The organism is Streptomyces sp. T028, from assembly GCF_048159505.1.
Lineage (GTDB): Bacteria > Actinomycetota > Actinomycetes > Streptomycetales > Streptomycetaceae > Streptomyces.
In genome coordinates this window covers 1-57,671 of the sequence record NZ_JBLRVZ010000010.1, presented here as the reverse complement: position 1 = coordinate 57,671, position 57,671 = coordinate 1, and the positions used below count along the sequence as shown (strand labels likewise).

At 70.7% G+C, this 57,671-nt stretch carries 44 protein-coding genes, 1 tRNA gene and 5 pseudogenes (1 of these 50 running past the window's edge); 19 read left to right on the top strand and 31 right to left on the bottom strand.

What is annotated here, in order from left to right; all coding sequences use genetic code 11:
- The 5 genes from miaB to rutA form a co-directional block, all read right to left on the bottom strand.
- Positions 1 to 231, bottom strand: partial view of a tRNA (N6-isopentenyl adenosine(37)-C2)-methylthiotransferase MiaB gene (miaB, locus tag ACLZN2_RS10695; RefSeq protein WP_416978134.1) — the 5' portion only. It extends 1,299 nt beyond the left edge of the window; 231 of the gene's 1,530 nt are visible here — the first part of the coding sequence; it begins with the start codon at positions 229 to 231; its stop codon lies off the left edge, out of view.
- A gap of 124 nt (positions 232 to 355) precedes the next feature.
- Positions 356 to 616: a hypothetical protein gene (locus tag ACLZN2_RS10690; protein ID WP_416978133.1), complete on the bottom strand. Its 261-nt coding sequence runs from the start codon at positions 614 to 616 to the stop codon at positions 356 to 358.
- A complete protein-coding gene (locus tag ACLZN2_RS10685) occupies positions 613 to 993 on the bottom strand; it encodes a VOC family protein (RefSeq protein WP_416978132.1) in 381 nt (126 codons plus the stop codon). The genes ACLZN2_RS10690 and ACLZN2_RS10685 overlap by 4 nt, the downstream gene beginning before the upstream one ends.
- Positions 994 to 1,079: 86 nt before the next feature.
- Positions 1,080 to 1,871, bottom strand: a complete 792-nt coding sequence (locus ACLZN2_RS10680; RefSeq protein WP_416978131.1) for a PP2C family protein-serine/threonine phosphatase — start codon at positions 1,869 to 1,871, stop codon at positions 1,080 to 1,082.
- A 122-nt stretch (positions 1,872 to 1,993) separates the two neighbouring features.
- A complete protein-coding gene (gene rutA, locus ACLZN2_RS10675) occupies positions 1,994 to 3,076 on the bottom strand; it encodes a pyrimidine utilization protein A (RefSeq protein ID WP_416978130.1) in 1,083 nt (360 codons plus the stop codon).
- A 122-nt stretch (positions 3,077 to 3,198) separates the two neighbouring features.
- On the opposite strand from rutA, the gene ACLZN2_RS10670 reads away from it, so the two are divergent.
- Positions 3,199 to 6,102, top strand: coding sequence for a SpoIIE family protein phosphatase (locus ACLZN2_RS10670; protein WP_416978129.1), 2,904 nt, complete (start codon positions 3,199 to 3,201; stop codon positions 6,100 to 6,102).
- A 16-nt stretch (positions 6,103 to 6,118) separates the two neighbouring features.
- On the opposite strand, the pseudogene ACLZN2_RS10665 reads toward ACLZN2_RS10670, so the two are convergent.
- From ACLZN2_RS10665 to ACLZN2_RS10655, 3 genes and pseudogenes are all read right to left on the bottom strand, one after another.
- Positions 6,119 to 6,214 (bottom strand): annotated as a pseudogene (locus ACLZN2_RS10665) (DNA-binding response regulator); the annotation flags it as partial.
- Positions 6,215 to 6,256: 42 nt separating this feature from the next.
- Positions 6,257 to 7,558 (bottom strand): RNA-guided endonuclease InsQ/TnpB family protein, encoded by a 1,302-nt coding sequence (locus ACLZN2_RS10660; RefSeq protein WP_416978128.1) that lies wholly within the window; start codon positions 7,556 to 7,558, stop codon positions 6,257 to 6,259.
- A gap of 602 nt (positions 7,559 to 8,160) precedes the next feature.
- Complete coding sequence (locus ACLZN2_RS10655) at positions 8,161 to 8,613, bottom strand: MazG nucleotide pyrophosphohydrolase domain-containing protein (RefSeq protein ID WP_416978127.1); 453 nt, start codon at positions 8,611 to 8,613, stop codon at positions 8,161 to 8,163.
- Positions 8,614 to 8,697: 84 nt separating this feature from the next.
- Here ACLZN2_RS10655 and ACLZN2_RS10650 point away from each other — a divergent pair, with 84 nt between their 5' ends.
- Positions 8,698 to 9,696 (top strand): TAXI family TRAP transporter solute-binding subunit, encoded by a 999-nt coding sequence (locus ACLZN2_RS10650; protein ID WP_416978126.1) that lies wholly within the window; start codon positions 8,698 to 8,700, stop codon positions 9,694 to 9,696.
- Here ACLZN2_RS10650 and ACLZN2_RS10645 read toward each other — a convergent pair.
- Both ACLZN2_RS10645 and ACLZN2_RS10640 read right to left on the bottom strand, forming a co-directional pair.
- The gene (locus tag ACLZN2_RS10645; RefSeq protein ID WP_416978125.1) at positions 9,686 to 11,098 is read right to left on the bottom strand and encodes an ATP-binding protein; all 1,413 of its coding nucleotides are present in this window, start codon (positions 11,096 to 11,098) and stop codon (positions 9,686 to 9,688) included. The genes ACLZN2_RS10650 and ACLZN2_RS10645 overlap by 11 nt on opposite strands.
- A 9-nt stretch (positions 11,099 to 11,107) precedes the next feature.
- Positions 11,108 to 11,794, bottom strand: coding sequence for a response regulator transcription factor (locus ACLZN2_RS10640; RefSeq protein WP_416978124.1), 687 nt, complete (start codon positions 11,792 to 11,794; stop codon positions 11,108 to 11,110).
- A gap of 287 nt (positions 11,795 to 12,081) precedes the next feature.
- On the opposite strand from ACLZN2_RS10640, the gene ACLZN2_RS10635 reads away from it, so the two are divergent.
- The 11 genes and pseudogenes from ACLZN2_RS10635 to ACLZN2_RS10585 all read left to right on the top strand — a co-directional run bounded on the left by ACLZN2_RS10635 (position 12,082) and on the right by ACLZN2_RS10585 (position 20,655).
- The gene (locus ACLZN2_RS10635) at positions 12,082 to 12,861 is read left to right on the top strand and encodes an amino acid ABC transporter ATP-binding protein (protein WP_416978123.1); all 780 of its coding nucleotides are present in this window, start codon (positions 12,082 to 12,084) and stop codon (positions 12,859 to 12,861) included.
- A gap of 77 nt (positions 12,862 to 12,938) precedes the next feature.
- Positions 12,939 to 13,793, top strand: coding sequence for a glutamate ABC transporter substrate-binding protein (locus ACLZN2_RS10630; protein ID WP_416978122.1), 855 nt, complete (start codon positions 12,939 to 12,941; stop codon positions 13,791 to 13,793).
- A 107-nt stretch (positions 13,794 to 13,900) separates the two neighbouring features.
- Positions 13,901 to 14,566, top strand: coding sequence for an amino acid ABC transporter permease (locus ACLZN2_RS10625; protein WP_416978121.1), 666 nt, complete (start codon positions 13,901 to 13,903; stop codon positions 14,564 to 14,566).
- Positions 14,563 to 15,474 carry an amino acid ABC transporter permease gene (locus tag ACLZN2_RS10620; RefSeq protein ID WP_416978120.1) on the top strand — a complete coding sequence of 304 codons (912 nt, stop codon included), beginning with the start codon at positions 14,563 to 14,565 and terminating at the stop codon, positions 15,472 to 15,474. Before ACLZN2_RS10625 ends, ACLZN2_RS10620 begins: the two co-directional genes overlap by 4 nt.
- Positions 15,475 to 15,744: 270 nt before the next feature.
- Positions 15,745 to 16,222, top strand: a pseudogene (locus ACLZN2_RS10615) (transposase).
- A gap of 322 nt (positions 16,223 to 16,544) precedes the next feature.
- Positions 16,545 to 16,973: a hypothetical protein gene (locus tag ACLZN2_RS10610; protein WP_416978119.1), complete on the top strand. Its 429-nt coding sequence runs from the start codon at positions 16,545 to 16,547 to the stop codon at positions 16,971 to 16,973.
- Positions 16,974 to 17,178: 205 nt separating this feature from the next.
- A pseudogene (locus ACLZN2_RS10605) lies at positions 17,179 to 17,322 on the top strand (IS630 family transposase); the annotation flags it as partial.
- 452 nt (positions 17,323 to 17,774) lie between these two features.
- Positions 17,775 to 19,376 carry an FAD-dependent monooxygenase gene (locus tag ACLZN2_RS10600; RefSeq protein WP_416978255.1) on the top strand — a complete coding sequence of 534 codons (1,602 nt, stop codon included), beginning with the start codon at positions 17,775 to 17,777 and terminating at the stop codon, positions 19,374 to 19,376.
- Between the two features lie 201 nt (positions 19,377 to 19,577).
- The gene (locus tag ACLZN2_RS10595) at positions 19,578 to 19,625 is read left to right on the top strand and encodes a hypothetical protein (RefSeq protein ID WP_416978254.1); all 48 of its coding nucleotides are present in this window, start codon (positions 19,578 to 19,580) and stop codon (positions 19,623 to 19,625) included.
- Between the two features lie 98 nt (positions 19,626 to 19,723).
- Complete coding sequence (locus ACLZN2_RS10590; protein ID WP_416978118.1) at positions 19,724 to 20,263, top strand: cysteine dioxygenase; 540 nt, start codon at positions 19,724 to 19,726, stop codon at positions 20,261 to 20,263.
- Positions 20,254 to 20,655 (top strand): rhodanese-like domain-containing protein, encoded by a 402-nt coding sequence (locus ACLZN2_RS10585; RefSeq protein ID WP_416978253.1) that lies wholly within the window; start codon positions 20,254 to 20,256, stop codon positions 20,653 to 20,655. The genes ACLZN2_RS10590 and ACLZN2_RS10585 overlap by 10 nt, the downstream gene beginning before the upstream one ends.
- 72 nt (positions 20,656 to 20,727) lie before the next feature.
- Here ACLZN2_RS10585 and ACLZN2_RS10580 read toward each other — a convergent pair whose 3' ends face one another.
- The 5 genes and pseudogenes from ACLZN2_RS10580 to ACLZN2_RS10560 all read right to left on the bottom strand — a co-directional run.
- Positions 20,728 to 23,271 carry an FtsX-like permease family protein gene (locus ACLZN2_RS10580; protein WP_416978117.1) on the bottom strand — a complete coding sequence of 848 codons (2,544 nt, stop codon included), beginning with the start codon at positions 23,269 to 23,271 and terminating at the stop codon, positions 20,728 to 20,730.
- 187 nt (positions 23,272 to 23,458) lie between these two features.
- Complete coding sequence (locus tag ACLZN2_RS10575; protein WP_416978116.1) at positions 23,459 to 24,202, bottom strand: dienelactone hydrolase family protein; 744 nt, start codon at positions 24,200 to 24,202, stop codon at positions 23,459 to 23,461.
- Positions 24,203 to 24,374: 172 nt separating this feature from the next.
- On the bottom strand, positions 24,375 to 25,172 hold the full coding sequence (gene recX, locus ACLZN2_RS10570) for a recombination regulator RecX (protein ID WP_416978115.1): 798 nt from the start codon (positions 25,170 to 25,172) through the stop codon (positions 24,375 to 24,377).
- Between the two features lie 3 nt (positions 25,173 to 25,175).
- Entirely contained in the window at positions 25,176 to 26,303 is a 1,128-nt protein-coding gene (gene recA, locus ACLZN2_RS10565; protein ID WP_416978114.1) for a recombinase RecA, read from the bottom strand.
- A gap of 215 nt (positions 26,304 to 26,518) precedes the next feature.
- A pseudogene (locus ACLZN2_RS10560) lies at positions 26,519 to 26,728 on the bottom strand (hypothetical protein); the annotation flags it as partial.
- 69 nt (positions 26,729 to 26,797) lie between these two features.
- Between ACLZN2_RS10560 and ACLZN2_RS10555 the strand changes: the two are divergent.
- Positions 26,798 to 27,316, top strand: a pseudogene (locus ACLZN2_RS10555) (hypothetical protein); the annotation flags it as partial.
- Between the two features lie 174 nt (positions 27,317 to 27,490).
- Here the strand turns inward: ACLZN2_RS10555 and ACLZN2_RS10550 are convergent.
- Both ACLZN2_RS10550 and ACLZN2_RS10545 read right to left on the bottom strand, forming a co-directional pair.
- Positions 27,491 to 28,744 (bottom strand): AI-2E family transporter, encoded by a 1,254-nt coding sequence (locus tag ACLZN2_RS10550; protein ID WP_416978113.1) that lies wholly within the window; start codon positions 28,742 to 28,744, stop codon positions 27,491 to 27,493.
- A gap of 60 nt (positions 28,745 to 28,804) precedes the next feature.
- Entirely contained in the window at positions 28,805 to 28,999 is a 195-nt protein-coding gene (locus tag ACLZN2_RS10545; RefSeq protein WP_416978112.1) for a DUF3046 domain-containing protein, read from the bottom strand.
- 78 nt (positions 29,000 to 29,077) lie between these two features.
- Between ACLZN2_RS10545 and ACLZN2_RS10540 the strand changes: the two genes are divergently transcribed.
- Positions 29,078 to 30,022 (top strand): hypothetical protein, encoded by a 945-nt coding sequence (locus tag ACLZN2_RS10540; RefSeq protein ID WP_416978111.1) that lies wholly within the window; start codon positions 29,078 to 29,080, stop codon positions 30,020 to 30,022.
- A 57-nt stretch (positions 30,023 to 30,079) separates the two neighbouring features.
- On the opposite strand, the gene ACLZN2_RS10535 is transcribed toward ACLZN2_RS10540, so the two are convergent.
- From ACLZN2_RS10535 to ACLZN2_RS10525, 3 genes are read right to left on the bottom strand one after another with little or no spacing between them, the layout of a single operon-like run.
- A complete protein-coding gene (locus ACLZN2_RS10535) occupies positions 30,080 to 30,388 on the bottom strand; it encodes an AzlD domain-containing protein (RefSeq protein ID WP_416978110.1) in 309 nt (102 codons plus the stop codon).
- Positions 30,388 to 31,119, bottom strand: a complete 732-nt coding sequence (locus ACLZN2_RS10530) for an AzlC family ABC transporter permease (protein ID WP_416978109.1) — start codon at positions 31,117 to 31,119, stop codon at positions 30,388 to 30,390. The genes ACLZN2_RS10535 and ACLZN2_RS10530 overlap by 1 nt, the downstream gene beginning before the upstream one ends.
- Entirely contained in the window at positions 31,014 to 31,982 is a 969-nt protein-coding gene (locus tag ACLZN2_RS10525) for an AraC family transcriptional regulator (protein ID WP_416978108.1), read from the bottom strand. Before ACLZN2_RS10525 ends, ACLZN2_RS10530 begins: the two co-directional genes overlap by 106 nt.
- A gap of 130 nt (positions 31,983 to 32,112) precedes the next feature.
- Between ACLZN2_RS10525 and ACLZN2_RS10520 the strand changes: the two genes are divergently transcribed.
- Genes ACLZN2_RS10520 through ACLZN2_RS10510 form a run of 3 tightly spaced genes read left to right on the top strand, consistent with a single transcriptional unit; the run spans position 32,113 to position 38,713 of the window.
- Positions 32,113 to 37,002, top strand: a complete 4,890-nt coding sequence (locus ACLZN2_RS10520) for an ATP-dependent helicase (protein WP_416978107.1) — start codon at positions 32,113 to 32,115, stop codon at positions 37,000 to 37,002.
- Positions 37,003 to 37,058: 56 nt separating this feature from the next.
- Positions 37,059 to 37,904: an Fpg/Nei family DNA glycosylase gene (locus tag ACLZN2_RS10515; RefSeq protein ID WP_416978106.1), complete on the top strand. Its 846-nt coding sequence runs from the start codon at positions 37,059 to 37,061 to the stop codon at positions 37,902 to 37,904.
- 44 nt (positions 37,905 to 37,948) lie between these two features.
- Complete coding sequence (locus ACLZN2_RS10510) at positions 37,949 to 38,713, top strand: SDR family NAD(P)-dependent oxidoreductase (RefSeq protein ID WP_416978105.1); 765 nt, start codon at positions 37,949 to 37,951, stop codon at positions 38,711 to 38,713.
- Between the two features lie 402 nt (positions 38,714 to 39,115).
- Here ACLZN2_RS10510 and ACLZN2_RS10505 read toward each other — a convergent pair whose 3' ends face one another.
- The 9 genes from ACLZN2_RS10505 to ACLZN2_RS10465 all read right to left on the bottom strand — a co-directional run bounded on the left by ACLZN2_RS10505 (position 39,116) and on the right by ACLZN2_RS10465 (position 53,610).
- Positions 39,116 to 39,586 (bottom strand): Dps family protein, encoded by a 471-nt coding sequence (locus ACLZN2_RS10505; protein ID WP_416978252.1) that lies wholly within the window; start codon positions 39,584 to 39,586, stop codon positions 39,116 to 39,118.
- 179 nt (positions 39,587 to 39,765) lie between these two features.
- A complete protein-coding gene (locus tag ACLZN2_RS10500) occupies positions 39,766 to 40,146 on the bottom strand; it encodes a helix-turn-helix domain-containing protein (RefSeq protein WP_015657463.1) in 381 nt (126 codons plus the stop codon).
- A gap of 109 nt (positions 40,147 to 40,255) precedes the next feature.
- Positions 40,256 to 40,801 carry a CinA family protein gene (locus ACLZN2_RS10495; RefSeq protein WP_416978104.1) on the bottom strand — a complete coding sequence of 182 codons (546 nt, stop codon included), beginning with the start codon at positions 40,799 to 40,801 and terminating at the stop codon, positions 40,256 to 40,258.
- Positions 40,798 to 41,616 carry a CDP-diacylglycerol--glycerol-3-phosphate 3-phosphatidyltransferase gene (pgsA, locus tag ACLZN2_RS10490; protein WP_416978103.1) on the bottom strand — a complete coding sequence of 273 codons (819 nt, stop codon included), beginning with the start codon at positions 41,614 to 41,616 and terminating at the stop codon, positions 40,798 to 40,800. The genes ACLZN2_RS10495 and pgsA overlap by 4 nt, the downstream gene beginning before the upstream one ends.
- A complete protein-coding gene (gene rimO, locus ACLZN2_RS10485) occupies positions 41,613 to 43,082 on the bottom strand; it encodes a 30S ribosomal protein S12 methylthiotransferase RimO (RefSeq protein WP_416978102.1) in 1,470 nt (489 codons plus the stop codon). Before rimO ends, pgsA begins: the two co-directional genes overlap by 4 nt.
- Positions 43,083 to 43,174: 92 nt before the next feature.
- Positions 43,175 to 44,014, bottom strand: a complete 840-nt coding sequence (locus ACLZN2_RS10480; protein ID WP_416978101.1) for a helix-turn-helix domain-containing protein — start codon at positions 44,012 to 44,014, stop codon at positions 43,175 to 43,177.
- A 256-nt stretch (positions 44,015 to 44,270) separates the two neighbouring features.
- Positions 44,271 to 46,991 carry a DNA translocase FtsK gene (locus ACLZN2_RS10475; protein WP_416978100.1) on the bottom strand — a complete coding sequence of 907 codons (2,721 nt, stop codon included), beginning with the start codon at positions 46,989 to 46,991 and terminating at the stop codon, positions 44,271 to 44,273.
- Between the two features lie 224 nt (positions 46,992 to 47,215).
- Entirely contained in the window at positions 47,216 to 47,902 is a 687-nt protein-coding gene (locus tag ACLZN2_RS10470; protein WP_416978099.1) for a response regulator, read from the bottom strand.
- A gap of 263 nt (positions 47,903 to 48,165) precedes the next feature.
- Positions 48,166 to 53,610: a HAMP domain-containing protein gene (locus ACLZN2_RS10465; RefSeq protein ID WP_416978098.1), complete on the bottom strand. Its 5,445-nt coding sequence runs from the start codon at positions 53,608 to 53,610 to the stop codon at positions 48,166 to 48,168.
- Between the two features lie 376 nt (positions 53,611 to 53,986).
- Between ACLZN2_RS10465 and ACLZN2_RS10460 the strand changes: the two genes are divergently transcribed.
- Entirely contained in the window at positions 53,987 to 56,716 is a 2,730-nt protein-coding gene (locus ACLZN2_RS10460; protein WP_416978097.1) for a SpoIIE family protein phosphatase, read from the top strand.
- 56 nt (positions 56,717 to 56,772) lie between these two features.
- On the opposite strand, the gene ACLZN2_RS10455 is transcribed toward ACLZN2_RS10460, so the two are convergent.
- Both ACLZN2_RS10455 and ACLZN2_RS10450 read right to left on the bottom strand, forming a co-directional pair.
- Positions 56,773 to 56,845 (bottom strand) — tRNA-Thr (locus ACLZN2_RS10455).
- A gap of 75 nt (positions 56,846 to 56,920) precedes the next feature.
- Positions 56,921 to 57,583 carry a DegT/DnrJ/EryC1/StrS family aminotransferase gene (locus ACLZN2_RS10450; protein WP_416978251.1) on the bottom strand — a complete coding sequence of 221 codons (663 nt, stop codon included), beginning with the start codon at positions 57,581 to 57,583 and terminating at the stop codon, positions 56,921 to 56,923.
- Positions 57,584 to 57,671: the final 88 nt, after the last annotated feature.

Sequence of the window (57,671 nt, the reverse complement as noted above, 5' to 3'; positions counted from 1 at the left end):
GTTGCCGTACAGCCGGTTGTCCGCGTTCTCCCGGACCGCGCAGGTGTTGAAGACGACGACGTCCGCGTCCCCGTCGGACCCCTCGGGGGCTCGCACGTATCCGGCCTCTTCGAGCAGCCCGGACAACCGCTCGCTGTCGTGGACGTTCATCTGGCACCCATAGGTGCGGATTTCATAGCTCTTGGGTGCGGGAACGTCCACTGCGAGGCTCCGGTCGCTGCTGCTGGTCATGCCTCAAGGGTAGGTGCTCGCACGAGAGCGCCGCCCCGGCCCTTTTCCCCGCCGCACAGGTCCCGATCCCACCGCCGCTCACGTCTCGATACCACCGCCGCTCACGTCTCGATCCCACCGCCGCTCAGGTCTCGATCACGGCGTCGCAGTCCGGGCAGACCACGGACTCGTGTTCCGGCGGGTACCAGCGTGCTCCCTCGTGCTCCGCGGGCTGCCTGCGCGCCCGCACCATGGCGAAGGTGTCCTTGCCGCACAGGGTGCGGGGCCCGGTCGTACCGGGCGTCCCGGGGGCGGCGGGTGCCGCGTGCACCCGGCGGATGTGCGGTTCCGCGCCACCGGGCGCGGCTGCCGGGTTCTCGACTTCGTAGACGACGATCTCGCTCATGTCCGCGCCGGTTCCTCGATGACGGAGAGCACATTGCCCGCCGGGTCGGTGAACCACGCGATCAGCGGGCCGCCGCCGCGGAAGATGCCCTTGTCGTCTGCCTGGAGATGGTCATAGCGCTCGAAGCTCACGCCCCGGTCGGTCAGCTCGTCCACCGCCGCCTCGATGTCGTCGACGGGGAAGTTGAGGACCGTGTAGGTCGCCGGGGTGTGGTCGGGCTTGGGATAGACCAGGATGTCCCGGTCGCCCGCGATGTGCAGGGTCAGCAGCCCGTTCTCCTCGGACACCCGCAGGCCCAGCGTCTCGGCGTAGAACTTCCTGGCCGCGTCGAGGTCGTCCACCGAGAAGCCGCTGAACGCCTTCGTCGTACCGAACATGATCGCCTCCCTGGCGTGTGTCGTTCCTGATGGTCGGACCCGGAGCCGGCCGCGGACTCGTCGGCCGCCCCGCCCGTCCCGTCGGCTCAGCCCGTCGCCTCACCTCCGTCCGCCTCGCGGGCCACGTCCGTCCCGTCCTCCGCGACGCGCACGACCGCGAGCGTGATGTTGTCGGGGCCGCCCGCGGCGATGGCGGACTTCCACAGTTCGAAGGCGGCACGGGCGTCGTCGTACTCCCGCATCATTTCGTCGAGCAGCTCGTCCGGCACGGGATCGCTGAGGCCGTCGGTGCAGATGAGGTACCGCTCGCCGGGTGTCAGGGGCACGGTCGTCACATGGGGGTGCACCGGGCGGTGGGTGAGGGAGCCGCCCAGGCACTGGGTGACGAGGGAGGTGGTACGCAGGCCCGGCGCGAGCGGAGGGCTGTCGTCCACGCTGACCCGGCGCAGCCCGTCCCGCGAGGCCGCGTAGACCCGGCTGTCGCCCACGTTGAACACCAGCGCCGAGCCGGGCCGTACGACGACTCCGGCGACCGTCGTCCCCATGCCGGCCAGCTCGTTCTCCGGGTCGCCGGCGGCCTCGTACACGGCCCGGTTGCAGGCGCCGAGGGCGTCCCGCACGGCGTCCTCGCCGGTCAGGAGGGCGCCGACGGCCGCGATCCGGCGGGCGACCAGGGCGCTGGCCACGTCGCCGCCGGGATGCCCGCCGAGCCCGTCGGCGACTGCGGCCACGAGGGGCGTGCCCAGCGGGAACACGAGGGTCTGCGGGTTCTCGGTGACGGTGGCGCACAGCGTCCACGGCCCTACGACGAGGCTGTCCTCGTTGCGTTCACGGAGCAGCCCGGGATGGCTGAGCGCGCTGACGGCGACGTAGGGCATGGAGCGTCACCGTCGGCTCCGGTCGCCACTGCCGGTCATGCCGGTCATGACTCCAGCGTAGGCGGCCTGCGGGAGGATTCCACCGCTCGCCCAGATCCTCGGGACCCGCCCCGCCGGGTCGCTCAGGGCGTCCGGACCCGTCCCGCCCGGGAGCGCATCAGTGGCTGGATGCGGGTGCCGAAGTTCTCCAGTCCCTCAAGGAAGTCGTCGAAGACGAGCATGATCCCCTTGGTGCCGGGCACCCCGGCGATCTCGTCGAGCATCCGCGCCACGGTCTCGTACGAGCCGACCAGCGTGCCCATGTTGAAGTTCACCGCGCCCTCGGGCAGCACGATGGTGCGGGCGGTGGAGGACGCGTCGGCGGTGGTGTCGGTGGCCGACTCCCCCGCCATGTACGCCAGCGCCGCGTGGTCGGCGTGGTCGTGGTAGTCCCGCCACTTCGCCTGGGCGGCCTCGTCGGTCTCGTCGGCGATGACCATGAACAGCGACAGCGCCCCGACGTCCCGGCCCGTCTCCCGCACCGCGTCGGCCAGCGCGGCGGTCGTGTCCGCGAACGCGAGCGGGGTGTTGACGCCGCTGCCCAGGACGAAGTTGTAGTCGGCGTGTTCGGCGGCGAACCGCATGCCGGTGCCGCTCTGCCCGGCGGCGACGATGTCGATGTGTCCGTTCGCCGGGCGCGGCGACAGCACGCAGTCGTCCATCTCGTAGAACGCGCCCTTGAAGTTGCTGACGCCCTCGCTCCACAGCTCCTTCATGACGGTGACGTACTCGGCGGCCCGCTCGTACCGGTTGCCGAAGTGCTCGTCGCCGGGCCAGGCGCCCATCTGCGCGTACTCGCCGGGTGCCCAGCCGGTGACGATGTTGACGCCGAACCGGCCGGGGGCGATGGAGTCGACCGTGACCGCCATGCGCGCGACGATGGCGGGCGGCAGGGCGAGGATGGGGGTGGAGGCGTACAGCCTGATCCGCTCCGTCACCGCGGCCAGGCCCGCCATCAGCGTGAACGACTCCAGGCAGTGGTCCCAGAACTCCGTCTCGCCGCCGAAGCCCTTGAGTTTGATCATGGACAGGGCGAAGTCGAGGCCGTGCTCCTCGGCCTTCCGCACGACCGCCTTGTTCAGCTCGAACGTCGGCAGGTACTGGGGGGCGCTCTTCGAGATGAGCCAGCCGTTGTTGCCGATGGGGATGAAGACACCGATGTCCATGGACCACATTTGATCAACTCGGCTCGTTTTTTGGGTCATTGAACCGTGAAACTGGCAGGAAACCGCCGGTGAGAATGTGTGAAAGGGGTTTCGTTCGAGATCGGGAACGATAGGTTCCCTGCATGAACGCACGGCTCGCTCTGCTCAGCACTGTGGCCCCCGGTGTCACGGAGAGCGAGGTGTTCCGGCTTGCCCTGCAGCACGCGATGGGCGAGCTGGGCGCGCTCGGCGCGGCGATGCATCTGCGGGGCCCCATGTCGGCCCTGCGTCTGGTTTCGGCCGCGGGTCTTCCTCCCGCCCTGACCCGGTCCTGGGAGATCGTCGACCAGGAGGGGCCGCTGGCCCCGGCCCGTGCCCTCCAGAGGAACCGGGGCGTGTGGTTACCGATGCCTGCCGCCGAGCGGGCCGCCGAGGCCGGCTGGCCCGGTACCGGACTCGCCGCCCTCCCCGTGTTCAGCGGGCGGCGCGGCATAGGCGCGCTGACCGTGCTGGCCGGTGAGCACGGTGAACCCGCGCCGGAGCACTGGGAGTTCCTGCGGGCCCTGGTCGCCTGGACCGAGGACCGCATGGTCGGGGCACCGCGCCCGGCCGGGCCCGCGCAGACGGAGTTGAGCGGGGAACGGCTGCGGCAGGCGCTGAAGGAGGTCCGGGTCGGCTCGTGGGACTGGGACATCCGCAGCGGCGATCTGATCTGGGACGAGGCGGCGCTGGAGCTGTACGGCACCCGGCCGGCCGACTTCACCGGGAAGATCGACAACTGGATGCGGATCGTCCACCCCGACGACCTGGCACCCACCCTGGCGGCGGCGCAGCGGGCGATCCTCGACCGGTCCGTCTACGAGGCCGAGTACCGGGTACGGCGTCTGGACGGCACGTACGGCTGGACGCAGGCGCGCGGCAGGGCCACGTACGACGACCGGGGCGAGGCCCTGCGGATGATCGGGGTGGGCTGGGAGAGCGACGAGTCGCGGACCGCCCGGGACACGCTCGGCCGGGCCTTGCGGCACATGAGCGACGGCTTCCTGGCGGTGGACGACGAGTGGCGGATCACCTTCGCCAACCTGGAGGCGGAGCGGTTCCTGGGCCACTCGGAGGAGGAGCTGTTCGGGCGGCTGCTCTGGGACCTCCCCGCCGTCCGCCAGATTCCCGGCCTGGAGGCCCGGTGCCGGGAGGCCGCGGCCGAGGAGAAGCCGTCCGGATTCGACATCCGTGTACCGGCGTGCGGTTGCCGATACCACCTGCGGCTGGTGCCGGGGCCCGACGGACGCACCGTGTACATCACCGACGTCACCGAGAACCGGCGGCTCGCGGAGGAGCGGCAGGCGGACGAGCGCGCCGCGGCCGAGCGCCTGGCGCGGATCGCGGAACTCACCGCGGAACTCGCGAAGGCCACCACCTCGCAGGACGTGGTGGACACGGTGGCCCGGCGGGTGCTGCCGCCGTTCGCCGCCGCCGGGGTCCTGGTCCAGGTGACCGATGCGGAGCGGCTGCACTCCGTGGGCGCCGTCGGCTACCCGGACGACTTCCTCGAACTCATCGACGGTCGCAGCCGGTTGGCCGGCGATCCGGCCTGGGACACGATCTGCTCGGGCGCGCCCCTGTTCTTCTCCTCGCCGCGGGAGCTGACCGCGCACGCGCCCTGGCTGGCCGGGCTGCCGGAGCGGGCGGGCAAGCAGGCGTGGGCGTTCCTGCCGCTGACCGCGTCCGGACACTCGTTCGGGGTCTGTGTCGTGGCCTTCGACCGCCCGCGGCTGCTCACCGCCGAGGAGCGCGCCCTGCTGACCACGATCAGCGCCCTCGTGGCACAGTCGCTGGAACGGGCGCGCCTCTACGACGCCGAGTACACCCGGTCCCGCGAACTCCAGCGCAGTCTGCTCCCCCAGGCGCTGCCCGACCTGCCCGCGTGCACGGCCGCCGCCCGCTATCTGCCGGCCGGGCCGGGCGCGGACGTGGGCGGCGACTGGTACGACATCATCCCGCTGTCCGGCGGGCAGGTCGCGCTCGTCGTCGGTGACGTGATGGGCCACGGGCTGCCGGAGGCGGCCACCATGGGCCGGCTGCGCACCGCCGTCCACACCCTGGCCGACCTCGAACTGCCGCCCGGCGAGATCATGGGCCACCTCAACGACATCGTCGGCGCCATGGGCGAGGGGTCGTACGCCACCTGTCTGTACGCGCTCTACGACTCCACCACGCGGGTCTGTTCCCTGGTCCGCGCCGGGCATCCGCCGCCGGCGCTGGTGCGTCCCGACGGGACGGTGTACTTCCCGGAGCGGGACGCCGACCCGCCGCTGGGCGCTGCGGAACCGCCGTTCGAGACGGTCGAGCTGGAGGTGCCGGAGGGGAGTCTGCTCGTGCTGTACACCGACGGTCTGGTCGAGTCGGCGAAGCGGGACATCGACGAGGGGACGGCGGAGCTGGCCCGGCTGTTGAGCGCGGCCCGTGCGCGCGGCGCCCTCGACACCGCCGTGGACCTTGAACGTCTGTGCGACACACTGACGGCCGCCCTGCTGCCCGCCGAGCAGCAGGCCGCCGACGACGCGGCCCTGTTGGTCGCCCGGCCGCATGCGCTGCCCGCCGAGCGGGTGGCCTCCTGGCCGCTGCCCGACGACCCGAGAGCGGCCGGGCAGGCCCGCCGGCACGTCCGCGAGCAGCTCGCCCTGTGGGACCTGGACCAGCTGACCGCCACCGCGGAGCTACTGGTCAGCGAGCTGGTGGGCAATGTCGTACGCCATGCGAGGGGCCCGGTCCGGCTGCGGCTGCTGTACGGCGCCGAGCTGATCTGCGAGGTCTACGACGGCAGCCCGACCCTGCCCCGCATCCGCCGTGCCAGCGAGACCGACGAGGGTGGTCGCGGGCTGCAGCTGATCACGGCGCTGTCCGGACGGTGGGGGGCGCGCTTCACGCCGGCCGGCAAGTGCATATGGACCGAACAGCCGTTACCCGGTCCGGACGGTGGGCCGGAGCCGATGTTCTTCAGCGCGGTCGGCCTGGACGAGGACGAGGACTGGAGCGCGCTGCTGTGACCGCCGTGGGGCCGGCTCAGGGGTCGACGAGGCCGGCGCGGATGGCGTAGCGGGTCAGTTCCAGGCGGTCGCGCATGCCGAGTTTGCGCAGGAGGTTGGCGCGGTGCCGTCGTTCGACCGACGGTCTTGGCGCTGATTTGACATCCTCCCCCTCTCAAAAGAGGGGGATTCCAACCCAGGCGGGTTGAGGTTCACGGGCGCTCGAGCGGCCGGTGGCCGCTGTCACCCCTCCGGCACCGGCTGTTCGCCGGGGGCGGGGGATCCCGCCCTGTCCTGCCGCGACATTGTGTGCTGCGTTCTCATCCGCGTTGCAGGTGAAGCCGCAGGCGGAGCAGCAGAACTCGGCTTGGTTCTTGCGCGAGTTCTTGTCGATCCAGCCGCAGGCACTGCACCGCAGAGATGTGTAGGGGGCGGGAACGTCCTCGACCCGGCCGGGGGCCTTGTGCTCGGTGCGCCGGCGCAGCAGTCCCCAGCCCTGGGCGAGGATCGACCGGTTCAGGCCGGACTTCTGCGCCACGTGTCTGCCGGGCTGCTCCACGGTTCCCTTCGCGGAGCGGGTCATGTTCTTGATGTTCAGCTTCTCGAACCGGATGACATCGAAGCCGCGGGCGAGCATGGTGGAGGTCTTCTCGCACCAGTCCTTGCGCCGGTTCGCCTCCCGCGCCTTGAGCCTGGCGGCCTTCGCGTACCCGGCCGTCTTCTGGGGGCTGCCCTTCTTCGCCCGGGCCGCCCGCCGCTCGTGCTTGCGGATCCGGGCGCGTTCTTTGACGGTGAGCTGCGGGCAGTTCAGCTTCCGGCCGTCCGAAAGGGCAGCGGTGATCGTGACACCCCGGTCGATGCCGATCGCCTCACCCGTGCCGGGCGCCGCGATCGGGTCAGGGATGACAGCGAACGCGATGTGCCACTGACCGTTGCGGAAGGTGACCCGGAACGTCTTCGCGTCGGGCAGCTTCGCGCCCCTGCCCCCGGCACTGAGGCGGAAACGCACCCAGCCGCATCCGGGCACCCTGACCTGAGCCCACCGCCGGTTGAGCCTCTGCACGACCACCGAGCGGCCCATGACCTGCCTGCCGGTCTTCGCGTTCAGCTTCGGCGACCCGTCCGCGCTGTACTCGGGTACGCGGTCGGAGCCGATGACCCGGAAACCCTCATGCCGGAACTTCCTGCGCCAGGTCGGCTCACCGAACCCGGACGTGAAGCGGGCGTTCCTGGCGTGGGCGAAGTCCTTCAGTGCCTGCTGCTGCACGTCCGCGTTCCCGGAGCCCAGCCACTCGTTCTCCCGCCGGGCCTCGGTCAGCTGACGGCACTGCTCCGCGAAACCGGGCGCGCTCTTACGCCACCGGCGCCAGTGCGCATGCTGCTCGACAGCCAGGTTCCAGACGTACCGCGCGTGCGCGCAATGCGTGAGCATCTGCTCCGCCTGCGCGGGCGTCGGGTACAGCCGGAAACGTGACATGCCACGAAACTAGCCACCCCCGTTCCCCTCCCGCGCACGCCTTCGGTCAATATCACCCGTGAGAGTGATCGACACGCCTTTGCCTTCCAGGGCAGCCCCCGGCCACAGGGCCCTCAACCCGCCGGCACCACGAACGGCTTCAGGCCGGCCTCACCGCCGTATCTCCCGAGACGCCGAGCGCCCCGCGAGGACTCGGCGGAACAGCGTCCCGAGTCGGTGGCCCAGCCGCGGACGACGGTGGGCGACTGAGGTCGGCGGGCACGGCGGGCCGGACACGCCCAGCACCCGGCCGCATCAACTCCCCACAGACCCCACGTTCCTCCGAAGCGCGGCCCCTCCCACGCCCCGTGGCCCGCGTCACATCGCACGAGGGCCGAGTCCTGGACCGGCGGCGAGAACGGCACGGCATGCGACGGGCGCCCGGAAGCTCCACGGGGGAGTCGGCCTCACCGGTACCCCGCGGCTCCAGCCGGCCGTCGTCGGCGCCTCGGTGTTCGCCAAGGACTTCCCCCTGGGTGCACTCCACGAGCGAGTGAAAGCCTACGGGCAGCGCCTCCTGGTCGCCGGCCACCGCGCATGGGCGGCCCCGGCTCCGGCGTCGTCTACCGCCTCTCCGAGGCCCCGTCGGCGAAGGCGGTGTCGCCGGTCGCCGCGCCGCCGGGTATCCATCCCTGGCGGCGCAGCACCGCCGACACGTCCGGGGCCTCGTAGTGCTCGCCCTTGAGGACCTTGCCGTCGGCCCGGCGGGAGATCTGGCCGTCCGGGCCCAGCTTGCTCATGTTCGAGCGGTGGATCTCGGCGATCACCGCGTCGAGGTCGATCCCGTGCACCAGCGCGGTGCCGTACGCGACGTAGACCACGTCGGCCAGTTCATGCGCCAGTCGGTCCAGCGGGCCGCTCACCGACACCTCGGCGACCTCCGCCGCCTCCTCGGCGAGCAGCTCCCCACGGTGCGCGGCCAGGCCGGGCGACACCTCCGAGGGTGTACTGCGCGCGTCGAGCCCGAAGGCACGGTGGAACTCACGGACCAGGTCCGCGGGCGAGGAGATGCTCATGCCCCCGACTGTAACGACACCCACTGACACCCGACGCGAGCCCCGCCCTGGCCAGCCCCGCGTACCGGCTGGCAGGATCGGCGCATGTCCAAGGTCTTCTCCCGTATCGGCAGACGCCGGGCCCTGCCGGGTGCGGCGGCCGGTGTCGTCGTGCTCGGGCTGCTGCTGTGGTGGCTGCTGCCGCTGGGTGAGGATCCGCCGAGCGGGACGATCACCTTCAGCACGGGCACGCCCCGCGGCGTCTACCAGGAGTACGGCACGTGGCTGCGCGACGCGCTCGCCAAGGACATGCCCGGTCTACAGGTGAACCTGAAGTCCAGCAACGGCTCGCAGGACAATGTCGAGCGCGTGGCGACGGGCGAAGCCGACTTCACCATCGCGGCGGCGGACGCGGTGCAGTCCTACGAGTCGCAGCACCCCGACGCGGCGGCCGAGCTGCGCGGGGTGGCCCGGCTCTACGACGACTACGTCCAGCTGGTGGTGCCGCGCGACTCGGACGTCCGCTCCGTCGCCGACCTGAAGGGAAAGACGGTGGCGACCGGCCTGTCCGGCTCGGGTGTGCGGCTGATAGCCAACCGGGTGCTCGAGGCGGCGGGCGTGGACCCGGACAAGGACATCACGGCCGTGGACAAGGGCATCAACAACGGTCCCCAGTCGCTGAAGCAGGGGGAGATCGACGCGTTCTTCTGGTCCGGCGGCATTCCGACGGGCGGTCTGACGGATCTGGCGAAGACGTTCGCCTTCCGGTTCGTGCCGATCGATGCCGCCCTGGTCGCCAAGATGCACGGCCAGGACAGTTCCACGAGCTACTACCGGGCCACGAACATGTCCGAGTCGGTCTACCGGACCGTCCAGAACGGGGAGACGGTCCCGACGATCGCCGTCTCCAATGTGATGATCACCCGCACGGACATGGATCCGCGGCTCACCGAGTGGATGACCCGGATCGTCATCAAGAGCCGTGACCGGATCGGCTCGCGCGTCCACTCCGCGCAGTTGGTCGACCTGCGTACGGCGATCGACACCAACCCGCTCCCCCTGCACGACGGCGCCCGGCGCTACTACCGCTCGGTCAAGCCGTAGGCCGCGACCTCGGCACCGACACCGTCACCTTCAGTCCGTTCGGCTCGTGATGGTCGTAGGAGAGCGAGCCGCCGCCCGCCGCGAGCAGGGTGCGGGTGATGGACAGGCCGAGACCCGAGCCCTTGATGTTCTGGTGGCGGCCGCTGCGCCAGAAGCGGTCGCCCACGCGCGTGAGCTCCTCGTCGGTGAGGCCGGGGCCGTGGTCGGTGACGACGACGGTGGAGGTCTCCCCGTCGGCCGCGACCGTCACCTCGACGCTCTCGCCCTCCGGCGTGAACTTCACCGCGTTGTCGATCACCGCGTCCAGCGCGCTGGACAGCGTGACGGGGTCGGCCCAGGCCGTGGTGGCCGGGCAGTCGCCCACCATCCGTACGCCCTTGGCCTCGGCCGTGGGCGCCCAGGCGGCGACGCGCTCGGTGGTCAGCGCGCCGATGTCGGTGATCCTCAGATCGGCCTCGTTGTGCTCGGCCAGGGCGAGGTCGAGCAGGTCGTCCAGGACCTGGGCCAGGCGTTTGCCCTCGCTCTGGACGGAGGCGATCTCCTCGTTGCCCTCCGGGAGTTCGTAGGCGAGCAGTTCGATGCGCAGCAGCAGCGCCGCGAGCGGGTTGCGCAACTGGTGCGAGGCGTCGGCGACGAAGGCGCGCTGCTGCTCCAGCACGTCCTCGACGTTGTCGGCCATCTCGTTGAACGACCGGGCCAGCCGTCTGAGTTCCGGCGGCCCGCTCGCGACCGCCACCCTGGACTTCAGCCGGCCGCTCGCGATCGCGTGCGTGGTGACGTCCAGGACGCGCACCGGTTTGAGGACCCACCCGGTCAGCTGCAGCGCGGCGCCGATGGCCAGCAGCATCGCGGCCACCTCGCCCGCGCCGATGACCAGCCAGCCGTGCAGGATCCGCGACCGCATCGGGCCGGTGGGCGAGTCGGTGACGACGACCGCGACCACGTCGCCGTCCCGGATGACCGGCGACGCCACGACGAGACGGCTGCGCTGCCACGGCCACACCTGCCGGGGGTCATGGCTGCGACGGCTGAGCAGGGCCTCGTCGTACGCGTCCCGCACCTCACCCGTTCGGGGGAGGCTCACGCCCTTGGGCGCACGAGCCAACGGGGTACCGGTGGTGGAGAAGACGGCGGCACGGATGTCGTAGACATCGTAGTAGCTGTCGAGTTCGCGTTCGAGCGTCAGCAGCCGCTCGTCCTTGGACGCGGACACGCCCTCGTCCGTGCCCGAGGCGACGGTGACGAACTGGGCGAGCGCGGCGAAGCGCGCGGTGTCGTCGATCCGGTCGACGACCACCCTCTGCTGCTGCGCCCCGGCCACGCTGACGGCCAGCGGCACCCCCAGGGCGAGCAGCACGGCGGCCATCAGGACGATGAGCAGGGGCAGCAGACGTGTGCGCAACGGTCCCCGCTACCCGGCCGGGGCGACGAGCCGGTACCCGACGCCGCGTACGGTCTCGATCAGGGCGGGCATGCGCAGTTTGGCGCGCAGTGAGGCCACGTGCACCTCCAGGGTGCGTCCGGTGCCCTCCCAGCTGGTGCGCCACACCTCGCTGATGATCTGTTCCCGCCGGAAGACGACCCCGGGCCGCTGGGCGAGCAGCGCGAGCAGGTCGAACTCCTTGCGGGTGAGCTGGACGACCGTACCGTCCACCATGACGCGTCGCGTGGGCAGTTCGATCTGCACGGGGCCGAGCCGCAGCGCGTCCTCGCCGCCCGCGCCCTCGTCCTCGTGGACGGTGCGCCGGCTGACGGCGTGGATCCGGGCGAGCAGCTCTCCGGTGTCGTACGGCTTCACCACGTAGTCGTCGGCGCCCAGGTTGAGGCCGTGGATGCGGGAGCGCACGTCGGAGCGGGCCGTCACCATGATCACCGGGGTGGCGGTGCGCTTGCGGATCTTGCCGCAGACCTCGTAGCCGTCCTGGTCGGGCAGGCCGAGGTCGAGCAGGACGACCCCGAAGCCGGGGCCTTCGGGAACGAGCGCCTGGAGCGCCTCCTCGCCGTTGCGGGCGTGCGTGACCTCGAAACCGTGCCGCTTGAGGACCGCGGACAGTGCGGCGGCGACATGGTTGTCGTCCTCGACGAGGAGCAGCCTCATCCCGGCCCCCTCCGATTCATCGGCCGTTTGGTCTGTTTGTGTATAAAACGAACGCACGCGCACGTACGCATCATGCAGTCACGCTGATGGACGATGACGCAGTCAAGTGGGTTCCGGTTGCGCGCGAGTTCCGTTACCCGCCCGATACGCACGCAGGTCACAAGTGCCACGACGCGTGTCCGATTGCTATCGGATCGTGATGCTCAGATTCCCCTCAGATGTAATGACGCTGGTCGCGGCCGGTTACTACTGTCCTCCGAAACCGAGGAGGACGGAGCCTGAGAGCGATGACCGAAGTATCGGTGACCAAGCAAGACGCGGTCCCGCCCGGCGGCGATCTCGTCGTCCTGAAGAACGTCAACAAGCACTTCGGCGCGTTGCACGTGCTCCAGGACATCGATCTGACGATCACCCGCGGTGAGGTCGTCGTGGTCATCGGGCCCTCCGGGTCCGGGAAGTCGACCCTGTGCCGCACCATCAACCGTCTCGAGACGATCGACGGCGGCACGATCACCATCGACGGAAAGCCGCTACCGCAGGAGGGCAAGGGGCTGGCCCGGCTGCGCGCCGACGTCGGCATGGTCTTCCAGTCGTTCAACCTGTTCGCGCACAAGACCGTGCTCGAGAACGTGATGCTCGGCCAGATCAAGGTCCGCAGGACCGACAAGAAGCAGGCCGAGGACAAGGCCCGCGCCCTGCTGGACCGCGTCGGAGTGGGTACTCAGGCCGACAAGTACCCCGCACAGCTCTCGGGCGGTCAGCAGCAGCGTGTCGCCATCGCCCGGGCGCTCGCCATGGACCCCAAGGTCATGCTCTTCGACGAGCCGACCTCGGCCCTCGACCCGGAAATGATCAACGAGGTCCTCGAGGTCATGCAGCAGCTCGCCCAGGAGGGCATGACCATGATCGTCGTCACCCATGAGATGGGCTTCGCACGATCGGCCGCCAACCGGGTGGTCTTCATGGCCGACGGCCGGATCGTCGAGGAGGCCGCGCCGGAACAGTTCTTCAGCAACCCACGCAGCGACCGTGCCAAGGACTTCCTGTCGAAGATCCTGCACCACTGATCCCGCATCACCGCATCCCGCACCAGTGCCGGAACCCGCACCGCCCTCGTTCCTTCACCACACCTAAGGAAGTCGACATGAAGCTTCGCAAGGTCACCGCCGCCTCGGCCGCCGTTCTCGCTCTCGCGCTGTCCGCCACCGCGTGCGGCGGCGACAGCGAGGACGAGGGCAGCAGCACCTCCAGCGGAGGCGGCGGCACGATCAAGATCGGTATCAAGTACGACCAGCCCGGCCTCGGCCTGAAGCAGCCCGACGGCACCTTTGCCGGCTTCGACGTGGACGTCGCCACGTACGTCGCCAAGGAGCTCGGCTACGACGCGGACAAGATCGAGTTCGTCGAGACCAAGAGCGCCGACCGCGAGAACGCCCTCGCGCGCGGTGACGTGAAGTTCATCGCCGCGACCTACTCGATCACCGACGAGCGCAAGCAGAAGGTCGACTTCGCCGGCCCGTACCTGCTGGCGCACCAGGACCTGCTGACCAAGTCCGACGCGAACATCACCAAGGGCACGGACCTCAATGGCAAGAAGCTGTGTTCCGTGACCGGCTCGACCTCGGCTCAGAACGTCCAGAAGTCGATCGCGCCGAAGGCGAACCTGAAGGAGTACAGCACCTACTCCGAGTGCATCGCGGCTCTGCAGAACGGTGCTGTGGACGCGGTGACCACCGACGACTCGATCCTCGCCGGCTTCGCCGCCCAGGACCAGTACGAGGGCAAGTTCAAGCTGGCGGGCCTGAAGCTCAGCAACGAGAACTACGGCATCGGCGTCAAGAAGGGTGACGCCTCGACCGTCGACAAGATCAACAAGGCGCTGGAGCAGATGGTCGACGACGGCTCCTGGCAGAAGGCGGTCGACGCCAACTTCGGCCCGGCGAACTACGAGAACGAGCAGGCCCCGAAGATCGGCGTGATCGTCCCGAACGCCGGCTAGTCACAGCCCGGCCCAGCGGGCCCTGCAGCGCGCCGCCGCCGTCGCGATCACGGCGGCGGCACGCCCTGCCCTCCTCATACGCCACCCACCCGGAAGCGCGGGAGATCGTGTTCGACTTTCTTGAAGGTTACGACGTCCTCGGGGCGTTCTGGATGACGGTGAAACTCACCGCCCTCTCCGCCGTGGGCTCCCTGGTCTGGGGCACCCTGCTGGCCGCGATGCGGGTCAGCCCGGTCCCGCTGATGCGCGGGTTCGGCACGGCCTATGTCAACATCGTCCGGAACATCCCCCTGACGGTCATCATCCTCTTCTGTTCCGCCGGCCTCGCCGACGTCTTCGGAGTGACCCTGGGGGCCGAGGACTTCAAGATCCAGGGCTTCCGGCTGGCCGTCCTCGGCCTGATCGGCTACACCGCCGCGTTCGTCTGCGAGGCGCTGCGTTCGGGCATCAACACAGTGCCGCTCGGCCAGGCGGAGGCGGCCCGGGCCATCGGGCTCGGCTTCAGCCAGACCTTGCGGCTGGTTATCCTGCCCCAGGCCTTCCGCGCGGTGATCGGCCCGCTGGCCAACGTCCTCATCGCCCTGACCAAGAACACCACGGTGGCGGCCGCCATCGGCGTCGCCGAGGCCGCCTACCTGATGAAGACGATGATCGAGAACGAGGCGCAGACGCTGCTCATCGGCGCGGTCTTCGCGTTCGGGTTCGTGGTTCTGACCCTGCCGACCGGCCTGATTCTGGGCTGGCTGGGCAAGCGACTGGCGGTGAAGCGATGAGCTCGGTCCTCTACGACACTCCCGGCCCCCGCGCCAAGCGGCGCAACCTCCTGTTCTCGGTGGTCTTCTCCGCCCTACTCGCGCTGCTCCTGTGGTGGGTGTGGCTGAAGATGGACGAGAAGGACCTCCTGACGTCTGCCCAGTGGAAGCCGTTCACGGAGTCCGAGGCCTGGACGACGTATCTGCTCCCCGGTCTCGTCGACACCCTGAAGGCCGCGTCGCTCGCCATGGTGATCGCCCTTCCGCTGGGCGCGGTCTTCGGCATCGCCCGCTTGTCCGACCACCGGTGGGTGCGGATCGTGGCCGGCACGGTGGTGGAGTTCTTCCGGGCCATCCCGGTGCTGCTGCTGATGCTGTTCGCCAACGAGTTCTACGCCCGCTCCACCAATGTCACCAGCGAGGACCGGCCTCTCTACGCCGTCGTTACCGGCCTGGTCCTCTACAACGCGGCGGTCCTCGCCGAGGTCGTACGGGCCGGCATCCTGGCCCTGCCCAAGGGACAGACGGAGGCGGCGTACGCCATCGGTCTGCGCAAGGGGCAGACGATGAGCAGCATCCTGCTGCCGCAGGCGGTCACCGCCATGCTACCGGCGATCGTCAGCCAGCTCGTGGTCATCGTGAAGGACACCGCGCTCGGCGGTGTGATGATCGGCTTCACCGAGTTGCTCAACTCGCGTGGCACCCTCGCCGCCAACTACGCCAATGTGATCCCGAGTTTCATCGTGGTCGCGGCCATGTTCATCGTGCTCAACTTCATACTGACCAGCTTCGCGAGCTGGCTGGAGCGACGGCTGCGGCGCAGCAAGCGCAGCACGGGCGCCGTGCTCGGCACGGAGAAGGTGGACGACCTCAACGCGGCCGAGGTAGGCGGGAGCTACGGCACCGGCGCTGGCGGAGCCAGTTTCTGACGCATACTCAAGCGGAGTGACGCATACGGGGGCAGTGGCACGCGCCACTGCCTCCGTCGATTGCTCTACACATCCGGCTTGTGGTGCAGCCTGTCCAGCCGTGCTCGGTGGCACCGAGCACGGCAACGATCCACCAGATCACCAACCAGGTCCTTGTCGGCCGAAAGGACCGTGGTGACGCTCGACGCCTGGCTCGTCTTCGAGGACGAAGCCGGATTCTCGATGACGCCACCGGGCACCCGCACCTAGTCCCGCTGCGACCACACCCCGGTGATCCGCGTGCCGGACGCTCTCGCCGCCGCTTATCGGTCGCCGCCCTGGCCTGCTACAAGGCCGGCGAACCCTCCCGGCTGATCTACCGGCCCTCTCCCGATGCCCGGTCCTACGGACGCATGAGCTTCTCCTGGAAGGACTACCGCGACCTCATCCAGACCGCCCACCAGCAGCTCGGCGGCCCGATCGTACTGGTCTGGGACAAATCTCAACACCCGCCTGACGGCCGGCATTCGCCCTACATCGCCGACCGCGACTGGCTCACCGTCTTCCAACTGCCGTCCTACGCAGCCGACCTCAACCGGTCGAAGGTATCTGGTCCGTCCCTGGACGCACCACCACAGCCAACCGTGCCTTCGCCGCCGCCGACGAGCTGATCACCGCCGTCCGGCGCGGACTACGCCAGCTCCGGTACCGCCCCGACGTCCTCGACGGCTGCCTCACCGCCACCGGCCTCCGGCGCCAACCGGCATGACGACATCACGCATTCAAGGTCAGTCGCCGAGCAGTTCCACAGACTGCCAGACATGCCGGAATCCTACCGACTCATGGTCACTCATACCGAAGTTGTTCCAGCCTGAGTTGCTGTGCCCGCCCGGCGAGTTCCGGAATTACAGGTTCAACTTTGGTGCGACCCGACGGGGAGAATATGGGCAAAAAGTAAAACTGTTTTCCCCGGGCTCAGATCTAGCTCAAATTAAGCCCCGCTCACTTGTAGTGAGCATGCCGGGCTGTCAGGATCGTGAGCGACCACAAGGCCTCAATCGAGCCTTACCTACGGGGATAGGTGATTAGTTTTGCGCGCCAAAATGAAGAGGCTTACCTTCGCGGGTATTGCCGCCCTCGGGGTTCTCGCGCTCAGCGCGCCGAACGCCTCAGCAACTTCTAAGTCGCAGGGCCCTGTCAAGATGAAGATGAACCCGAACTGCCGCGTCACGTTGTACGTGGATGACCACCAATACCCCGGGAAAATACGTGGTCAGGCCCACTTCACCTGTTCCAAGGGTGACAACATCTTCACTCCGACCATCGATTTCTTCCGCAACGGGACCCATGTTCAGGGGAAGAGCGCTGGCCCGCGCACAATCAACAAGGATAAGGGCTACAGCTTCGAGACTACCATTACGGACGCGTCCGGCACTCAGTGCTACCAGGCCACTCTACTCATCATTTACCCACTGGGAAGCATTACTCAAAACATCAAGACTCCGTGTCTCAACACCTGACAAACCGGGTGTTGTTACTCGGTACGGTGTGACGGGGTAGCGGCATACCCATCTGATCGACTCACACATCGTGACCGGCCCCCAATACTTGGGATACACGAGCGACTTGAAAAGCCCTGGCGGCCCATCAACCGCCAGGGTTTCACGCCTTTTCTGCGGTTTTTCAAACCAAGTTTATCCAATTAAGAATAGCAAGTATTGCTACGCCTTCACCGCACCCGAGCACCTGATCCAGACCATCCGCCGCGGCCTGAGATCCATCCAGTATCGCCCCGACCTGATCGACGGATGCCTCGCCGGAACCGGACCATCACTCACACCGACGACAACCCGAGTTCAACCTCAGTAACCCGCAGGTCGTGAACGATGACCGGGTTCTCGCCGCCCTGGGCGAACCGCTCGGCCGCCTCCTCCTCAACTTCTCGCGGAAGGCGCGCCGTTCGTCGGTCAGTCGGCCCCCTTGCATACCTCATGCCATGGGCATACCCCAGGGATCATGAATCGTCTTCCCCGCCGACACCACGCTTTGAAGGTCAGTAACCATCGACTGCCTCACCGGCACGGGGTTGATCATCGAACCTTGGTCATCACTCAGCCAGACTCCACGAGTTCAACCTGAGGAACCAACGCTCACCCAGGCGTGACACGGTTTGGGTGGCCGGGTCCCGGCGCCACTGCCTTTCGTCGCTTGACGCAAACAACGACAATGGGTTGCATACGTTCTGTGATCGTGCACCCTGCTCCAACCTGTTGTTCACTCACGTCCCCGAGGACACCGTCGAAGGCAGGGAGCGCCACGCCGTGGACCCGGTGATCATCGTCGGAGCGGGGCCGGTCGGCCTCACGCTCGCCCTGGCCCTGGCACGCCAGGAGGTGCCGTCGGTCGTGCTCGACGAGGGCCCGGGCAAGGACGAACCGCGGCTCGCGCGCACCGTCGTGCTGCGCGAGGACACCGCCGCCCTCATGGAGCGGCTCACCCAAGTGCCCCTGGGCGAGGCGGGCGTGCGCTGGTCGGGATGGCGGTCGATGCGCCGCCGGCAGGTGACGAACGAGGTCGTTTTCGGCGACGGCGAACCCGCCCCGCTCCACATCGCCCAGCATGTGCTGACCGGCGCCCTGCGTACGGCCCTCGCGCGCGAGCGGCTGGTGAGGATCGCCGTGGACAGCCGCCTGGACTCGGTCGAGCAGGAGCCTTCCGGTGTCACCGCCCACACCCGCGGTCCCCGGGGCACCTGGTGGCGCGGCAGCCATCTGGTCGGCTGCGACGGCCCCCGCTCCACGGTCCGCAAACTCCTCGACATCCGCTTCCCCGGCCGTACGGCGGTGGAGCGACACGCCGTGGCCGCGCTGCGCGTGGAACTTCCGTGGGACGGCGAGGCGTTGCTCCATCGGACACCGCCGTGGCGGTCGTCGGGTCCCTCCGCCGGGGAGATCACCGCCCGCCCGCTGCCGGACGGGGTCTGGCGCCTGGACTGGCTGCTCCCGCCCGGCAAGGACCTGGTCACCCCCGAGCTGCTGGTGGGCCGCGTCCGCGAGACCCTCGCGGGCTGGAGCGAGGGCCCGACGCCGGAGTACGAGCTGCTCGACACCGGCGTGCACACCGTGCACCACCGGCTGGCCCGCCGCTGGCGCGTGGGCCGGGTCCTGCTCGCCGGGGACGCCGCGCATCTGCTCGGCACGCTCGGCACCCAGGGGGTGGACGAGGGGCTGCGGGACGCCGACAACCTCGCCTGGAAACTGGCCCTCACCTGGCACCACGGCCCGCACGAGGCGCTGCTCGACAGCTACCAGACCGAACGCCGCGCGGTGGTCGCCGCCCGGCTGCGCGCGGCCGACCAGGTGCTGCCCCTGCTGCGTGGAAGCGGCGGCATAAGGTCGTACGTCCCCGGCGCAGCCCGTGGCAACGACGCGCTGCTCTCCGACGGCCATCTGGGGCGCGGCCAGCTCGGCGCGCCGGGCACGTACGCCGTGTCGCCGCTCGCGCCCCAGCAGCTGGAGGCCGAGGTGCCGGTGGACACGCCCCTCGGCTCGGCGGTCGAGGACGTGCGGGTGACCGCCGAGGACGGCTCCTTCGTACAGCTGCGGGACCGGCTCGGCCGGGGCAGGCTGCTCGTCGTGCTGATCGCGCCGGGTACGGGGGTGTGGGAGCGTCGGCACTGGGTGGGCGCCGGGCTCATGCCCCGGCTGGCGGCCGCCGTGACGGCACTGCCGTCCCCGGCCGAGCTGCTGGTCGCCGAGAGCTACCCGGGCGCCGCCGCCCACACCGTGCTGCTGGTCCGGCCCGACGGTCACCTGGTCACCGCGTTGAACGGGGTGCGCCCGGCCGATCTGTACGCCGCGGCGGAAGCAGCGGTGGGCGGGAAGGCGACGGAGGAGGCCACGGCCGGGTCGGCGGCGCAGTGAGCGGCAGGGCGGTTCCTCCGGGCTGGTGCAGGACGCTTTCCCGGGCCGACGCACGACGTTTTTCCCGGTCCGATCATCGGACGACCACACTCACTGTCGCTGTGCTGTCCGCATGGTGACGGTGAGTTGACCACCCACCACCGGCGTGGTGTACTCCGAATCGTGACCGACACCGATGTGCGCCTGTGGCGGAGGGTCCATATGGACCTCGTCCGCTATGCGGGCTGCGTGTGTCGCCTCTCCTGCTGAACTCGCCTCCCCCTCATTCCCGCCGGCGTGCGCCGCCGAGGCGCCTGTGCGCTCGCGCGCCGCCGCACGCTCCAGCGAACGTTCTCAGGACGGTACCCGTGTCTGTCTCTCCCGCCGTGTCCCCCGGCCCGGCCCCCGCGCCGACCGCGCCCTCCCAGTCCGATCTCCTCGACTTCGTCCGGCGTACGGCCGCCGACACCGCGCTGATCGCCTCCCTCCCCCTCGACCCCGAGGGCCGCACCTGGGTGCGGCTGGAGGGGCCCGGCGGCAGCGAGGCCTGGCTGATCGGCTGGCCGCCCCGCACGGGAACCGGCTGGCACGACCACGCCGACTCGGTGGGCGCCTTCGTCACCGCGCGGGGCGAGCTCAAGGAGTACTCGCTCGCCGCACGGCTGCCCACCGACGGCTGGAAGACCCTGGAACTGACCGACGGCGTGGACCGGGAGCGCACCCTGCCGGCCGGCCGGGGCCGCTCCTTCGGACGCCACCACGTCCACGAGGTCCTCAACGAGTCGGGCGAGGAGCACGCCGTCTCCGTCCACGCCTACTACCCGCCGCTGCCGCGCATCCGCCGCTTCAGCCGCACGGGACAGATCCTGCGCCTGGAGCAGGTCGAGCGCCCCGAGGACTGGCAGTGAGCGACGACGGGCCCCTCGGCATAGACGAGTTGCTCGACCGGGTGCGTGCGGGGTACGTGCGCGTGGAGGCACACGAGGCGTACGAGGCCGCCCGCGCGGGTGAGGCGCTGCTCGTCGACATCCGGTACGCGGCCCTGCGCGAGCGGGACGGTCTGATCCCCGGCGCTCTGGTCGTCGAGCGCAACGAACTGGAGTGGCGCCTCGACCCCCAGGGCAGCCACCGCCTCCCCGAGGCCACGGGTCACGATCTCCAGGTCGTCGTGATCTGCAACGAGGGGTACGCGTCGAGCCTGGCGGTCGCTTCCCTGCACCAGCTGGGGCTGCACCGGGCGACCGATCTGATCGGCGGCTTCCAGGCATGGAAGACGGCGGGGCTGCCGGTGACGCCGTAGGTCCGGCGCGTCGGTCGGGCCTGCCTCGGTCACCCCTGTCACTCCTTGGCCTCTGCCACTCCTTGGCCGTTGTCACTCCTTGGCCGTGGCCACCGTCACCGCGGGGACCCGCAGGGCCACCCGGCCGGGCAGGGAGGTGGCGACGAGGGCGAGCAGGCCGGCCACGGCGACCACGACCGCGTACACGAGAGGTGCGACCGCCGGTGCCACGCGACTGGTCATGCCGAGGCTGAACGCGGTGAGGACCGACAGGGCGATGGTGCTGCCGAGGATCGTGGCCAGCAGAAGGACCGACAGGGCCTCGGTGCGCAGCATGCGCAGCACCTGACGGCGGGTCGCCCCGGCGAGGCGCAGCAGCGCGAACTCCCGGACGCGTTCGGAGACCGACATCGCCAGCGTGTTCACCACGGCGATCGCCGTGAAGGCGAGGACGAGCCCCATCGCGAGCAGGTTGACCTCCGCGTTCGCCTGCTGCCGCTCGGCCTGGAGCGAGTCGGCGGCGGCCGGAGAAATCACCGTGAGTCCCGGGAACTTACGCAGCGTAGTCGCGAGTTGTGTCTGTGTGCGGCCCGTGCTGACGAGGAGGGAGGAGGAGAGCGGGTTGTCGACGTGGCGGGCAAGGAGGTCGTGCGCGAAGGTGAGGTCTCCGAAGCCGAGCCCCCTGGCGTAGACGGCGGCGACGGTGAGTGTGGCGGGCGTGCCGTCGCCGAGTGTGAGCCTCAGGGTGCTGCCGGGCGTCAAGTGCAGCTGGTCCGCGGCCAGTTCGCTGACGGCGACGGTGTCCTCGGTGAGCCGGCCGAGGGAGCCGGCGGTGACGTCGGGGTCCCAGGTGCGGGTGAGCCCGGCCGGGGTGACGCCCTGTGCCGCGTACTTGTCGAGGCCGACCCGGACGGTGGTCCGGACGACTTCGGTGACGACGTCGTGTCCCGTACGGAGCTGTCGTGCCGCCTCCGCCGGGACGCCGGGTCCCCGGGAGGCGACGACCCAGTCGGCGCGGACGCCCTCGCGGACCTGGGCACGGGCTGCGTCGCCGAGGGTGGGCTGCACGAACAGCACGGTGCAGGTCATACCGATGAGCAGGGTGAGCGGGGTGACGACGGAGGCCATCCGGGCGGCGTTGCCGCGGAGGTTGGCGGTGGCGAGCCGGCCGCCGTGGCCGGTCAGCCGCAGCGGGCCGGAGAGGAACAGCGCGGCCGCCTTGACCAGGAGCGGCCCGAGCAGGGCGACGGAGGTGGACAGGACGACGACGGCGAGGAAGGTGACGGGCGTCGAGGAGGGTTCGGTCCGCAGGGCGCTGAGCACGGCGACGAGGACGACGCCGCCGACGAGCAGGAGCAGTCCGGCGAGGAGACGGCCCCAGGCAGGTTGGGCGCGTTCGGTCCGGGCCTCGGCGAGCGCCTCGGCCGGACGGATCCGGGCGACCCGGCGGGAGGCGATCCGCGCGGCGGCCCAGGCCCCGAACAGGGTCGCGGCGACGGCGGCGAACGGCGGGAAGACGCTGACGGTGTGCTGGAGCGTGGCGGGCACGGCGCCCAGGGCGACGAACCTGTCGTGGAGCCGGCCGCCGAGCACAAGGCCAAGGCCTGCCCCGGCCGTGCCGGCGGCCGCTCCGACGATCAGCGCCTCGCGGCCGAGAAGCCTGCGGATCTGTCCGGAAGTGGCGGCGACGGTCCGTAGCAGGGCGAGTTCGCGGTGGCGCTGCTGGACGGAGAGCGCGAAGGTCCCGACGACCACGAGGACGGCCACCAGCAGCGAGGTGCCGCCCATCGCTCCGCCCATGCTGACGAGCCTGGTGCGGGCCGCTGCGGCGTCCAGGAACTCCACCGGGCCGCGGGCCTCACCGGTGCTCACCTGGGCTCCGGTCCCGTGCAGCGCCGCGGCCACGGCCTGCCGCAGCCTTTCCGGGTCGGTGCCCGCCTTCGGCAGCACCCCGAACGCGGTGACCTTGCCGGGGTGCGCGGCGAGGCGCCGGGCCTCGTCGGCGGAGAAGAAGAGGGAGGTCTGGTGGCGTACGGCCGTGGCGGGAGCAGCGGTTCCGGAGACGCGGTAGGTGCGCGGGGCCTGGGTCGACTGGACGGTGAGGCGGTCGCCGGGTGCGAGGTGGGCGCGCTCGGCGAGGTCGCGGTCGACGACGACTTCGGTCGCCTTCTCGGGGGCGGTGCCCGCCGTGAGCCGGTACGGCGTGAGCGCGGCGGAGTCCCAGGCGTGCCCGTAGGCGGGTCTGCCGTCGTCTGCGGTCTCTGCGGTCCCCGCGGGGGTCAAGGGCTGGGCGAGGAAGGTGAGTTCGGGGATGACGCGGGCGGTGCCGGGCAGGCGGGCGAGCGTGTTCCCGAGGCCGGCGGGGAGCCAGGCGCGCTCGGCGATGGGTTTGGCCTTGTGCTTGACCTTGGTCTTGCCCTTCTTGTGTTTGACGGTGGTCCGGTGGACGTTCTGATCGGCGGAGACCACGACCGGGGCGGACGCGTACCGCTCGGTGCGGATGCTGCCGCGCAGTCCCGTCTCCAACAGGGTTCCGCACGCGGTGATCAGGGCGGCCGCGCACATCAGGGCGAGGAAGGCGCCGAGGAAGCCTGCCTTGCGGGCGCGGACGGTCTTCAGGGCGTAGCGCAGCATCATGACGGACCGGTCTCTCTTTCGTGAGCCGGATCGTGCCGCGCTGGTAGCCGATCTCGACCGGCGAAGGGAGGCGTTGGGAGCATGCGTACACCGTCGTCCGTGCACACACATGTGTGCACTGCGGTGGCCCGGTGTCCTCGGTGGGGGGCTGTCCCCACCCCCCCACCGAGGATGCGGGCCCTGGGTATCAGCTCAGATGCCGGGTGAAGAACCGCAGCGAGCTGTCCAGTTCAAACCCCGGGACGTCTCCGTGGTTGCCGGGGTTGGCGTGCAGGGACTTCTCCGCCGAGGCGAAGGCGTCGAACAGCGCCAGGGCGTCCGCCCGGGGAACCCGCTCGTCGTCCCACTGCACCAGGAACTCCACCGGGACGGTGATGCGCGCGGCAGCCTCGGCGGAGGTCTCCGCCCCGTTCAGTCCCAGCACCGCCGCGCGGACCCGGGGCTCGGCGGCGACGAACGGAACGCCGAGCCCGCAGCCCAGCGACAGTCCCCAGTAGCCCACCGCGCCGACGCCGACCTGGTCGAGTTCCTGGACCGCGTCCACGACCGCCCGCCATTCCGGGACGCTCTGGCCGGCGATGAGGGCGTGGACTTCGGCGAGCACCGGAGCCGCGTCCCCACCGGTCTGCACACGGTGGCGCAGCTCGCCGATGAGCCGGTCGTGTTCCTCGGTTCGGGGCCGGCCGCCGTGGGCGGGCGCGTCGACGGCCGCCACCGCGAAGCCGCCCTCGGCCGCGAAGCGACGGGCACGCGCCACGATGCCGGGGGCCTGCTTGTGCTGACCGCCGCCATGTCCCATCAGGATCAACGGGCGGGTATCGGCGGTGCCGTCCGGCGTCCACAGCACGCCGGGGATCTCACCGAAGGTGAAGGGGAGGGTGAAGAGCTGTCCGGTGACGCCGTCGGACGACGTCCGGGAGGTGAAGCGCATCTGCGTTTCAAGCCTTTCAGGGTGCCTTGTGCGGGCACTCCCAGCCCGTGCAAAAGAGGGAGCCCCGACCTGTCACAGCGTTGATCGGTCTCACCTCCTCGGTCCGCGGCGGCACATGGCGACGCAGAACGTACCACGACCGCTTCCCACCGAGCCGAGCGTTTTCACGGGCTCAGCCCCCGTCCTCCACGAGGAACTCCGTGTCCTCCCCCTCCTCCTCCAGTGCCTGCCGGACCACCCGCAGGGCCATGCCCTCGGAGTAGCCCTTGCGCGCGAGCATGCCCGCGAGACGGCGGGTCCGTCGGTCGCGGTCGAGTCCGCGGGTCGAGCGGAGCTTGCGGGCGACGAGGTCGCGCGCGGTCTCCTCCTCCCGCTCGGAGTCGAGCTGGGCGACGGCTTCGTCGATCAGCGCGGCGTCGACCCCCTTGGTCCGCAGCTCCTGCGCGAGCGCGCGCCGGGCCAGTCCGCGGCCGTGGTGCCGGGACTCCACCCAGGCGTCCGCGAAGGCACTGTCGTTGATCAGCCCGACCTCCTCGAACCGCGAGAGCACCTCCTCGGCCACGTCGTCCGGGATCTCCCGCTTGCGCAGGGCGTCGGCGAGCTGTTTCCGCGTGCGCGGGGTCCCGGTGAGCAGGCGCAGGCAGATCGCCCGCGCCCGCTCGGCCGGGTCCCCCGAAGACTCTCCCCCCTCGGCCCTCGACGAGGTGAAAGCGCCTCCGTCCTCGGCGGACGGTTCCCCGAAACCGCGGCGACGACGACCGCGCCCGCCACGCGGGCCGCCCTCGCCACCGCGTCCGGCCGCGCGGCCGCCACGGCGCGGGCCGTCACCCTGCGCGCCGTCGTCGCCGTACGGCAGGTCACCCGGCCGGTCGTCGCTACCTTGGGCGGGACCGCCGTGGTCCCCGCTCCCCGGCTCCCAGGGGGTGCCGGGGTGGGCGTCGTACTCGGCCCAGTCCGTTCGTCGTGTCACGGATCAGCTCTTGGCGGTCGCGGCCTTGGTCTTGGTGGCCTTGGCGGCGGGGGCCGGCACCGTCTTGGCGTCGTCAGCGGGTGTGCCCGGGGTGGCTGCGGCGTCCGCGCCCGGCTCCGCCGCGGGCTCCTTCGGGCGCACGCCGACGCCCAGCTTCTCCTTGATCTTCTTCTCGATCTCGTTGGCGAGATCGGGGTTGTCCTTCAGGAAGTTGCGGGCGTTCTCCTTGCCCTGGCCGAGCTGGTCGCCCTCGTACGTGTACCAGGCGCCGGCCTTGCGGACGAAGCCGTGTTCCACGCCCATGTCGATCAGGCCGCCCTCGCGGCTGATGCCCTGGCCGTAGAGGATGTCGAACTCGGCCTGCTTGAAGGGCGGCGCGACCTTGTTCTTGACGACCTTGCAGCGGGTGCGGTTGCCGACCGCCTCCGTGCCGTCCTTCAGGGTCTCGATGCGGCGGATGTCGATACGCACCGAGGCGTAGAACTTCAGCGCGCGGCCACCGGTCGTGGTCTCCGGGGAGCCGAACATCACGCCGATCTTCTCGCGGAGCTGGTTGATGAAGATCGCGGTGGTCTTGGACTGGTTGAGCGCGCTGGTGATCTTTCGCAGCGCCTGGCTCATCAGACGGGCCTGCAGACCGACGTGGCTGTCGCCCATCTCGCCCTCGATCTCCGCGCGCGGGACGAGCGCGGCGACGGAGTCGATGACGATGAGGTCGAGGGCGCCGGAGCGGACCAGCATGTCCACGATCTCCAGGGCCTGCTCGCCGTTGTCGGGCTGGGAGAGGATCAGGTTGTCGATGTCGACGCCGAGCTTGCGCGCGTACTCGGGGTCGAGGGCGTGCTCCGCGTCCACGAAGGCGACCTGGCCGCCGGCCTTCTGGGCGTTGGCCACGGCGTGCAGGGTCAGCGTGGTCTTGCCGGAGGACTCCGGTCCGTAGATCTCGACGACACGGCCGCGCGGCAGACCGCCGACGCCAAGGGCCACGTCGAGCGCGGTCGACCCGGTCGGGATGACCTCGATGGGCTCCCTCGACCGCTCGCCCATGCGCATGACCGCGCCCTTGCCGAATTGCCGTTCAATCTGTGCGAGTGCGGCATCCAGGGCCTTCTCGCGGTCGGTTCCTGCCATGGGTTCCACCCGGTTTGCTTGAGTCGATCGCTTCACGTCAAAGACGCTAACGCCTGCCACTGACAATGCGCCCCGACGCCGGTCCGGCCTGTGGATAACTCAGGGACTTCCTCGCCCAAACCAGGACGTAACCACCGTCGCAGGTCTCGCCGGAGCCTCCATAAGAATAGATGTTCGATTTTCGTGTCAAGCGCACCACGCGGCACACAACCTGCGATGCGGAGATACGCCGAGACCCTGACGATCGCGAGGAGCGTCACCCGGTAGGAGAGCCCGAAGGTCACCGGCTTGCGCCAGGAGACGGGGCCGGTCCACGGGCCGCCGTCGACGGCGAACACTCCGAGGTGGGCCAGGCCGGAGAGGACCAGCAGGAGGGCGGTCACCTCGTGGAGGCGGTACGGGAGGGGCGGGTTCTCATGGGCCATGCGCCGAGCTTCCCGGCCGTGCCGGGCGCCGCCATCGTCCGGTCGGAGACACCTGGAGTACGGCCGGGGGACCGCGTCGTGGAGGTCGGCGGCATCACGCTCCAGGCGTGGCGGCGAGTGCCCTCCCACCTGGACAAAGCCCTCCCACCTGGACATGGAGACGCCCTTCGACACGGCTGTGTCCATGACGCTCGCGGTCGGCGGCGGCGTACTGGTGGTGCTGCTCTCGGTGTTCGCCGTACTGTCCTTCAGGCACCGGCCGACCGGCCCGGCCGGGATGGCACTCGCCGTCCGCTCCGGCTTCGCCGTCCTCCTCGTCGCGCTCCCTCGGGGGTGGCGATGATCGCGCGCGGTGTCGTCCTCATCCGCACCGGCCACCAGGAGGCGGCGTACCGCTCGACCGCCTCCCTCAAGCCCCTGCACGGGGTGAGCCTGCACGCCGTCCTGGTGCTGCCCGTGCCGGCCTGGCTGCTGTCCCGCACACCCTGGAGCGCGACGGTACGTCGGCGGATCGTCGCCACGGCGGCCGCCTGTTACACGGTGGCGGTCGCCGGGGCCGGCACGTGGGCGGTCCTCACGTACCGCTGACGTGACCGCTGCCGGGCGGCTGACGGCATCGGGCCACTTCTTGCGGGCGCCCTGCCGGGTGGCGCCCCGGACGGCACCGCGCGGGCCTCGATTTCGCGCGCGTGGGTGGAGTTCCCGGATCCGGTGGACGAAGAGCTGGTCTTCCGGTGCGATCAATGCAGGTCGGGGCCGCTCTTACTGTCCGGCCGATCGGCTCCCCCGCTGCTGCTGCGCCCTCGCCCACAGGCTCCGTCCGCGGCTGAGCAGCCGCGGACCCTCGCCACGATCTCGGTGACCGTGGACACGGGGGTCGTCGGTGACGTCGTAGCGCTTCACGTACGCGCCCAGGAACGCCTGGAGGGTGGCGACGGCCGGGATGGCTATCAGGGCGCCTATCGCGCCGAGGAGGGCGGTGCCGGCGATGACCGAGCCGAAGGCGACCGCGGGATGGATGTCGACGGTCTTCGAGGTCAGCTTCGGCTGGAGCATGTAGTTCTCGAACTGCTGGTAGACCACGACGAAGATCAGCACCCACAGCGCGTACAGCGGCGAGACCGTGAAGGCGATCAGCATGGGCAGGGCGCCCGCGAGATAGGTGCCGATGGTGGGGATGAACTGCGAGACCACGCCCACCCACACGGCGAGCACGGGCGCGTACGGGATGCCGAGTGCCTCCAGCAGTACATAGTGCGCGAGCCCCGAGATCAGTGCCATCAGCCCGCGGGAGTACAGATACCCGCCGGTCTTGGCCACGGCGATCTCCCACGCGCGCAGCACCTCGGCCTGCTTGGCGGGCGGCAGGACGGAGCACAGTGCGCGACGCAGACGCGGTCCGTCGGCGGCGAAGTAGAACGAGAACAGGGCGATCGTCAGCAGCCGGAAGAGGCCGCCCAGGACCTGGGTGGAGACGTCCAGGACGCCGGCCGCGCTGTTCTGGGCGTACTTCCTCAGCCAGTCCGAGTGGAGGAGGCCCTCCTGGATGTCCACGCGTCGAAGATCGGTGTGGAACGTGGTGTTGACCCAGTTGATCACGGAGTCGAGGTACTCCGGGAAGCCCTCGATCATCTTGATGATCTGCCCCGCGAGCATCGAGCCGAGCAGCGTGAAGAAACCGGCGGCCATGATCAGCAGACCGAAGAAGACCAGGAAGGTGGCGAAACCCCTGCGTATCCCGCGGGCTGCCATCCGGCTGACCGCGGGCTCCACCGCGAGGGCCAGGAAGAACGCGATGAGCAGGTTGAGCAGCAGGCCGATGATCTGGTGGAAGGCCCAGGTGCCCAACTGGAACACACCGACGAGCGCGAGCGCGAGGACCATCGCGCGCGGGAGCCAGCGCGGCATGCGCTCGCCCGCGGCCACGGCGCCGTCGGCCGGGGGCCGGTTCGGCGGCGTCGTGCCGGACGGGGATGCGTGCCGGGCGGCCTGCCCGGTCTCGTCAGTGGATGCCACGGCACAAGTCTCGCCTACGCCACCGACATTCCGGGACCCCCGCGTGATCTTCCCTGTGGATCAGCGCAGTTCCTGCGGAACGTTCATCACCGCGCAGACCACGCGCCACACGTCCTTGGCCGCCCAGCCGTCCGCCAGCGCCTCGTGCACGGTGCGCCCGCCGAGTTCCGTCATCACGTGATCGCGCGCGAACGTCTCGGCGTACCCCGTACCGAAGTGCTCGTCCATCCGCTGCCAGAAGACCGTCAACCGCATGCCTCCAGTATCCCGCCCCCGGGGGTGGCCCCCGCCGGGACCGCCTGCCGAGACCGCTTTCCGCCCTACGGTCTGACCATGGCCGAAACCGGAGCATCCCCACTCCCCCCGACGCCCTCGGCGCGCTCCCCGCTCTTCCGCGCCGAGCACTTCGTCTGGCTCACCGCGCGCGTGCTGGAGCAGCGCCTCTTCGCGTACGACTTCCTGCACGGCGGCGCCGATCCCGTCGAGGCGGCGCTCGACGCCTACCGCAACGAGGACGGCGGGTACGGCCATGCGCTGGAACCCGACCTGCGGGGCCCCGTGAGCCAGCCGCTGCACACCGCGCACGCGCTGCGCGTCCTGGACTCCATCGGGCGCCTCGGCGGACAACGCGTCGAGCGGCTGTGCCGCTACCTCACCGCGGTCTCCACCGCCGACGGCGCCCTCCCCGCGATCGACCCCGCCCAGCGCGGCTACCCCACCGCCCCCTTCGTCCCGATCGTGGACAACCCGCCCAGCGAGCTGCTGGCCACCGGCCCGGTGGTGGGCCTGCTGCACCGCAACGACGTCTGGCACGCCTGGCTGTTCCGCGCCACGGACTTCTGCTGGCAGGCCGTGGACTCCATGGAGCGGTCCCACCCGTACGAGATCGAGGCCGCCGTCGCCTTCCTCGACTCCGCCGCAGACCGCCCGCGCGCGGAGGCGGCCGCCGACCGTCTGGGCCGCCTGGTGCGTACCCAGCGCCTCGCGGTGCTGGACCCGGACCACCTGGACGCGTACCCCGTCGCGCCCGGCTACGCCCCCGGCGAGCACCACTTCCCGCACGACTTCGCGCGTACCCCGCGCTCCCTCGCGCGCGCGTGGTTCACCGACGACGAGATGGCACGCTCCCTGGACTTCCTCGCGGGCGAGCAGCAGGAGGACGGCGGCTGGCCGATCCGATGGCGCCACTGGGCCCCCGCCCCGGCCCTGGAGGCGCGCCCCATGGTCACGATCGAGGCCCTGCGCACCCTGCGGGCCCACGGCCGGTCGATCGGCTGAGCACCTGGGCCCCACGTCTGCGGCAAGATCCGCCGGACAGGCTGCGGGGTCCCACCGTCACCCTCCGAGGGCCCGCACCCCCGCCGTGACCACCACGGCCGCCGCGACGACGAGCAGGAAGGGCGCCCGCAGCACCAACGCCACGGCGGCCGCGGCAAGCCCCGCGGCCCGTGCGTCGAGAACGAGCACGTGCCCGTCGGCGAAGGTCTGCTGGGCCGTGAGAGCGGCCAGCAGGGCCACCGGCAGCAGGGCGGCGAGCCTCCGCACGAGAGGCCGTTCCAGAACCCCCGCGGGCACGAGCAGCCCGGCGAGCTTGACGGCGTAGCACCCCACAGCGGTGGCGATGATCGCGACCCAGACACCCATCACGCACGCCCCTTGTCACGCCGTCGCCCCTGGACGTACAGCACGCCGGGCGCTGCGAGCGCGGCCACCAGCACCGGCACACCGGCCGGCACCACGGGCAACAGTCCGAGCCCCAACAGAACGGCGAGTCCGGCCACGGCCCGCTCGGTACCGGTCCGCAGCATGGGCGCGAGCAGCGCCAGGAAGACGGCGGGCCCGGCCGCGTCCAGCCCCCACGCGTCCGTGTCCCCGATCGCCTCGGCCCCCAGGGCGCCCAGCAGCGTCGTGAGATTCCACAGCACGTACAGGCTCACCCCGGTGACGGCGAAGCCGATCCGCGCCGCGCGCCGCCCGGACTGGGCCAGCGAGACGGCGGACGTCTCGTCGATCACCCACTGCGCGGCGAACGGGCGCACCGCGCGCGGGAGGGCGAGCACCTGGGACAGCCGCAGGCCGTAGAACGCGTTGCGTACGCCCAGGAAGAACGCGCCCGCGGCCGCTGTGAGCGGATTGCCTCCCGCAGCCAGCGCCCCGACGAGCGCGAACTGGGAGGCACCGGTGAACACCAGGAGGCTCAGCGCACAGGTCTGCCACACGGTGAGCCCGCTGCCCGCCGAGGTCACTCCGAAGGCGAACCCGGACAGTCCTACGGCGACACCGACGCCCAGTCCGTCCCGGACGACGGCGGAGTCCGGTTTTCCGGCTCCGTCGGCGTGTATGTCCGTGTCTGAGACCGCTGTCTGTTCTGCCATGTGTCGGACGGTAGGAGCAGCCGGCCCCGCGCGTCTTGTACGTTCTTGCGCTCCCGCTGGTACGCCCCCGGCGGCACGCCCACGATCCGGGCGAAATGGCGGTTGAGATGCGGCTGATCGGTGAACCCCACGGCCAGCGCCGCCTCGGCGGGCGTCGTCCCGCCGTCCAGCAGCCGCCGGGCACGCCGCACCCGGGCATCGGTGAGCCAGGCATGGGGCGGCATCCCGAACGCGTCCCGGAAGGCACGCAACAGCGCGAAGGGGCTGGTCCCGAGCTCCCGCGCCAGCCGCTCCAGCGTCGGCGGATCGGCCATCCGTTCCTCCAGCACCCCACGCGCGCGTGCGGCGATCCGCGCCCCGGCCGTCCGCACCTCCCGCTGCGGCAGAGGCCCGCCGTTGAGCCGCAGCAACCGCGTCACGGCAACCCGCAGCAACGTGTCGGCGGCGAGCGCGTTGCCTTCGTCGGTGGCCCGGAGCACCTGGTGCACCAGCCCGGCGGAATAGGCGTCCTCGAGCACGGGACTCACGAATCCAGGCACGCCCCGCAGGCTCGTCGTCTCGCTCGCGATCTCCGCCACCAGTTCGGGCAGCGGGTAGACGGCGCCGTACCGCCATCCCTCCGGAACCCCGGCCCGCCCGGTGTGCGGAGTGTCGGGATTGACCAGCGCGAGCGCACCGGTGCCCACGTACACATCGGACCCTTGATGCCGGAAGACCTCGGCGCCCTCGGCCACGGCAGCGATCACGAAGTGCTCATGGGTGTGCCGCACGAACGTCTTCCGCACGTACGCGGCTCGCAGCAGATCGACGCCGGGCAACTCCGCGTACTGCCAGTGCCGAGCCGACTCACGTGAACGTGCCATGCCCCCATTCTCCGCCCCCCACCCCTTCGCCTCCGCCCACGGCCGGCCGCCCTGGGCCGCCCACACCCCGGCCCCCGCCCCATAGCCGCAGGTCAGACCGATTGTCAGTGCCCGGGTGCAGGATGGACGCATGGTCAGCTCCGCACACCGAGCCCTCGACGGCTTCTCCCCCGCGACCCGCGGCTGGTTCACGGGGGCGTTCTCCGCGCCCACCGCGGCCCAGGCAGGCGCGTGGCAGGCCATCGCCGCGGGCTCGGACGTCCTGGTGGTGGCCCCGACCGGTTCCGGCAAGACCCTCGCCGCCTTCCTCGCCGCTCTCGACCAGCTCACCTCGACTCCCCCGCCGGCCGACCCCAGGAAGCGCTGCCGGGTGCTCTACGTCTCCCCCCTCAAGGCCCTCGCGGTGGACGTCGAGCGCAACCTCCGCAGCCCCCTGACCGGCATCCGCCAGGAGTCCGTCCGGCTGGGCCTGCCCGAACCCGAGATCAAGGTGGGCATCCGTTCCGGCGACACGCCGCCCGCCGAGCGCCGCGCGCTGACCACCCGCCCGCCGGACATCCTGATCACCACCCCAGAGTCCCTGTTCCTGATGCTGACGTCGGCCACCCGCGACGCGCTGACGGGCATCGAAACGGTCATCCTCGACGAGGTCCACGCGGTCGCCGGCACCAAGCGCGGTGCGCACCTGGCCCTGTCCCTGGAGCGCCTGGACGAACTCCTCCCGAAGCCGGCCCGCCGCATCGGCCTCTCCGCCACCGTCCGCCCGGTGGACGAGGTCGCCCGCTACCTCTCCCCCCACCGCAAGGTGGAGATCGTCCAGCCGAAGTCGGGCAAGGAGTTCGACCTCTCGGTGGTGGTCCCGGTGGAGGACCTGGGCGAACTGGGCGGCTCCCCGGTGTCCGACGGCTCCGAGGGAGCCGAACGCCCGTCGATCTGGCCGCACGTGGAGGAGCGGATCACGGACCTGATCCAGGCCCACCACTCCACGATCGTCTTCGCGAACTCCCGCCGACTGGCCGAGCGCCTGTGCAACCGCCTCAACGAGATCGCGTACGAACGCGCCACGGGCCTGCCGCTGGACGAGCACCATGCCCCCGCTGAGCTGATGGGCGGCTCGGGAGCCGCCCAGGGCGCCCCGCCCGTCATCGCCCGCGCCCACCACGGCTCGGTGTCCAAGGAACAGCGCGCCCTGGTCGAGGAGGACCTCAAGGCGGGCCGGCTCCCCGCGGTGGTCGCCACCTCCAGCCTGGAGCTGGGCATCGACATGGGCGCCGTGGACCTGGTGGTCCAGGTCGAGTCGCCGCCCTCGGTGGCCTCCGGCCTCCAGCGCGTAGGGCGCGCGGGACACCAGGTGGGAGCCGTCTCCACAGGCGTGGTCTTCCCCAAGTACCGCGGCGACCTGGTCCAGGCGGCCGTGGTCACCGAACGCATGCGCACAGGCTCGATCGAGTCCCTCAAGGTCCCCGCCAACCCTCTGGACGTCCTGGCGCAACAGCTGGTCGCGATGACGGCCCTGGACACGTGGCAGGTGGACGACCTGCTGACCACGGTCCGCCGGGCCGCCCCCTTCGCGTCCCTGCCGGAGTCCGCGTTCACGGCCACCCTGGACATGCTCGCGGGCCGCTACCCCTCCGACGCGTTCGCCGAGCTGCGCCCGCGCGTGGTGTGGGACCGAGTCGCCGGCACGGTCACGGGCCGCCCGGGCGCCCAGCGCCTCGCCGTCACCTCCGGCGGCACGATCCCGGACCGCGGCCTGTTCGGGGTCTTCCTCGCGGGCGCCGACCCCAAGAAAGGCGGCGGCCGGGTCGGCGAGCTCGACGAGGAGATGGTCTACGAGTCGCGCGTGGGCGATGTCTTCACCCTCGGCACCAGCTCCTGGCGCATCGAGGACATCACCCGCGACCGGGTCCTGGTCTCCCCTGCCCCCGGCGTCCCGGGCCGCCTCCCGTTCTGGAAGGGCGACCAGCTGGGCCGCCCCCTGGAGCTGGGCCGCGCGGTGGGCGCGTTCCTGCGCGAGGTCGGCTCCCTGCCCAAGGACGACGCGCGGCTGCGCCTGCTCACCGCGGGCCTGGACGCGTGGGCGGCCGACAACGTCCTCGCCTACCTGGACGAACAGCGCAAGGCCTGCGGCCATGTCCCCGACGACCGCACGATCGTCGTGGAGCGCTTCCGCGACGAGCTCGGCGACTGGCGGGTCGTCGTCCACTCCCCGTTCGGCGCCCAGGTCCACGCCCCGTGGGCGCTGGCACTCGGCGCGAAGCTCTCCGAGCGGTACGGCATGGACGCCCAGGTCATGCACGCCGACGACGGGATCGTGCTGCGTCTGCCGGACGCCGACCTCATGGGCCTGGACCTGCTCGACCAGGAGCCGAGGAAGGCCGGGACGGAGTACGACGCGGAGCAGGCGCCGGTCGGTGCGGCGGACGTCGTCTTCGACAAGGGCGAGGTCGACCAGATCGTCACCGACCAGGTCGGCGGCTCCGCCCTGTTCGCGTCCCGGTTCCGCGAGTGTGCCGCCCGCGCGCTGCTGCTGCCCCGCCGCAACCCCGGCAAGCGCACCCCGCTGTGGCAGCAGCGCCAGCGCGCCGCGCAACTGCTGCAGGTGGCGAGCGAGTTCGGCTCGTTCCCGATCGTCCTGGAGGCCGTCCGCGAGTGCCTCCAGGACGTCTTCGACGTCCCCGGCCTGGCCGAGCTGATGGGCGACCTGGAGTCCCGCAGGGTCCGCCTGGTCGAGGTCACCACCCCCGAGCCCTCTCCGTTCGCCCGCTCACTCCTGTTCGGGTACGTGGCCCAGTTCCTGTACGAGGGCGACTCACCGCTCGCCGAGCGCCGCGCCGCCGCCCTCTCCCTGGACTCACGGCTGCTGGCCGAGCTGCTCGGCCAGGCGGAACTGCGCGAACTGCTCGACGCCGCGGTCCTCACCGAGCTGGAACAGGAACTCCAGTGGCTCAGCGAGGACCGCCGCGCCAAGGACCCGGAAGGCGTCGCCGACCTCCTGCGTCTCCTCGGTCCGCTCACCGACGCCGAACTGGCCCGGCGCGGCGCCGAACCGCACTGGGCGCGGGAACTGGCCTCGGCGCGCCGCGCCATCCGTGTCCGTATCGCCGGCGCCGACCACTGGGCGGCCGTCGAGGACGCGGGCCGGCTGCGCGACGCGCTCGGCACTGCGCTCCCGGTCGGCGTCCCGGAGGCCTTCACCGAACCGGTGAAGGACCCCCTCGGCGACCTCCTCGCCCGCTTCGCCCGTACCCACGGCCCGTTCACCTCGGCCACCGCGGCCGCCCGCTTCGGCCTCGGCGTCGCGGTCACCGAGGGCGCTCTGCTGCGGCTCACGGCGGGCGGGCGCGTCGTCCAGGGGGAGTTCCATCCGGCGGGCATCGGCCAGGAGTGGTGCGACGCGACCGTCCTGCGCCGGCTGCGCCGCCGCTCCCTGGCCGCTTTGCGGCACGAACTCGAACCGGTCCCGCCACCGGCGCTCGCCCAGTTCCTGCCCCAGTGGCAGCACATCGGCATGGGCCACTCCCTGCGCGGGATCGACGGCCTGGTGCGTGCGGTGGAGCAGCTCCAGGGAGCCTCCGTACCGGCCTCGGCCTTGGAGAAGCTCGTGCTGCCCTCCCGAGTGAGGGACTACACCCCCGCCATGCTCGACGAGCTCACATCCGCCGGTGAGGTCGTCTGGGCGGGCGCGGGCGCGCTCCCCGGCAAGGACGGCTGGGTCTCCCTGTACGTGGCGGACGCCGCCCCGCTGCTGCTGCCCCCGCCCCACCCACTGGAGCCGACGGCACTGCACCAGTCCGTCCTGGACGCCCTGTCGGGGGGCTACGGCCTGTTCTTCCGCCAGATCGCCGACCAGGTCCGTGCCACCACCCACCCCGACGCCACGGACCCCCAACTCGCCGACGCCGTCTGGGACCTGGCCTGGTCCGGCCGGCTCACCAACGACACACTGGCGCCGATGCGCTCCCTGCTGGGCTCGGGCCGCACGGCCGGATCCACCGCCCACCGCGCCAAGCGCGCGATCCCCCGGGGCCGCTACGGCTCCCTGACGGCCGCCGCCCGCCCCGCCTCCCGCAGCGGCCCGCCGACCGTCGCCGGCCGCTGGTCCCTCCTCCCGGCCCAGGAGCCCGACCCCACCGTCCGGGCCCACGCCCTGGCCCGCGCGCTCCTGGACCGGCACGGCGTGGTGACCCGGGGCGCGGTCGCGGCCGAGGGCGTCGAGGGCGGGTTCTCGGCGACGTACCGCATCCTGTCCGCCTTCGAGGAGAGCGGCCAGGCCCGGCGCGGGTACGTCGTGGAGGGCCTCGGCGCGGCGCAGTTCGCGATGGACGGCGCCGTGGACCGACTGCGCGCGGTGTCCAACGCACGCGACCGGGGCGAGCCCCTGCCGGGCTCGGACACCGCTCGGCCGACGCCCCCGGGCGGCTTCCCCGGCCCGTTCCCCAGCCCCTTCCCCGACGCGTCCACCGACGGCCTCACCGATGCCTTCCTGTCCGACGAGGTCCACTGGGACCCTTCGGACTCCGACGCGTACGCCTCCCCGCACGACTTCAGCGCCCCGGGCGCGGGCGGCCCCGCCCACCGCCCCAGCCGTACGACGCCCCGCTCCCGCGGCTCCTCCCCCGCCTCCCACTCGGTCGTCCTCGCCGCCGCCGACCCGGCGAACGCATACGGCGCCGCCCTGGCCTGGCCGGAGCCGCCGACGGGTGCCGGGCACAAGCCGGGGCGCAAGGCGGGCTCCCTGGTGGTGCTCGTCGAGGGCGAACTGACGCTCTACATGGAGCGTGGCGGCAAGACCCTGCTGGCCTGGCCCTCCGCCCCGGACACCGAGGGCGCCCCCACCGACGACCCCCGTCTGCGGGCCGCGGCGGAGACCCTCGCCTCGGCCGCCCGCGCGGGCTCCCTCGGCACGGTCACGGTCGAACGGATCAACGGGAACTCGGCCCTGACGTCCCCCATAGGCGTCCTCCTGGAAGGAGCGGGCTTCGTCGCGACCCCCCGGGGCCTGCGACTGCGCGCATGACAACCAGCCCGACCAGCCCAGCTCAGCCCCCACAAGCGATCTGCCACCCTTGACCCATGCCCGAAGGCGACACGGTCTGGCAGACGGCGAAGCGACTGCACGGCGCTCTCGCGGGCAAGGTGCTGACCTCGAGCGACTTCCGGGTGCCGAAGTACGCCACGGTGGACCTGACCGGACGGCACGTACTGAGCACGACCCCGCGCGGCAAGCACCTGCTCACCCGGGTCGAGGGCGGACTGACCCTGCACACCCATCTGCGCATGGAGGGCGCCTGGAAGGTCTACGGCCACGGCGAGCGCTGGCAGGGCGGCCCGGCCCACCAGATCCGGGTGATCCTCGGCACCGAGGACCGCACCGCCGTCGGTTACCGCCTCCAGGTCATGGAACTGCTGCGCACCACCGAGGAGGAGCGCGTGGTCGGCCATCTCGGCCCCGACCTCCTCGGCCCGGACTGGAACCCAGGCCTCGCGCTGACGAACCTCGTCACCGACCCCGCGCGTCCCCTGGGCGAGGCCCTTCTCGACCAGCGCAATCTCGCCGGTATCGGCAACGTCTACAAGAGCGAGCTCTGCTTCCTGCTCGGCGTCACCCCCTGGCTCCCCGTCGGCGCGCTCCCCGCCGACCGCGCCGCGAAGCTGCCCGGACTCGCGCAGAGGCTGCTGGAGGTGAACCGCGACCGGGCGGTCCGCCAGACCACGGGCGTGCGCCACCAGGACCTGTTCGTCTACGGCCGCGCACCTCGCCCCTGCCTGCGCTGTCGCACCCCGGTCCGGGTGGCCGACCAGGGTGACGGATCGCGGGAACGCCCCACCTACTGGTGCCCGTCCTGCCAGAAGGGCCCCGCACCGGCGCCGGGTTCACCGCAGCGCCGGCGGGAGCGTTATCGCCGTACGACTCATTGACGAACTAATTGACGATCCGTCAGAAACACTCGTACCGTCCCCTCATGGCCGTGAAGGCGTACGACCTCACCGGACGCACCGCATTCGTCACCGGCGCCGCGAGCGGGATAGGCCGCGCCTGCGCCGTTCTGCTGGCCGAGGCCGGCGCCACCGTGCACGGCGCGGACCGTGACGCACAGGGCCTGCACGAGACTGCGACGCTGATCAAGGACCAGGGCGGCGCCGCCCTCACCCACCACCTGGACGTCACCGACCGCGCCCAGGTCCGCCGGGCCGTGGAATCCTGCGAGCGCCTGGACGTGATGGCCGCCGTCGCCGGGATCATGCACAGCAGTCCCGTCCTGGAGACCCGTGACGAGGATCTCGACCGGGTTCTGGCCGTCAACTTCAGGGGCGTGCTGTACGCCTGTCAGGAGGCCGCCCGGCTGATGCTCGCGCAGGGCACCGGCGGCAGCATCGTCACCATGGCCTCGGGCGCCGTGGACACCGGCGGCCCCGGACTGCTCTGCTACGGCGCCGCGAAGGCGGCCGTGGTCCAGCTGACGAAGACGCTGGCGACCGAGGTCGGCCAACACGGCATCCGCGTCAACGCCGTCGCCCCGGGCTGGATCCGCACACCCATGACCGATCGCCACGATCCCGGCGCACAGGCGCACACCGAGGCGCTCATGGCCCGTATGTCGCCCCTGGGCCGCGTCGGCGAACCGGAGGACATCGCCCACGCGGTCCTCCACCTGGCGTCCGACGCGTCCGCCTTCACCACGGGCCAGATCCTCCGCCCGAACGGCGGCGTGGCCATGCCCTGGTAACCCCCTCACCACGCCCGCCGGCCTCGGCTCCAGCCTCACCAGCCCGCGTCCCAACCGTTCCAGCCCCACCAAGCCCGTCGGCTTCCGCGCCAGTTTCCGCCCCGGGCTCCGGCCGGGACATCCCCCCAGGCCCCCGTTCCCGCCAGGCTGCCCGCCACCGCCCCGCCGCGACCGCCCCCACGGCCCGTCCCTTGGCCACGCAGTGCACGGGCAGCAGGCTCAGCCCCCATCCGCCGGCCGCGAGCGCTCCCTCCAGTGCCCCGGCGCCCGGTGCCAGCGCGAGCCTGACCACGGCCCACCACCACACGGCACCGAGCCCGAACAGCACCACCTCCCCGCGCACTCCGCGGTCCGCCATGGCCCTCCCGCCCGGATCATCCGCCGTGGCTCTCCCGCCCGGGATCAGACGTTCTCCGCCTGGAACATCCAGTGGTGCTTCTCGAGATCCGCCGTGATCCCGATGAAGATGTCCTGGCTGACGGGGTCCGGGTGTTCGGTCGCCGCGACGCGCTCCCGCATCCGGGTGATGGCCGCGCCCAGCGCCGCCACCAGCGCGCCGACCGCGTCGGTGTCCTTGATCCAGCCGTCCGGCACCGTGCCGAGTCCGCTGCCGGTCGAGACCGTCGCCGCCCGGCCGTCCGGCGAGACGCCGAGCGCGGAGGCCCGCTCCGCGACGGTGTCGGAGTGGGTGCGGGCGACGGCCACGACCTCGTCCAGCTGGAGGTGGATGGACCGGAACCGGGACCCGACGACGTTCCAGTGGACCTGTTTGGCGAGCAACGACAGATCGATCAGGTCGACGAGCGCGCCCTGCAGCGCCTCGCCGACGGTCTTCAGGTCGGAGTCGGACAGCGGGCTCTTCACGACGTACATCCCTACCTCCGGTGTGTAGCGGCCGTCGTGCCTCTTCACGATGACCGCAGTACCCCGGATGGGCAAACCGACGCGATGGATGCGAAAAACCCCGACCGCACTCCCCCGGGATCTCCCCGGAGAAGCCCCGGCCGGGGCCTCACACACACGTAGGCGCTCAAGCGCCCACGCAGATGAACCTATGCGGCGACCACGTCCACCGCCTCGGCGGGTGCCTTGATGGTCACCCGCTCCGGCGGCACACCGGTCACCGATACGGAACCCAGCATCGGACGCACCGACGTGGGCACAGGCTCGCTGGGGGTGGCCGCAGCAGACTGGGCCAGCTCGGCGAGGGCGAGCTCGTCGCTCACTTCCCGCATGAGCTCGGACATCCGTACGTCCAGCGCGTCGCAGATGGCGGAGAGCAGCTCGGAGGAGGCCTCCTTCTGCCCCCGCTCCACCTCGGAGAGATAGCCGAGTGAGACTCGGGCGGACGAGGAGACTTCGCGCAGAGTACGGCCCTGGCGCTGGCGCTGCCGACGCAGCACGTCACCCAGCAGGCGACGGAGCAGAATCATCGGTGGCTCCCTCCTCGGACCGCGTAGCCGCATCCTTCACGCCCCACCGTACCGCCTTGCGCTGCGGCCGTGCGGGGAGCGATGTCGTGTTCACTCAGGGCTGCAAACATCAAAACCCCCCGTTCTGTTCCGTATCCTGTGCCCGCTCGTTCCCGGTGTGTTCGCCCGCAAGCTCTGTCAGAAGCAGTGCGAGCACGCTCCGTACACTCTCTCTACGAATTTCCTCGCGGTCGCCGTTCAACCGCAGGGCCTCCACTTTTCCGCCAGGGGCGGAACCGGATTCCGGGCCGAACGGGCCGTCGACGGCCACGAAGACCGTCCCGACGGGCTGCCCGTCCTGCGGGTCGGGGCCGGCGACCCCGGTGGTCGCGACGCCCCAGTCGGCCCCCAGCGCCTTGCGCACTCCGGCGGCCATCTGCCCCGCGACCTGCGGATCCACCGCGCCACGGGCGGCCAGCAGAGCCTCGTCCACACCGAGCAGTTCACGCTTGAGGTCGGTGGCGTAAGCCGTGACCGAGCCCCGGAAGACCTTGGACGCCCCGGGCACCGATGTGATCTCCGCCGCGACCAGACCACCGGTCAGTGATTCGGCCACAGCGAGCGTGCCACCCTTCACCGTGAGTAGTCGCACCACGTCGGCGGCCGTGGAATTCACGCTTCCGTCTCCTCCGACGCGGCCTCACGCGCGGCGATTCCCTGCCGGCGCAGCACAATGGCCTGTCTCACATAGTCGAGTCCGGTCACCACGGTCAGGACGACCGCCGCAGCCATCACCCACCACCTCAGAGTGGCCAGCCACCCCGTCAGCGCCAGGACGTACATCCCGACGGCCACGCCCTGGGTGAGCGTCTTGAGCTTGCCGCCCCGGCTCGCCGGGATCACTCCGTACCGGATGACGATAAAACGCAGGAGGGTGACCCCGAGTTCCCGGCCGAGGATCACGATCGTCACCCACCACGGCAGGTCGCCGAGCGCGGAGAGGCAGATCAGCGCCGCTCCCATGATCGCCTTGTCGGCGATGGGGTCGGCGATCTTCCCGAAGTCGGTGACGAGGTTGTACGTACGCGCCAGGTGCCCGTCGAACAGGTCGGTGATCATGGCGATGGCGAAGGCCGCCCAGGCGAGCGACCGCCACGCCGGGTCGTAGCCGCCGTCCGCCAGCATGAGCGCGACGAAGCCGGGCACGAGGATCAGCCGGAGCATCGTCAGCAGATTGGCGATGTTCCAGACACTCGCCTGGTTGACCGCAGCGGCGGCCAGCTTGCCGCCGCGCGGCCCTCTGCCCGCGGCCCCGGCACCCTGCGTCCCGTCCTCGGCGGAGGCGGGGTCGACGGCACCCGCGGCGGCGGTTGGTTCGAGGGCGGACACGTCCGCGGCGGCGGTCCCCTTCGCCTGGTGAGCCTGGTGAGACTGCTGCGCCTGCTTCGCCCGCGAGGAGCCGCCCGCGGCCGATGCCGGAACACCCGTCATCTGCCCGCCTCCTCACTACACCCGAAAGAGCCCTGCAGGGGTTCGGCCACGAGGTCGACCCCTTCCGTGCCGACGACCTTCGCCTCGACCATACGGCCGACGGCCAGACCTTCGCCCGACGTGAGCAGCACCTGGCCGTCGGTCTCCGGCGCCTGGTGCGTCCCGCGGCCGTACACACCGTCCTCGTCCACGGACTCCACGAGCACGTGCACCGTCTCGCCCACGCGCTCCTCGGCCCGCTGCGAGACGAGTTCCTCGGCGAGGCGGGAGACATGGGCGAGCCGCTCGGCGACGACGTCCTCGTCGAGCTTGTTCTCGTACGTGGCGGCCTCGGTGCCCTCCTCGTCGGAGTACCCGAAGACACCGATGGCGTCCAGCCGCGCGCCGTTCAGGAACCGCTCGAGCTCGGCCAGGTCGGCCTCGGACTCCCCGGGGAAGCCGACGATGAAGTTGGAGCGCACGCCCGCCTGGGGAGCCTTGCCGCGGATCGTGTCGAGCAGTTCCAGGAACCGGTCGGTGTCGCCGAAGCGGCGCATCGCGCGCAGCACCCCGGGCGCGGAGTGCTGGAAGGACAGGTCGAAGTAGGGCGCGATCTTGGGCGTGGACGTCAGGACGTCGATGAGGCCCGGCCGCATCTCGGCGGGCTGGAGATAGCTGACCCGCACGCGCTCGAGGCCGTCGATGTCGGCGAGCTCGGGCAGCAGGGACTCCAGCAGCCGGATGTCGCCCAGGTCCTTGCCGTAGGACGTGTTGTTCTCGGAGACCAGCATGATCTCCTTGACGCCCTGTTCGGCCAGCCACCGTGACTCGTTCAGCACGTCGCTCGGCCGGCGGGAGATGAAGGAGCCCCGGAAGGAGGGGATGGCGCAGAAGGAGCAGCGCCGGTCGCAGCCGGAGGCGAGCTTCACCGAGGCGACGGGGGCGCCGTCGAGACGGCGGCGCAGGGGCGCACGCGGGCCGGACTGCGGGGCGAGGCCGTCGGGCAGGTCCACCGGCGCGCCGTGCCCGGGCAGCGCCACGTCGGTCGCGGACTGCCGCTCGGCCGGGCTGATCGGCAGCAGCTTGCGCCGGTCGCGCGGGGTGTGGGAGGCGTGGATGCCGCCGTTCAGGATGGTCTGGAGGCGGTCGGAGATGTCCGCGTAGTCATCGAAGCCGAGCACGCCGTCGGCCTCGGGGAGAGCCTCGGCGAGTTCCTTGCCGTACCGCTCGGCCATGCAGCCCACCGCCACGACGGCCTGGGTTCTGCCGTGGCCCTTGAGGTCGTTGGCCTCGAGGAGGGCGTCGACGGAGTCCTTCTTGGCGGCCTCGACGAAGCCACAGGTGTTGACGACGGCGACGTCCGCGTCCTCGGCGTCCTCCACGAGCTGCCAGCCGTCCGCCTCCAAACGGCCTGCGAGCTCCTCCGAGTCCACCTCGTTACGGGCGCAGCCAAGGGTGACGAGTGCGACGGTACGGCGTTCAGGCATGGGCTCAAGACTACTTTGTCCCACCGACAGTGAACGTCGACGGGGTTGGCGATCATGGCCAACCCCGTCGACTCACACGGATCTCTCAGGCCTCACCCGGCCTGCGGGTCGCCCTTGGTGTACGTGAGGCGTTCCACGGCGCCGGGCTGGAAGTTGTCGTCGATCTTCTTGCCGTTGACGAACAGGTCGATCGCCCCGGCGTCGCCGAGGACGAGGTTGATCTTCTCGCTGTCCTGGAAGGTCTTGGAGTCGCCCTGCTTGAGGAGTCCGTCGAACAGCAGCCGGCCGTTGTGGTCCTTGGCGGAGATCCAGCTGCGGCCGTCGGTCGCGCTGACCTGGACGGTCACCTTGTCCTGGGGAGCCGCGGCGATGGCGCTGTCGGAGGGCTCGGGCGTCTCGTCGACGGTCTTCTCGGCCTTGGGGGTCGGCGAGGCGGTGGTGCCGGCCGTGGGCGTGGTGCCCTCGGCGACGGTGCTCCTGGTGCCGCCCTCGTCGCCGCCCTTGAACGCGGTGAAGCCGACGAAGCCGACCACGGCGACGATCGCGGCGACCATGGCCGCCGTCCAGTTCGGTCCGCGCCGTTCGGGACGGATGCGTTCCGCCTCGAACATCGGGGCGGCAGGCGTCGGCGCGGGACGGCCGCCGTGACTGGCGTCGTACTGTTCGATCAGCGGCGCGGGGTCGAGCCGGACGGCGCGGGCCAGGGTCCGGATGTGCCCGCGCGCGTAGACGTCACCGCCGCAGGGGGCGAAGTCGTCCGACTCGATGGCACGGATGATGGTGATGCGGACCCGGGTGGCGGTACTGACGTCGTCTACGGTCAGCCCGGCGTTGATCCGCGCCTGGCGCAGGGCACGACCGATGGAGAAGGGGGCTTCCTCGGACGGGTCTTCGAACGGACGCTCGTCTTCAGGGGAGTTGCCGATGGACACGGGGGCGCCTTTCGAGCGTGTAGCCACCTGTGCTGGAAGTTCAGTCTAGGGGGGGTGCCAAAGGGAGGGGCAACCGGACGGTACGACTTTGTACGCCATCGGAATGGCCGGTCACGCCGATGACGGCGGCCAGGCACGACCCTCCGTTGAAAGTCGTACCTGTCCTCTCGCTCAACTGGACGTACGTCAAAGGGAAACGGTTGCCCTGCGGTTTCTAACGGGTGAGTCACGGACACCCGGCATCCCGACGGGACGCCTACCCCGCGGACTCCCCCCGAATCACCGCGAGCACGCCGTCCAGTTCGTCGGGCTTCACAAGAACGTCACGGGCCTTCGAACCCTCGCTCGGCCCGACGATGTTCCGCGACTCCATGAGATCCATCAGCCGGCCCGCCTTGGCGAAGCCGACGCGCAGTTTGCGCTGGAGCATCGAGGTCGAGCCGAACTGGGTGGAGACGACGAGTTCGGCCGCCTGGCACAGCAGGTCGAGGTCGTCGCCGATGTCCTCGTCGACCTCCTTCTTCTGCTTGGTGCCCACGACGACGTCGTCCCGGAAGACGGGCGCCATCTGGTCCTTGCAGTGCTGCACGACGGCGGCGACCTCGGCCTCGGTCACGAAGGCGCCCTGCATACGGGTCGGCTTGTTGGCGCCCATCGGCAGGAACAGTCCGTCGCCCTTGCCGATCAGCTTCTCGGCGCCCGGCTGGTCGAGGATGACCCGGGAATCGGCGAGCGAGGACGTGGCGAAGGCGAGCCTCGAGGGCACGTTGGCCTTGATCAGACCGGTGACGACGTCGACCGAGGGCCGCTGGGTGGCGAGCACCAGATGGATGCCGGCCGCGCGCGCGAGCTGCGTGATCCGCACGATCGCGTCCTCGACGTCCCGCGGGGCGACCATCATCAGGTCGGCGAGCTCGTCGACGATCACCAGCAGATACGGGTACGGCTGGAGCTCGCGCTCGCTGCCCTCGGGCGCCTTGACCTTGCCGTTCCTTATGGCCTCGTTGAAGTCGTCGATGTGCCGGAAGCCGTACGCGGCGAGGTCGTCGTAGCGCAGGTCCATCTCGCGTACGACCCACTGCAGCGCCTCGGCGGCCCGCTTCGGGTTGGTGATGATCGGCGTGATCAGGTGCGGGATGCCCTCGTACGCGGTCAGCTCGACGCGCTTGGGGTCGACGAGGACCATCCGCACGTCCTCGGGAGTCGCACGGACCATGATTGACGTAATGAGGCAGTTAATGCACGACGATTTACCGGAACCGGTGGCTCCGGCGACGAGGATGTGCGGCATCTTCGCCAGATTGGCCATCACATAGCCGCCCTCGACGTCCTTGCCGAGCGCGACCAGCATCGGATGGTCGTCCTCGGCGGCGTCGGCGAGCCGCAGCACGTCCCCGAGGTTGACCATCTCCCGGTCGGTGTTGGGGATCTCGATGCCGACCGCCGACTTGCCGGGGATCGGGCTGATGATCCGCACGTCCGGGCTGGCGACGGCGTACGCGATGTTCTTGGTGAGCGCGGTGATCCGCTCGACCTTCACGGCGGGGCCGAGCTCGACCTCGTAGCGGGTGACCGTCGGCCCGCGCGTGAAGCCGGTGACGGCGGCGTCGACCTTGAACTCGGTGAAGACGTTCGTCAGTGAGGCGACGACGGCGTCGTTGGCCGCGCTGCGCGCCTTGCCGGGGCCGCCGCGCTCCAGGAGGTCCAGCAAGGGCAGCGAGTAGGTGATGTCGCCGGAGAGCTGGAGCTGCTCGGCGCGCGGCGGCAGGTCGCGGATCTCCTCCGGCGGCGCCTTGGTCAGGTCGGGGACGGCCCCGCCCTTGAGCTTCTCCTGCTTGGGCCGCGCGGCCGGGACCGGCGTCGGCGTGGTGGCCTCGCGGTCGCCGACCCGCACGCCCTGGGTGAGGTCGGCGACGATCGGCGAGGGCGGCAGGCCGTGCATGACGACACCGTCTAGGTCGGCCGCGGCGGCCGCCGCGATGTCCACGGCGTCGAGCTCACGGTCCATCGCGGGCTGCGGCACGGCCGAGCGCCGGGGCCGGCCGCGGCGCTCGGACAGCGCCTCCTGCTCGGCGCCGTCGGGGTCGTACGCCCGAGGGCCGCCCGAGCGGCGGCGGGGGCGTCCGGGCAGTGCCTCGCGCCACTGCTCGTCGTAGCGCGCGTCGTCGTCGGAGAGCTCGTCGCGTCCGTCCGCGTCGGGGTCGTCCAGCACACCGAGGCGCACCCCGAGCTGGCGCAGCCGCTGCGGGATCGCGTTGACCGGGGTGGCCGTGACCACCAGCAGTCCGAAGACCGTGAGCAGCACGAGCAGTGGTACGGCGAGCACCTCGCCCATGCTGTACGTCAGCGGGGTCGCCGCGCCCCAGCCGATGAGACCGCCGGCGTCCCTTATCGCCTGCATGCCGTCGCTGCGGGCGGGCGAGCCGCAGGCGATGTGGACCTGGCCGAGGACGCCGATGACCAGCGCGGACAGACCGATCACGATGCGGCCGTTGGCGTCGGGCTGCTCGGGGTGGCGGATGAAGCGCACGGCGATGACCGCGAGCAGGATCGGCACCAGCAGGTCGAGCCGGCCGAAGGAGCCGGTGACGAGGATCTCGACCAGGTCGCCGACGGGGCCCTTGAGGTCGGCCCAGGTGCCCGCCGCGACGATCAGCGCGACGCCGAGCAGCAGCAGGGCGACGCCGTCCTTGCGGTGGGCGGGGTCGAGGTTCTTCGCGCCGTTCCCTATCCCCCGGAACACCGCGCCGACGGCGTGCGCCAGGCCCAGCCAGAGGGCGCGCACGAGCCGGTAGATGCCCCCGGTGGGGCTGGGCGCCGGCTTGGGCGCCGGGGCCGCCTTCTTGGCCGCGGCCTTCTTGGCGGGCGCCTTCTTCGCCGGGGCCTTTTTCGCAGCGGCCTTCTTCGCCGGAGCCTTCGCGGGAGCAGCCGCCTTCTTGGCGGGCTGCTTCTTGGCTGCGGAGGGACGTGAGGCCATGGGTGTGAGGTTACCGGGGGAGACGACAGGGGACACGTGCGCCCACTGCTTCACCCGTTCGTGTCGGGCTTGCGCAGGCGCGGAGCTGACGCTTCCGCGTGTCGGGGGCGGGAAGCCGGCGCATCCGCCCCCTGACGGCGTGGAACTGACCCCGGCTCACGCCCAACTGCTCCCGCCCCTCGGCCCAGTTCCGGAAACGACGGCTCGCTTCCGGAAACAACAGCTCAGTTCTGGGACGGCACCGAGGCGGCGCCATTGCCCGCGCCCGGCTCCAGGGCGTCCAGCGCCCGGCGCAGGCCGGTGAGTTTGCGCTCCAGATGCGCCGCCGTGGCCACCGCCGCCGCGTCCGCCGACTCGTCGTCGAGCTGCTTGGACAGCGCCTCCGCCTGCTCCTCGACGGCCGCGAGCCGCGCGGACAGTTCGGCCAGCAGCCCGGCCGACTCCTTGGCGCCGCCGCCCGCCGCGGCCTTGCCGCCACCCTCCAACTGGAGCCGCAGCAGCGCCGCCTGCTCCCTCAGCTGGCAGTTCTTCATGTACAGCTCGACGAACACGGAGACCTTCGCGCGCAGCACCCACGGGTCGAACGGCTTGGAGATGTAGTCCACCGCGCCGGCCGCGTACCCCCGGAAGGTGTGGTGCGGGCCGTGGTTGATCGCCGTGAGGAAGATGATCGGGATGTCCCTGGTGCGCTCTCGCCGCTTGATGTGCGCGGCTGTTTCGAAACCGTCCATTCCCGGCATCTGGACGTCCAGCAGAATGACCGCGAAGTCGTCCGTCAGCAGTGCTTTGAGCGCCTCCTCCCCGGACGATGCCCGCACCAGCGTCTGATCGAGCGCCGAGAGGATCGCCTCCAGCGCCAGCAGATTCTCCGGCCGGTCATCGACCAGGAGGATCTTGGCCTTCTGCACCATGGCCCGCCCTCCTCGCCCCGGCAGTGCACCGGGCGCCGCCCCTGGGGACGACTCCTTTGCGCCGCCCTTCCTTGTGCCGGTCATGGTAGCCGCACCCCGACCGTCGCCACACCCTGTCACCGTGATGTCACTGTGCACGTAGCAGGAACGCGGCAGGAGACCAGAAGGTTCCCCGATTCGCGCCCCGCTACACGACCCCGGCACGCCCTCGGCCGACGACTCCTCACATCTTCCGCCGCATCCCGTCACACGAGCCGATCCGGTCACACCCCGCGCATCCACTGCTCCATCACCGACAGCAGATGATCGGGATCGACCGGCTTCGTGACGTAGTCGGAAGCACCCGACTCGATCGCCTTCTCCCGGTCGCCCTTCATCGCCTTCGCCGTCAGCGCGATGATCGGCAGACCGGAGAACTGCGGCATCCGGCGGATCGCCGTCGTCGTCGCGTAGCCGTCCATCTCGGGCATCATGATGTCCATCAGGACGACCGCCACGTCGTCGTGCTGCTCCAGGACCTCGATGCCCTCGCGGCCGTTCTCCGCGTACAGCACGGACAGACCGTGCTGCTCCAGGACGCTGGTCAGCGCGAACACATTGCGGATGTCGTCGTCGACGATCAGCACCTTCTCACCGCCGAAGCGGATGCCCCGCGGCCCCTGCGGCACCGGCCACTGCGCCGCCTCCCCGACCCGCTCGCCGCCGTTCGACGAACGCCGCCGGCGCCGGAAGAGAGCGGCCGCCCCGTTCTGGGTCTCCTGGTACGACTTCACCTCGGCAGGCGTCACGATCTCCGCCTCGGCCAGCTCCGACAGCTCGATCGCCCCGTTCTCCGAGGCCACCAGGTCACCCGCCTCCAGCGCGGACACCCCCTGGTGGTAGCCCTGCGGAGGCAGCTCACTGGGGTGCAGCGGCAGATACAGCGTGAACGTCGAGCCACGGCCCGGCTCACTCTGCGCGTGGATCTCACCGCCGAGCAACTGCGCGATCTCGCGCGAGATCGACAGCCCCAGCCCCGTACCGCCGTACTTGCGGCTGGTCGTACCGTCCGCCTGCTTGAACGCCTCGAAGATCACCCGCATCTTGCTCGCCGCGATCCCGATACCGGTGTCGGTCACCGAGAAGGCGATCAGCGGCGCGTCCGCGTCCGCCAGCGAACCGGCCTCCAGCAACTGCTCCCGGATCGCCACCGGCACATCCGCCCCGGCCGGCCGCATGACCAGCTCCACCGACCCCGAGTCGGTGAACTTCACCGCGTTCGCCAACAGGTTGCGCAGCACCTGCAGCAACCGCTGCTCGTCCGTGTGCAGCGTGGCCGGCAGCTCCGGCGACACCCGCACGGACAGGTCGAGGCCCTTCTCCGCGGTCAACGGCCGGAAGGTGGCCTCCACATAGTCCACGAGCTGCACGAGCGCGATCCGGGTCGGCGAGACGTCCATCTTGCCCGCGTCGACCTTCGACAGGTCCAGGATGTCGTTGATGAGCTGGAGCAGGTCCGAGCCCGCCCCGTGGATCGTCTCGGCGAACTCCACCTGCTTCGGCGACAGATTGCCCTCCGAGTTGTCCGCGAGCAGCTTGGCCAGGATCAGCAGCGAGTTCAGCGGCGTACGCAGCTCGTGCGACATGTTCGCGAGGAACTCGCTCTTGTAGCGCATCGACACCGCGAGTTGCTCGGCGCGCTCCTCCAGGACCTGCCGCGCCTCCTCGATCTCGGTGTTCTTCACCTCGATGTCGCGGTTCTGCTGGGCCAGCAGCTCGGCCTTCTCCTCCAGTTCGGCGTTGGACGCCTGGAGGGCCTTCTGCCGCTGCTCCAACTCCGCCGACCGCTCCCGCAGTTGCTCGGTCAGCTCCTGCGACTGCTTCAGGAGCAGCTCCGTCTTGGTGTTGACGGAGATCGTGTTGACGCTGGTCGCGATCATCTCGGCGAGCTGGTTGAGGAAATCCTTCTGGATCTGGGTGAAGGGTGCGAAGGCCGCCAGCTCGATCACCCCGAGCACCTTGCCCTCGAACAGCACCGGCAGCACGATCACCTGGGCGGGCGGCGCCTCGCCGAGCCCGGAGGAGATCTTCAGATAGCCGCTCGGCGCGTTCTCCACCAGGATCGTGCGCTTCTCCTCGGCGGCCGTCCCCACCAGCGCCTCACCCGGCCGGAACGATGTCGGCATCGACCCCATCGAGTAGCCGTACGACCCCAGCATCCGCAGCTCGTACGGATCGTCCATGCCCTCGGGCGACGGCATCGCCAGGAAGAACGCGCCGTGCTGCGCGGCCACCAGCGGCGGCAGCTCGCTCATGATCAGCGAGGCCACGTCCTCCAGATCGCGCCGCCCCTGCATGAGCGCCGACACGCGCGCGAGGTTGCCCTTGAGCCAGTCCTGCTCCTTGTTGGCGATCGTGGTGTCGCGCAGGTTGGCGATCATCTTGTTGATGTAGGCCTGCAGCTCCTGGATCTCGCCGGCCGCGTCCACGTCCAGCTTCAGGTTCAGGTCCCCCCGGGTCACCGCGGTCGCCGCACGCGCGATGGCACGCACCTGCCGGGTCAGGTTCCCGGCCATCTCGTTCACGGACTCCGTCAGGTCCCGCCAGGTGCCGTCGACGTCACGCACGCGTGCCTGACCGCCGAGCTGCCCCTCCGTACCCACCTCACGCGCGACGCGGGTGACCTCCTCGGCGAAGGACGACAGCTGGTCGACCATCGTGTTGATGGTCGTCTTCAGCTCGAGGATCTCCCCGCGCGCGTCGATGTCGATCTTCTTCGTCAGGTCACCCTTGGCGATGGCCGTCGTGACCATGGCGATGTTGCGCACCTGCCCGGTCAGGTTGGACGCCATACCGTTCACGGAGTCGGTGAGGTCCTTCCACGTACCCGCCACACCCGGTACGTGTGCCTGACCGCCGAGGATGCCGTCCGTACCCACCTCACGGGCCACCTTGGTGACCTGCTCGGCGAACGAGCTCAGCGTCTTCACCATGGTGTTGATGGTGTCGGCGAGCTGCTGGACCTCGCCGCGCGCCTCGATCGTCACCGTCCGCGTCAGATCGCCGTTGGCGACGGCCGCCGCGACCTGCGAGATGTTGCGCACCTGCATGGTCAGGTTCTTGGCCATCAGGTTCACATTGCCGCTGAGGTCCTTCCAGATGCCCGTGATCCCCGGAACGTGCGCCTGGCTGCCCAGGATGCCCTCGGTGCCCACCTCACGGGCCACCCGGTTCACCTGCTCGGCGAAGGACGACAGCTGGTCCACCATCGTGTTGACGGTGGTGACGAGTTCGAGGATCTCGCCCTTGGCGTCGACGGTGATCTTCTTCGACAGGTCACCCTTGGCGACCGCGGTGGTGACCTCGGCGATCTGGCGCACCTGGATGGTCAGGTTGTTCGCCATGAAGTTCACCGACTGGGTGAGGTCCTTCCAGGTGCCGGAGACCCCCTGCACCTCGGCCTGACCGCCGAGCTGCCCCTCCGTGCCGACCTCACGGGCAACCCTGGTGACCTCCTGGGCGAAGGACGACAGCTGGTCGACCATCGTGTTCAGGGTGTTCTTCAGCTCCAGGATCTCCCCGCGCGCGTCCACGGTGATCTTCTGCGACAGGTCACCGCGCGCGACCGCCGTGGCGACCTGCGCGATGTTGCGCACCTGGGCGGTGAGGTTTCCCGCCATTCCGTTCACGGAGTCGGTCAGGTCCCGCCACACACCGGCCACACCCGGCACCTGCGCCTGACCACCGAGGCGGCCCTCGGTACCCACGTCCCGCGACACCCGGGTCACCTGGTCCGCGAACGCGGAGAGCTGGTCGACCATCGTGTTGATGGTGTTCTTCAGCTCCAGGATCTCCCCGCGCGCGTCCACGTCGATCTTCTGCGACAGGTCACCGCGCGCCACGGCCGTCGTCACCTGCGCGATCTGCCTCACCTGAGAGGTGAGGTTGCCGGCCATGAAGTTGACGGAGTCCGTCAGTTCCCGCCACGTGCCCGAAACACCGTCCACGCGCGCCTGGCCGCCCAGACGGCCCTCGGTGCCCACGTCCCGCGCCATCCGCGTCACCTGATCGGCGAACGACGACAGTTGGTCCACCATCGTGTTCACGGTGTTCTTCAGCTGGAGCATCTCGCCGGAGACGTCGACGGTCACCTTCTGCGACAGATCGCCGTTGGCCACCGCCGTCGTCACCTGGGCGATGTTCCTCACCTGTCCGGTGAGATTCCGGAACGCCGTGTTGACGGAGTCCGTCAGGTCCTTCCACGTCCCCGCCGCGCCCGACACCTGCGCCTGGCCGCCCAGTTCACCCTCGACACCGATCTCCCGCGCCACACGCGTCACTTCGGCACCGAACGCCGACAACTGGTCCACCATCCCGTTGACGGTGTTCTTCAGCTCCAGCATCTCGCCGGCCACGTCCACCGTGACCTTTTGCGACAGATCACCGCTCGCCACGGCCGTCGTCACGGCCGCGATGTCCCTCACCTGGGTGGTGAGGTTGCGGAACACCGTGTTGACGGAGTCCGTCAGGTCCTTCCATGTCCCCGCCGCACCCGGCACGTTCGCCTGTCCGCCCAGCTGCCCCGCGGCACCCACCTCGTTGGCCACGCGCGTGACCTCGTCCGCGAAGATCCGCAGCGTCTCGGTCATCTGGTTGATCGTCTCGGCGAGCTGCGCGACCTCACCGCGCGCCGGAACCGTCACCTTCCGCGACAGATCACCACCCGCGACCGCCGTCGTGACCTCGGCGATCTGCCGCACCTGGGCCGTCAGATTGCCGGCCATGGTGTTCACCGAATCGGTGAGTTCCTTCCACACACCGTCGACACCCGACACCCGCGCCTGGCCGCCCAGCACGCCGTCGGTGCCCACCTCGCGGGCGACCCGGGTCACCTCGGACGAGAACGCCGACAGCTGGTCCACCATCGTGTTGACGGTGTTCTTCAGCTCGAGCATCTCGCCCTCGACGTGAACCGTCACCTTCCGCGACAGATCACCCTTGGCCACCGCCGTCGTCACCAGCGCGATGTCCCGCACCTGTGCCGTCAGCCGCTCCGCCATCGTGTTGACGGACTCGGTCAGGTCCTTCCACGAACCGGACATGCCCCGCACCTGCGCCTGGCCGCCCAGCTTGCCCTCGGTGCCCACCTCGCTGGCCACCCGCGTGACCTCGTCGGTGAACGTGGACAGCTGGTCGACCAGGTTGTTGACGGTCCGCCCGACCTTCAGGAACTCCCCGCGCAACGGCTGCCCCGCCGCCCCCTCGGGCGTCTGCGTCCGCAGCTCCATCCGGGGCGACAGATCACCCTCGGCCACCGCCGACAGCACCCGTCCCACCTCGGAAACCGGCCGTACGAGATCGTCGACCAGCGCGTTCGAGTGGTCGATGGCGGTCGCCCACGAGCCCTCACAGGCACCCGTCTCCAGCCGCTCGGTGAGCTTGCCCTCCCGGCCCACCATGCGACGTACGCGCGAAAGCTCACCCGTGAGGTGAAGATTCCGGTCCGCCACCTCGTTGAACACGGCCGCGATCTCCGACATCACACCGTCGCCGGACACCGTGAGCCGCTTGCGGAAGTTCCCGTCCCGCATGGACACCAGAGCCGCCAGCAGCCGCTCCAGGGCCGCCGTGTCCACCGTGGTGGTGCCACCGCGCGATGCGCGCCTGCTGAGGGACTGTCCGCCTTTCGCGCGCGCCTTAGTGCTCCGCGTCGCTGCGCCAGACTCCACTTGTCCCTCCCGCAGGGGTTCGACCGTTACGCTGTGCTGGGGTGTTACTACTCGCCGTTGCCGGTTACAGCAGGGTTTTCCGCCTGATCCAACCAGGCTGACCCGGGGGCTGCTGCCCCATGTACTCAGAAGACACCCAGTCTGCCCGGACCTTCACAAGAAGCTTGCCCAGTGTTTCACCCTCTCCGAACCCGGCCATAACAGTTCGGCAGCTTCGCACATCGTCCGCACACCCACGGGGCGGAAACACTGGTGACCGGCATCCGCACGGGCGGGGAAGGTAAGTAACCTTGCATGCGGCTGTCCAGCCGCGCCGGTCCGTCCGGCCTGGGCGGTGGCACGAGGCACGAGCGGGCATCGGAGGGGCGGCCGCAACATGACCACCGGACTGATCCCGGGGGGACAGCCCCCGGACCCCCAGCCGTCGGGCATGCGCCCGCCGCAGCAGCGGGGCGGCCAGGGATCCCCCCACGTCGACGACCGGACGAGGAGTTCCGTGATCACCGCGCGAGCGGCTGCCAGCTTCGAGCCCGTCGGGCGGTCCGTCGCGACCGCCCGCTCCTTCGTCCGCGACACCCTCCAGGGCTGGGGCTTCGCCGACATCGTCGACGACGCCGTGGTCCTCACGAGCGAACTGGTGACGAACGCCGTCGTCCACGCGGGCACCCACGCCGACGTCCTGTGTCTGCGTTCCGAGGACGGCGTACGTATCGAGGTCGCCGACCGCTACCCGGAGCGCGAGATCCCCCTCCAGGGCTCCCCCGCCACCATGGGCAGCCCCGACCGCGAGGGCGGCCGAGGCCTCCAGCTCTGCGCGGCCATCGCGGCCCGCTGGGGCGTCGAGTACACCTCCACCCACAAACAGGTCTGGTTCCAACTCGACCTCCCCGACCGCCCGGTGGGCACCCGCACCGCCGGCCCGTCCCTCCCCGCCGACCTCCTCCCGCTCGCCGACAGCCGCGTCCGCGTCGCGGTCGTCCAGATCGACCGCGTCGGCGCCATCTCCGCCTGGAACGAGGACGCCGAGGAACTCTTCGGGTACGCCGCCGACCAGGTCACCGGCAAACCCCTCACCGACCTCGCCGCCTGGCCGCACACCCCCGGCACCGGTACCGGCATCGCCGAGGCGCTCCAACTCTCCCGCTGGGAGGGCAGTTACGGCATCCGCGGCGTCAGCGGCCGCGTCACCCCCGTGTACGCCTCCCACCTTCGCGTCCGCGACACCGACGGCGAACCCTCCACGGTCTGCCTCCTGGTCCGCGACCACGAACGCGCCGTCCTGCAGACCCCGTCACGTCTGCCCGCCTCCGACTCGGCACCCGTGGACGGCCAGAGCGCGGACCCCTTCGAGGTCTTCATCGGTTCCCCCGCCCCGGACGACCTCGACGGCCTCCTCCAGCGCACCGTGGAACGCGCCCGCGACATGCTCGACGGCGACTCCGCCTTCCTGCTCCTCGCCACCGACGACGAGACCGAACTGGAGGTCCGCGCCTCCACCGGTCTGCCCTCGGCCCGCCAGCGCTTCGCCCGCGTGCCCGTCGAGGCGGGCCCCGGCCGCTACGGCTCGGCCCGTATGCCGGCCGTCCACGAGGACCTGTCGGCCGTCCCCGGTGTCGTCCCCCTGCTGAACGGCACGGGCATGCGCTCGGTCGTCACGGTCCCCCTGAAGGTGGAGGGCCGTCTCACGGGCTCCCTCGGCGTCGCGGCGGAGGCCCCGGGCCGCTACTCCAACGAGGAGGCCCTGCGCCTGCAGTTCGCGGCCGACCGCATCGCCCTCGCCGTCGAGTCGGCCCGCCTGGGCGAACTGGAACGCCTGCGCAGGGGCTCGCTCAGCTTCCTGGTCGAGGCCTCCGACCTCCTTGCCGGCACCCTCGACCGCGACCAGACCCTGGCCCTGATGGCCCAGATGACCGTCCCGACCCTGGCGACCTGGTGCGCGGTCTACACGATCGCCGACCAGGCCTCCGACCCGTTCCTGTCGTACGTCCTGCACGAGGACGAGGAACTCATCGACGGCATCAAGTCGTTGCTCTCCAAGATCGCCCCGCCGGACCCGGTACCGACCCCGGGCGCCCGCGTCTGGCCTGCCCCCGGCGAGGCCGCGCACGAGGCGGCCCTGCGCAGTTCCATGCGCAGCCTCGGCCTGACCGGCGGCCCCACCCACCAGGTGTCCTCCGGCATCGGCCCCACCCTCGCCACGGCCTCCGCGGTCGGCGGCGAGACGGTCGTCCTGCCCCTGGTGGCTCGCAACCGCGTCATCGGCATGCTGACCCTCGGCAAGCCCACCGACGAACACTTCCGCCAGGAGATCCTGGAACTCGCCGAGGACCTCAGCCGCCGGGCGGCTCTCGCCCTCGACAACGCCCGCCTGTACTCCGAGCGGACGGCCATCAGCCAGTCCCTCCAGCGCAGCCTCCTGCCCCCGGGGCTCCCCGACATCGACGGCGTCGAGGTCGACGTGATCTACCGCGCGGCCGGCGAGGGCAACGAGGTGGGAGGCGACTTCTACGACGTCTTCCCGATCAGCGACGGCGCCTACGGCTTCGCGATCGGCGACGTCTGCGGCACGGGCCCGCACGCGGCCGCCGTGACCGGCCTGGCCCGCCACGCCCTGCGCCTGCTGGCCCGCGAGGGCCTGAGCGGCCCGGCGGTCCTGGAGCGCCTCAACTCGGCCATCCTCGACGAGGGCGCCCGCAGCCGCTTCCTGACTCTCCTCTACGGTGAGATGCGCCCGCAGCCCGACGGCAGCGCGGAGCTGAAGGTGGTCTGCGCCGGCCACCCTCTCCCACTCCGGCTGCGCCAGGACGGCACGGTCGCGCCCGCCGCCGAGCCCCAGCCCCTCCTCGGCGTCATCGAGGACCTGGAGCTGTACGAGCAGACGTTCACCCTCGACCCGGGCGACGTCCTGCTCTGTGTCACGGACGGCGTCACGGAGCGCCGCGAGGGCACCCGCATGCTGGGCGACGACGGCCTCGCCGACGTCCTGTCCACCTGTACGGGTCTCACGGCCGGCGCGGTCGCGGCCCGCATCATGCGCGCGGTCGAACGCTTCGCCTCGGACGCCCCGTCCGACGACATGGCGATCCTGGCCATGCGGGTGGCATGAAGGGAAAAAGGCATGGGAAAAGCCCCCGCCCGAAAGGGCGGGGGCTTTCTCTGTTGAGCCCCCTAACGGAATCGAACCGTTGACCTTCTCCTTACCATGGAGACGCTCTGCCGACTGAGCTAAGGGGGCTGGTCGCTTTTCGAGGTTTCCCTCGCGGCAACGAAATAGAGCATACCCCGAACTGGCCGGTGTTCCCAAACTCGTTCAGAAGGCCGGCTGAAGCAGTCCGCCGAGCGCGTTGCACGCGGTCACGATGCGCTGCATATCCCGCTTCGTCAACGAAGCGTCCACCGGCAGAGCGAGGGTCTCGTCGGCGGCGAGTTCGGTCTCGGGCAACGACACGCACCGCCGGAACTCGGGCAGTCGGTGCAGCGGAGTCTTCACCGGCACCCGGCACTCAACTCCCCTCGCCCGCAGGGCCCGGGCGAAGGCGTCCCGGTCGGGCCGGCCGTTCCCCGGCACGCGCACGACGTACTGCTGGTAGGAGTGCCCGTCCCCACCGTCGGGTGTGCGCACCCCACGCAGCCGCGCATCGAGATAGGCCGCCCGCTCCCGCCGCCGCGCGATCTCGTCGTACGGCGCCTCGGACTCCGCCTGCTCCAGCACCAGCAGCCCGTGCCGCTGCCCGAGCCCGTGCAGCCGCGCCGCATCGGCCGGCCGCCCGAATCGGTGTACGACAACGAGGGCCGCCGTGCGCGGAGTTACGACCGCCTCGACAGCCGCCGCATCCAGGCAGTAGGTCACGGGATCCACGTCGGCGAACACCGGCAGCGCACCCGCGAGGGCGACCGCTCCGGCGACTTCGGCGTTCCCGAAGGCCGGCACGATGACCTCGTCCCCGACTCCGACGCCTGCGGCCCTGAGCATTGCAGCAGTACCCATGCCGTGGATGCTGCGGGCGGAAGTTGAACTTCAAGTGACGGCAAACAAAAAAGGGTTGGGGCCTGAACCGAAG

Bases quoted from the DNA above. Each gene is read 5' to 3' on its own strand.
- ACLZN2_RS10690 (WP_416978133.1), bottom strand. From the start codon at position 616: ATGAGCGAGATCGTCGTCTACGAAGTCGAGAACCCGGCAGCCGCGCCC.
- ACLZN2_RS10685 (WP_416978132.1), bottom strand. From the start codon at position 993: ATGTTCGGTACGACGAAGGCGTTCAGCGGCTTCTCGGTGGACGACCTC.
- ACLZN2_RS10680 (WP_416978131.1), bottom strand. From the start codon at position 1,871: ATGCCCTACGTCGCCGTCAGCGCGCTCAGCCATCCCGGGCTGCTCCGT.
- rutA (WP_416978130.1), bottom strand. From the start codon at position 3,076: ATGGACATCGGTGTCTTCATCCCCATCGGCAACAACGGCTGGCTCATC.
- ACLZN2_RS10670 (WP_416978129.1), top strand. From the start codon at position 3,199: ATGAACGCACGGCTCGCTCTGCTCAGCACTGTGGCCCCCGGTGTCACG.
- ACLZN2_RS10660 (WP_416978128.1), bottom strand. From the start codon at position 7,558: ATGTCACGTTTCCGGCTGTACCCGACGCCCGCGCAGGCGGAGCAGATG.
- ACLZN2_RS10655 (WP_416978127.1), bottom strand. From the start codon at position 8,613: ATGAGCATCTCCTCGCCCGCGGACCTGGTCCGTGAGTTCCACCGTGCC.
- ACLZN2_RS10650 (WP_416978126.1), top strand. From the start codon at position 8,698: ATGTCCAAGGTCTTCTCCCGTATCGGCAGACGCCGGGCCCTGCCGGGT.
- ACLZN2_RS10640 (WP_416978124.1), bottom strand. From the start codon at position 11,794: ATGAGGCTGCTCCTCGTCGAGGACGACAACCATGTCGCCGCCGCACTG.
- ACLZN2_RS10635 (WP_416978123.1), top strand. From the start codon at position 12,082: ATGACCGAAGTATCGGTGACCAAGCAAGACGCGGTCCCGCCCGGCGGC.
- ACLZN2_RS10630 (WP_416978122.1), top strand. From the start codon at position 12,939: ATGAAGCTTCGCAAGGTCACCGCCGCCTCGGCCGCCGTTCTCGCTCTC.
- ACLZN2_RS10620 (WP_416978120.1), top strand. From the start codon at position 14,563: ATGAGCTCGGTCCTCTACGACACTCCCGGCCCCCGCGCCAAGCGGCGC.
- ACLZN2_RS10580 (WP_416978117.1), bottom strand. From the start codon at position 23,271: ATGATGCTGCGCTACGCCCTGAAGACCGTCCGCGCCCGCAAGGCAGGC.
- ACLZN2_RS10575 (WP_416978116.1), bottom strand. From the start codon at position 24,202: ATGCGCTTCACCTCCCGGACGTCGTCCGACGGCGTCACCGGACAGCTC.
- recA (WP_416978114.1), bottom strand. From the start codon at position 26,303: ATGGCAGGAACCGACCGCGAGAAGGCCCTGGATGCCGCACTCGCACAG.
- ACLZN2_RS10545 (WP_416978112.1), bottom strand. From the start codon at position 28,999: ATGCGGTTGACGGTCTTCTGGCAGCGGATGGACGAGCACTTCGGTACG.
- ACLZN2_RS10540 (WP_416978111.1), top strand. From the start codon at position 29,078: ATGGCCGAAACCGGAGCATCCCCACTCCCCCCGACGCCCTCGGCGCGC.
- ACLZN2_RS10535 (WP_416978110.1), bottom strand. From the start codon at position 30,388: ATGGGTGTCTGGGTCGCGATCATCGCCACCGCTGTGGGGTGCTACGCC.
- ACLZN2_RS10530 (WP_416978109.1), bottom strand. From the start codon at position 31,119: ATGGCAGAACAGACAGCGGTCTCAGACACGGACATACACGCCGACGGA.
- ACLZN2_RS10525 (WP_416978108.1), bottom strand. From the start codon at position 31,982: ATGGCACGTTCACGTGAGTCGGCTCGGCACTGGCAGTACGCGGAGTTG.
- ACLZN2_RS10520 (WP_416978107.1), top strand. From the start codon at position 32,113: ATGGTCAGCTCCGCACACCGAGCCCTCGACGGCTTCTCCCCCGCGACC.
- ACLZN2_RS10515 (WP_416978106.1), top strand. From the start codon at position 37,059: ATGCCCGAAGGCGACACGGTCTGGCAGACGGCGAAGCGACTGCACGGC.
- ACLZN2_RS10510 (WP_416978105.1), top strand. From the start codon at position 37,949: ATGGCCGTGAAGGCGTACGACCTCACCGGACGCACCGCATTCGTCACC.
- ACLZN2_RS10505 (WP_416978252.1), bottom strand. From the start codon at position 39,586: ATGTACGTCGTGAAGAGCCCGCTGTCCGACTCCGACCTGAAGACCGTC.
- ACLZN2_RS10500 (WP_015657463.1), bottom strand. From the start codon at position 40,146: ATGATTCTGCTCCGTCGCCTGCTGGGTGACGTGCTGCGTCGGCAGCGC.
- pgsA (WP_416978103.1), bottom strand. From the start codon at position 41,616: ATGACGGGTGTTCCGGCATCGGCCGCGGGCGGCTCCTCGCGGGCGAAG.
- rimO (WP_416978102.1), bottom strand. From the start codon at position 43,082: ATGCCTGAACGCCGTACCGTCGCACTCGTCACCCTTGGCTGCGCCCGT.
- ACLZN2_RS10475 (WP_416978100.1), bottom strand. From the start codon at position 46,991: ATGGCCTCACGTCCCTCCGCAGCCAAGAAGCAGCCCGCCAAGAAGGCG.
- ACLZN2_RS10470 (WP_416978099.1), bottom strand. From the start codon at position 47,902: ATGGTGCAGAAGGCCAAGATCCTCCTGGTCGATGACCGGCCGGAGAAT.
- ACLZN2_RS10460 (WP_416978097.1), top strand. From the start codon at position 53,987: ATGACCACCGGACTGATCCCGGGGGGACAGCCCCCGGACCCCCAGCCG.
- ACLZN2_RS10450 (WP_416978251.1), bottom strand. From the start codon at position 57,583: ATGCTCAGGGCCGCAGGCGTCGGAGTCGGGGACGAGGTCATCGTGCCG.